This window comes from Pseudomonas sp. Larv2_ips, assembly GCF_963879675.1.
Classification (GTDB): Bacteria; Pseudomonadota; Gammaproteobacteria; order Pseudomonadales; family Pseudomonadaceae; genus Aquipseudomonas.
The window spans coordinates 167,907-223,901 of record NZ_CAWOAW010000006.1; the positions used below are offsets into that span (position 1 = coordinate 167,907).

General features: G+C 59.6%; 55 protein-coding genes and 1 pseudogene (2 of these 56 running past the window's edge). 33 read left to right on the forward strand and 23 right to left on the reverse strand.

The window, feature by feature from the left end; translation table 11 throughout:
- Both gcvT and gcvH read left to right on the forward strand, forming a co-directional pair.
- On the forward strand, positions 1-950 hold the 3' portion of the coding sequence (gene gcvT / locus AACV02_RS02120) for a glycine cleavage system aminomethyltransferase GcvT (protein ID WP_119737325.1). It extends 133 nt beyond the left edge of the window; only the last 950 of its 1,083 coding nucleotides appear in the window; the start codon falls outside the window, past its left edge; its stop codon occupies positions 948-950.
- 52 nt (positions 951-1,002) lie between these two features.
- Entirely contained in the window at positions 1,003-1,386 is a 384-nt protein-coding gene (gene gcvH / locus AACV02_RS02125) for a glycine cleavage system protein GcvH (RefSeq protein WP_106575766.1), read from the forward strand.
- A gap of 145 nt (positions 1,387-1,531) precedes the next feature.
- On the opposite strand, the gene AACV02_RS02130 is transcribed toward gcvH, so the two are convergent.
- The 7 genes from AACV02_RS02130 to AACV02_RS02160 all read right to left on the reverse strand — a co-directional run bounded on the left by AACV02_RS02130 (position 1,532) and on the right by AACV02_RS02160 (position 7,623).
- A complete protein-coding gene (locus AACV02_RS02130) occupies positions 1,532-2,674 on the reverse strand; it encodes a DegT/DnrJ/EryC1/StrS family aminotransferase (RefSeq protein WP_106575765.1) in 1,143 nt (380 codons plus the stop codon).
- Between the two features lie 155 nt (positions 2,675-2,829).
- Complete coding sequence (locus AACV02_RS02135) at positions 2,830-3,495, reverse strand: outer membrane protein (RefSeq protein ID WP_106575764.1); 666 nt, start codon at positions 3,493-3,495, stop codon at positions 2,830-2,832.
- A 176-nt stretch (positions 3,496-3,671) separates the two neighbouring features.
- A complete protein-coding gene (locus AACV02_RS02140; protein ID WP_003176799.1) occupies positions 3,672-3,986 on the reverse strand; it encodes a DUF2388 domain-containing protein in 315 nt (104 codons plus the stop codon).
- Positions 3,987-4,055: 69 nt separating this feature from the next.
- Entirely contained in the window at positions 4,056-4,502 is a 447-nt protein-coding gene (locus AACV02_RS02145; RefSeq protein ID WP_106575763.1) for an NfeD family protein, read from the reverse strand.
- Between the two features lie 10 nt (positions 4,503-4,512).
- Positions 4,513-5,433 (reverse strand): SPFH domain-containing protein, encoded by a 921-nt coding sequence (locus AACV02_RS02150; RefSeq protein WP_024077991.1) that lies wholly within the window; start codon positions 5,431-5,433, stop codon positions 4,513-4,515.
- Positions 5,434-5,510: 77 nt separating this feature from the next.
- Positions 5,511-7,202, reverse strand: a complete 1,692-nt coding sequence (locus AACV02_RS02155) for a GspE/PulE family protein (RefSeq protein ID WP_119737327.1) — start codon at positions 7,200-7,202, stop codon at positions 5,511-5,513.
- 82 nt (positions 7,203-7,284) lie between these two features.
- Complete coding sequence (locus AACV02_RS02160; RefSeq protein ID WP_119737329.1) at positions 7,285-7,623, reverse strand: hypothetical protein; 339 nt, start codon at positions 7,621-7,623, stop codon at positions 7,285-7,287.
- A 127-nt stretch (positions 7,624-7,750) separates the two neighbouring features.
- Between AACV02_RS02160 and AACV02_RS02165 the strand changes: the two genes are divergently transcribed.
- Positions 7,751-8,221, forward strand: a complete 471-nt coding sequence (locus AACV02_RS02165; protein ID WP_119737331.1) for an Lrp/AsnC family transcriptional regulator — start codon at positions 7,751-7,753, stop codon at positions 8,219-8,221.
- A 111-nt stretch (positions 8,222-8,332) separates the two neighbouring features.
- On the opposite strand, the gene AACV02_RS02170 is transcribed toward AACV02_RS02165, so the two are convergent.
- A complete protein-coding gene (locus tag AACV02_RS02170; protein ID WP_119737333.1) occupies positions 8,333-9,700 on the reverse strand; it encodes a CYTH domain-containing protein in 1,368 nt (455 codons plus the stop codon).
- A 158-nt stretch (positions 9,701-9,858) separates the two neighbouring features.
- On the opposite strand from AACV02_RS02170, the gene argE reads away from it, so the two are divergent.
- On the forward strand, positions 9,859-11,007 hold the full coding sequence (gene argE / locus AACV02_RS02175) for an acetylornithine deacetylase (protein WP_106575759.1): 1,149 nt from the start codon (positions 9,859-9,861) through the stop codon (positions 11,005-11,007).
- Between the two features lie 133 nt (positions 11,008-11,140).
- Positions 11,141-12,439, forward strand: coding sequence for an amino-acid N-acetyltransferase (gene argA, locus AACV02_RS02180; protein ID WP_119737335.1), 1,299 nt, complete (start codon positions 11,141-11,143; stop codon positions 12,437-12,439).
- A gap of 131 nt (positions 12,440-12,570) precedes the next feature.
- On the opposite strand, the gene tauA is transcribed toward argA, so the two are convergent.
- Positions 12,571-13,557: a taurine ABC transporter substrate-binding protein gene (gene tauA, locus AACV02_RS02185; protein ID WP_119737337.1), complete on the reverse strand. Its 987-nt coding sequence runs from the start codon at positions 13,555-13,557 to the stop codon at positions 12,571-12,573.
- Positions 13,558-13,927: 370 nt separating this feature from the next.
- On the opposite strand from tauA, the gene AACV02_RS02190 reads away from it, so the two are divergent.
- From AACV02_RS02190 to AACV02_RS02225, 8 genes are all read left to right on the forward strand, one after another.
- Positions 13,928-15,286, forward strand: a complete 1,359-nt coding sequence (locus AACV02_RS02190; RefSeq protein WP_106575756.1) for an OprD family porin — start codon at positions 13,928-13,930, stop codon at positions 15,284-15,286.
- A gap of 274 nt (positions 15,287-15,560) precedes the next feature.
- Positions 15,561-16,199: a peroxiredoxin gene (locus tag AACV02_RS02195; RefSeq protein WP_015886425.1), complete on the forward strand. Its 639-nt coding sequence runs from the start codon at positions 15,561-15,563 to the stop codon at positions 16,197-16,199.
- A 316-nt stretch (positions 16,200-16,515) separates the two neighbouring features.
- Complete coding sequence (gene ssuE, locus AACV02_RS02200; protein ID WP_106575754.1) at positions 16,516-17,109, forward strand: NADPH-dependent FMN reductase; 594 nt, start codon at positions 16,516-16,518, stop codon at positions 17,107-17,109.
- A gap of 94 nt (positions 17,110-17,203) precedes the next feature.
- Entirely contained in the window at positions 17,204-18,172 is a 969-nt protein-coding gene (locus AACV02_RS02205) for a sulfonate ABC transporter substrate-binding protein (RefSeq protein ID WP_119737339.1), read from the forward strand.
- Between the two features lie 25 nt (positions 18,173-18,197).
- Entirely contained in the window at positions 18,198-19,346 is a 1,149-nt protein-coding gene (gene ssuD / locus AACV02_RS02210) for an FMNH2-dependent alkanesulfonate monooxygenase (RefSeq protein WP_119737341.1), read from the forward strand.
- Positions 19,347-19,355: 9 nt separating this feature from the next.
- On the forward strand, positions 19,356-20,144 hold the full coding sequence (gene ssuC / locus AACV02_RS02215) for an aliphatic sulfonate ABC transporter permease SsuC (protein ID WP_119737343.1): 789 nt from the start codon (positions 19,356-19,358) through the stop codon (positions 20,142-20,144).
- Positions 20,141-20,947, forward strand: coding sequence for an aliphatic sulfonates ABC transporter ATP-binding protein (gene ssuB / locus AACV02_RS02220; RefSeq protein WP_119737345.1), 807 nt, complete (start codon positions 20,141-20,143; stop codon positions 20,945-20,947). Before ssuC ends, ssuB begins: the two co-directional genes overlap by 4 nt.
- A 28-nt stretch (positions 20,948-20,975) precedes the next feature.
- A complete protein-coding gene (locus AACV02_RS02225; protein ID WP_003213899.1) occupies positions 20,976-21,191 on the forward strand; it encodes a TOBE domain-containing protein in 216 nt (71 codons plus the stop codon).
- A gap of 130 nt (positions 21,192-21,321) precedes the next feature.
- On the opposite strand, the gene AACV02_RS02230 is transcribed toward AACV02_RS02225, so the two are convergent.
- Positions 21,322-21,951 (reverse strand): TetR/AcrR family transcriptional regulator, encoded by a 630-nt coding sequence (locus tag AACV02_RS02230; protein ID WP_119737347.1) that lies wholly within the window; start codon positions 21,949-21,951, stop codon positions 21,322-21,324.
- A 231-nt stretch (positions 21,952-22,182) separates the two neighbouring features.
- Positions 22,183-23,559, reverse strand: coding sequence for a glutamine synthetase family protein (locus tag AACV02_RS02235; RefSeq protein ID WP_003213894.1), 1,377 nt, complete (start codon positions 23,557-23,559; stop codon positions 22,183-22,185).
- A 278-nt stretch (positions 23,560-23,837) separates the two neighbouring features.
- On the opposite strand from AACV02_RS02235, the gene AACV02_RS02240 reads away from it, so the two are divergent.
- From AACV02_RS02240 to AACV02_RS02275, 8 genes are all read left to right on the forward strand, one after another.
- Entirely contained in the window at positions 23,838-24,617 is a 780-nt protein-coding gene (locus AACV02_RS02240) for a gamma-glutamyl-gamma-aminobutyrate hydrolase family protein (protein WP_106575748.1), read from the forward strand.
- A 39-nt stretch (positions 24,618-24,656) separates the two neighbouring features.
- Positions 24,657-26,015 carry a glutamine synthetase family protein gene (locus AACV02_RS02245; protein WP_017139534.1) on the forward strand — a complete coding sequence of 453 codons (1,359 nt, stop codon included), beginning with the start codon at positions 24,657-24,659 and terminating at the stop codon, positions 26,013-26,015.
- Between the two features lie 59 nt (positions 26,016-26,074).
- Positions 26,075-27,439, forward strand: coding sequence for an aspartate aminotransferase family protein (locus tag AACV02_RS02250; protein WP_119737349.1), 1,365 nt, complete (start codon positions 26,075-26,077; stop codon positions 27,437-27,439).
- Positions 27,440-27,645: 206 nt separating this feature from the next.
- Positions 27,646-28,740: a polyamine ABC transporter substrate-binding protein gene (locus tag AACV02_RS02255; RefSeq protein WP_106576071.1), complete on the forward strand. Its 1,095-nt coding sequence runs from the start codon at positions 27,646-27,648 to the stop codon at positions 28,738-28,740.
- 256 nt (positions 28,741-28,996) lie between these two features.
- Entirely contained in the window at positions 28,997-30,091 is a 1,095-nt protein-coding gene (locus AACV02_RS02260) for a polyamine ABC transporter substrate-binding protein (RefSeq protein ID WP_106575746.1), read from the forward strand.
- A gap of 72 nt (positions 30,092-30,163) precedes the next feature.
- Entirely contained in the window at positions 30,164-31,306 is a 1,143-nt protein-coding gene (locus AACV02_RS02265) for an ABC transporter ATP-binding protein (protein ID WP_003176776.1), read from the forward strand.
- The gene (locus AACV02_RS02270) at positions 31,303-32,223 is read left to right on the forward strand and encodes an ABC transporter permease subunit (protein WP_017139530.1); all 921 of its coding nucleotides are present in this window, start codon (positions 31,303-31,305) and stop codon (positions 32,221-32,223) included. The genes AACV02_RS02265 and AACV02_RS02270 overlap by 4 nt, the downstream gene beginning before the upstream one ends.
- Positions 32,220-33,104, forward strand: a complete 885-nt coding sequence (locus AACV02_RS02275) for an ABC transporter permease subunit (RefSeq protein WP_106575745.1) — start codon at positions 32,220-32,222, stop codon at positions 33,102-33,104. The genes AACV02_RS02270 and AACV02_RS02275 overlap by 4 nt, the downstream gene beginning before the upstream one ends.
- A 141-nt stretch (positions 33,105-33,245) precedes the next feature.
- Here the strand turns inward: AACV02_RS02275 and AACV02_RS02280 are convergent, their stop codons facing one another.
- Positions 33,246-33,887 carry an HD domain-containing protein gene (locus AACV02_RS02280; protein ID WP_106575744.1) on the reverse strand — a complete coding sequence of 214 codons (642 nt, stop codon included), beginning with the start codon at positions 33,885-33,887 and terminating at the stop codon, positions 33,246-33,248.
- Positions 33,888-34,188: 301 nt separating this feature from the next.
- On the opposite strand from AACV02_RS02280, the gene AACV02_RS02285 reads away from it, so the two are divergent.
- Entirely contained in the window at positions 34,189-35,154 is a 966-nt protein-coding gene (locus tag AACV02_RS02285; protein ID WP_119737351.1) for a GlxA family transcriptional regulator, read from the forward strand.
- Here the strand turns inward: AACV02_RS02285 and AACV02_RS02290 are convergent.
- A complete protein-coding gene (locus AACV02_RS02290; protein WP_016973032.1) occupies positions 35,132-35,485 on the reverse strand; it encodes a carboxymuconolactone decarboxylase family protein in 354 nt (117 codons plus the stop codon). The two genes, AACV02_RS02285 and AACV02_RS02290, sit on opposite strands and share 23 nt — an antisense overlap.
- 99 nt (positions 35,486-35,584) lie before the next feature.
- On the opposite strand from AACV02_RS02290, the gene AACV02_RS02295 reads away from it, so the two are divergent.
- Complete coding sequence (locus AACV02_RS02295) at positions 35,585-36,487, forward strand: AraC family transcriptional regulator (protein ID WP_119737353.1); 903 nt, start codon at positions 35,585-35,587, stop codon at positions 36,485-36,487.
- A 131-nt stretch (positions 36,488-36,618) separates the two neighbouring features.
- Here AACV02_RS02295 and AACV02_RS02300 read toward each other — a convergent pair whose 3' ends face one another.
- On the reverse strand, positions 36,619-38,976 hold the full coding sequence (locus tag AACV02_RS02300) for a penicillin acylase family protein (RefSeq protein WP_119737355.1): 2,358 nt from the start codon (positions 38,974-38,976) through the stop codon (positions 36,619-36,621).
- Between the two features lie 157 nt (positions 38,977-39,133).
- On the opposite strand from AACV02_RS02300, the gene AACV02_RS02305 reads away from it, so the two are divergent.
- Positions 39,134-40,240: a GNAT family N-acetyltransferase gene (locus tag AACV02_RS02305; RefSeq protein WP_119737357.1), complete on the forward strand. Its 1,107-nt coding sequence runs from the start codon at positions 39,134-39,136 to the stop codon at positions 40,238-40,240.
- Positions 40,237-41,115 carry a hypothetical protein gene (locus AACV02_RS02310; protein WP_119737359.1) on the forward strand — a complete coding sequence of 293 codons (879 nt, stop codon included), beginning with the start codon at positions 40,237-40,239 and terminating at the stop codon, positions 41,113-41,115. The genes AACV02_RS02305 and AACV02_RS02310 overlap by 4 nt, the downstream gene beginning before the upstream one ends.
- Here AACV02_RS02310 and AACV02_RS02315 read toward each other — a convergent pair.
- The 6 genes from AACV02_RS02315 to AACV02_RS02340 all read right to left on the reverse strand — a co-directional run bounded on the left by AACV02_RS02315 (position 41,093) and on the right by AACV02_RS02340 (position 46,102).
- Complete coding sequence (locus AACV02_RS02315; RefSeq protein ID WP_119737361.1) at positions 41,093-42,316, reverse strand: DegT/DnrJ/EryC1/StrS family aminotransferase; 1,224 nt, start codon at positions 42,314-42,316, stop codon at positions 41,093-41,095. The genes AACV02_RS02310 and AACV02_RS02315 overlap by 23 nt on opposite strands.
- Positions 42,313-42,726: a DMT family transporter gene (locus AACV02_RS02320; protein WP_119737363.1), complete on the reverse strand. Its 414-nt coding sequence runs from the start codon at positions 42,724-42,726 to the stop codon at positions 42,313-42,315. The genes AACV02_RS02315 and AACV02_RS02320 overlap by 4 nt, the downstream gene beginning before the upstream one ends.
- The gene (locus AACV02_RS02325) at positions 42,726-43,082 is read right to left on the reverse strand and encodes an EamA family transporter (protein WP_053258538.1); all 357 of its coding nucleotides are present in this window, start codon (positions 43,080-43,082) and stop codon (positions 42,726-42,728) included. Before AACV02_RS02325 ends, AACV02_RS02320 begins: the two co-directional genes overlap by 1 nt.
- A 293-nt stretch (positions 43,083-43,375) precedes the next feature.
- Entirely contained in the window at positions 43,376-43,648 is a 273-nt protein-coding gene (locus AACV02_RS02330) for a colicin immunity domain-containing protein (protein ID WP_119737366.1), read from the reverse strand.
- On the reverse strand, positions 43,645-45,303 hold the full coding sequence (locus tag AACV02_RS02335) for an S-type pyocin domain-containing protein (protein ID WP_119737368.1): 1,659 nt from the start codon (positions 45,301-45,303) through the stop codon (positions 43,645-43,647). Before AACV02_RS02335 ends, AACV02_RS02330 begins: the two co-directional genes overlap by 4 nt.
- 214 nt (positions 45,304-45,517) lie before the next feature.
- On the reverse strand, positions 45,518-46,102 hold the full coding sequence (locus AACV02_RS02340; protein WP_119737369.1) for a DUF6436 domain-containing protein: 585 nt from the start codon (positions 46,100-46,102) through the stop codon (positions 45,518-45,520).
- 99 nt (positions 46,103-46,201) lie between these two features.
- Between AACV02_RS02340 and AACV02_RS02345 the strand changes: the two genes are divergently transcribed.
- On the forward strand, positions 46,202-47,143 hold the full coding sequence (locus AACV02_RS02345; RefSeq protein ID WP_119737371.1) for an alpha/beta hydrolase: 942 nt from the start codon (positions 46,202-46,204) through the stop codon (positions 47,141-47,143).
- A 105-nt stretch (positions 47,144-47,248) separates the two neighbouring features.
- On the opposite strand, the gene AACV02_RS02350 is transcribed toward AACV02_RS02345, so the two are convergent.
- Complete coding sequence (locus AACV02_RS02350) at positions 47,249-48,001, reverse strand: DUF2059 domain-containing protein (protein ID WP_119737373.1); 753 nt, start codon at positions 47,999-48,001, stop codon at positions 47,249-47,251.
- 131 nt (positions 48,002-48,132) lie between these two features.
- Here AACV02_RS02350 and AACV02_RS02355 point away from each other — a divergent pair, with 131 nt between their 5' ends.
- Positions 48,133-48,765: a 2OG-Fe(II) oxygenase gene (locus tag AACV02_RS02355; RefSeq protein WP_106575733.1), complete on the forward strand. Its 633-nt coding sequence runs from the start codon at positions 48,133-48,135 to the stop codon at positions 48,763-48,765.
- Between the two features lie 2 nt (positions 48,766-48,767).
- Positions 48,768-49,262, forward strand: a complete 495-nt coding sequence (locus AACV02_RS02360) for a DUF523 domain-containing protein (protein ID WP_119737375.1) — start codon at positions 48,768-48,770, stop codon at positions 49,260-49,262.
- A gap of 102 nt (positions 49,263-49,364) precedes the next feature.
- Here AACV02_RS02360 and AACV02_RS02365 read toward each other — a convergent pair.
- Positions 49,365-49,858: pseudogene (locus tag AACV02_RS02365) on the reverse strand (transporter substrate-binding domain-containing protein).
- A 134-nt stretch (positions 49,859-49,992) separates the two neighbouring features.
- Between AACV02_RS02365 and AACV02_RS02370 the strand changes: the two are divergent.
- Positions 49,993-50,433: a DUF4399 domain-containing protein gene (locus AACV02_RS02370; protein WP_106575730.1), complete on the forward strand. Its 441-nt coding sequence runs from the start codon at positions 49,993-49,995 to the stop codon at positions 50,431-50,433.
- A 63-nt stretch (positions 50,434-50,496) separates the two neighbouring features.
- On the opposite strand, the gene serA is transcribed toward AACV02_RS02370, so the two are convergent.
- A complete protein-coding gene (gene serA / locus AACV02_RS02375; RefSeq protein ID WP_010167810.1) occupies positions 50,497-51,726 on the reverse strand; it encodes a phosphoglycerate dehydrogenase in 1,230 nt (409 codons plus the stop codon).
- Between the two features lie 226 nt (positions 51,727-51,952).
- Between serA and AACV02_RS02380 the strand changes: the two genes are divergently transcribed.
- From AACV02_RS02380 to AACV02_RS02395, 4 genes are all read left to right on the forward strand, one after another.
- Complete coding sequence (locus tag AACV02_RS02380; RefSeq protein WP_106575729.1) at positions 51,953-53,347, forward strand: FAD-binding oxidoreductase; 1,395 nt, start codon at positions 51,953-51,955, stop codon at positions 53,345-53,347.
- A gap of 22 nt (positions 53,348-53,369) precedes the next feature.
- Positions 53,370-54,035: a fumarylacetoacetate hydrolase family protein gene (locus AACV02_RS02385; protein ID WP_119737377.1), complete on the forward strand. Its 666-nt coding sequence runs from the start codon at positions 53,370-53,372 to the stop codon at positions 54,033-54,035.
- Between the two features lie 248 nt (positions 54,036-54,283).
- On the forward strand, positions 54,284-55,207 hold the full coding sequence (locus AACV02_RS02390) for an SdiA-regulated domain-containing protein (protein WP_119737379.1): 924 nt from the start codon (positions 54,284-54,286) through the stop codon (positions 55,205-55,207).
- 120 nt (positions 55,208-55,327) lie between these two features.
- On the forward strand, positions 55,328-55,995 hold the 5' portion of the coding sequence (locus AACV02_RS02395; RefSeq protein WP_106575726.1) for an SdiA-regulated domain-containing protein. It continues 241 nt past the right edge of the window; only the first 668 of its 909 coding nucleotides appear in the window; it begins with the start codon at positions 55,328-55,330; the stop codon falls past the right edge of the window.

Genomic DNA, 55,995 nt, shown 5'->3' on the forward strand with positions numbered 1-55,995 from the left:
GGGTGTTTGACGTATCTCATATGACCGTGATCGATGTCACAGGCCATCAGGCCAAGGAATGGCTCCAGCACCTGCTGGCCAATGATGTCGATCGTTTGCATGGCTGCGGCCGTGCCCTTTACAGCGCCATGCTCAATGAGCAGGGCGGCGTGGTGGACGACATGATCGTTTACCGCACCGAGACCGGTTACCGGCTGGTGGTCAACGCCGCTACGCGTGATCAGGACATGGCCTGGATGCAAGCACAGCTGGGCGACTACGCGGCTCAGCTGCATGAGCGGCCAGAATTGGCGATGCTCGCCATTCAAGGCCCGCACGCCCGGCAGAAAATCGCCGAGCTGGTCACGCAAGCCCGCGGCACGCTTATCCACCAGCTCAAGCCCTTTGAAGGCCAGGCCGATGGCGATTGGTTTATCGCCCGCACGGGTTACACCGGCGAAGACGGCCTGGAAATTGTCCTGCCGGCCGAGCAGGCTCCGGGCTTTTTCAACGATCTGGTAGGGGCCGGTATCTCACCTATCGGCCTTGGCGCCCGCGATACGCTGCGCCTCGAAGCCGGCATGAACCTGTACGGCCAGGATATTCACCAGAATGTATCGCCTCTGGCGGCCAATATGGCCTGGAGCATCGCCTGGGAACCGGCTGAGCGTCAGTTCATCGGCCGCACTGCCCTTGAGGCGGAAAAGGCCGCAGGTGTGCAGTTCAAATTGGTCGGGCTGGTACTGGAAGAGCGTGGTGTTTTACGCGCTCATCAGGTGGTTCGTATCGCCAATGTTGGCGAAGGGGAGATAACCAGTGGTAGTTTCTCTCCTACGCTGAGCAAATCCATTGCCCTGGCGCGCGTACCGACGGCCACCGCCGATCGGGCCGAAGTGGAAATCCGCGGCAAGTGGTACCCGGTTCGAGTGGTCAAACCGACCTTCGTGCGCCATGGCAAAACCTTGATCTAACTATTTCCGGCAGGCCTGAGGCCGCTGACATTTCTTCTTGAGGACACAGACTATGAGCGATATCCCTGCCGACCTGCGTTTTGCCGAAAGTCACGAGTGGGCCCGTCTGGAAGCCGACGGCACCGTGACCGTCGGTATCTCCGACCATGCTCAGGAAGCTTTGGGTGACGTGGTGTTCGTTGAGCTGGCTGAGGTGGGTGCCAACTTTGACGCTCAAGGCCAGGCTGGCGTCGTCGAGTCGGTGAAAGCTGCGTCAGATATCTACTCACCGGTTGCTGGCGAAGTGATCGCCGTCAACGAGGAACTGAGCGGCAGCCCTGAACTGTTGAACTCCGACCCTTATGGCGCCTGGATCTTCAAGCTCAAGCCAAGCAACCCGGCTGACTTGGAAAAACTGCTTGATGCCGCTGGCTACAAAGCGGCCATCGGCGAGTAAACGCAAGCCGTTGGAACAGCACAAATCAATGTGGGAGCTGGCTTGCCTGCGATAGCATCACTGCGGTGTGATTGAATCACCGCGGTGCCGGCATCGCAGGCAAGCCAGCTCCCACAGTTGATTGCGGATAGCTGGCAGTTTTTTTTCAGCTCGCTTTCAGTACCGCTTTTACCGCCGCTACAGACCGCTCTACGTCCGCTTCTGTCATCGCCGTGAACATCGGCAACGATACGATCAAACGCCCAACACGCTCCGCTACCGGGAACATGCCTTCCTTGAAACCCTGCGCCCGATACAAGCTCAGCAGGTGGATTGGCGGATAGTGATAGCCAATGCCGACGCCGTGGGCCTGCATCTGTTCCATGAACGTAGCGCGGGCGGGCAGACCGTCCTGACGCTCCGGCAGTACCAGCTGGAACAGGTGCCAGTTGCTGTTTTCGAAATCAGCTGGCGGCAGTTGCGCGCCATATTGCGCTTCAAAGTCGCTGCCGAAGCACTTGAAGTAATGGCGTGCGAGGTTCTGGCGATGCGCAGTGATTTTCTCGATATGCGCAAACTGGCCCAGGCCGATAGCGGCGGCGATATCGGTCATGTTGAACTTGCCGCCCAGCACATCCACGTCCAGGCCGTCGAAGCCGGTGCGGGTAACACCTTGCAGGCGATACTTTTCAGCCAGACGGGCTTCCTCGGCATTGTTCAACACCAGGCAACCGCCTTCGGAAGACGTGATGTTCTTGTTCGCCTGGAAGCTGAACGACACGAAGTCGCCGGTCGCGCCGATACGCTCGCCATCCCAGCTGGAACCCAATGCCTGGGCGGCGTCTTCGACAATGCGCAGGTTGTACTTGTTGGCCAGCGCGTAGAGCATCGGCATATCCAGGGGCAGGCCCGCCAGGTACACAGGAATGATCGCCTTGGTGCGCGGGGTGATCGCGGCTTCTACCTGAGCCAGGTCGATATTGCGGGTGACCGGGTCGATATCCGCAAATACCGGCGTGGCACCTACTTCTAGAATCACGTTGGCCGTGGCGACCCAGGAAATCGGCGTGGTGATCACTTCATCCCCAGGCCCGATGCCGGCGATGCGCAACGCGATCTCCATGGTGCAGGTGCCGGAATTGAAGGTACGCACCGGACGGCCGCCAAAGTATTCCGAGAGCTGCGCTTCGAACGCCTGCACTTTCGGCCCGCTGGTGATCCAGCCCGAGCGCAGTACATCGCCGACCGCCGAGATGGTCGCTTCGTCAATGGTAGGTTTGGAAAACGGCAGAAAGGGCTGTTGGCTCATAACGACGAAGGCATCCGTTTCAGATAGGCGATGAGTAAGAGAGGTATCAGTACCGCATGGTTGCACGGCTCGACTGAATATAGCCTGTCGTCGGTGAACGAATTGTCATGTGGCGCATAAAAATGCCGCTTGTCAGCGGCATTTTCTGTTGCAGGTCAGAATGAAACGCGAGCTTCAAGAAACACATTCTGCTCCTTGAGTTTGCCCTTGAGCTGTTCATCGCGGGCGTTTATCCGGTTAGCGAAGGTGTTGTAGCCGGTTTCGACCTTGCCCATGTCCACGTAACGCCAACCTGTGCCCAGAGTGACTTTTTCGCTGACCTTGGCCTCCAGGCCCAAGCCTGCGCTGTAGGCAAAGTTGTAGTGGCGGTTACTGGCGAACTGGCGGGTGGCATTGCTCTGGTATCCCGCGGCATCAATTTGCGCCATGCCGATCCCGGCCATGGCGTAGAACGACAGCCAGTCATTGACCGCGATATTTTTATAGCCGTTGAGCATCACGCGCTGGCTGTCGACCTCCAGGCGGTTGACGTTGGCATTGAAGGGCGCCCAATAGGAGTCGAACGTCGAGCTGCTGCGCGTGGTGTATTCCCCTTCCAGGCGCCAGCCATCAGCAAAGGCGTAGCCTAGAGCCAGTGACCCAGTGAACGCCTTGTTACTGTCAGGGGCCTGCACGCGATCAGTGACGCGTGGGCTGGTCAATTGCGCACTGGAGAGGTTCTGACGGGCACTGTTGAGTTTTGCCGACCCGTACCAATTTTCTGCCTGAGCCAAAGGTGCAGCTAACGCAGAGAGCGCCAAAGCGTAAGCAAGTTTTTGCATGGGAGATGATTCACTTTATATAAGAGAATCTCAGTGTGGCGCTTGGTACTTTTGGGTTCGGCAGGAGTTATCCTGCTTTCAACGGGAAAAAGCAGAAGGCCTGGGCGGCGGCGGAGATCGTAGAGAAACGGGCATGAAAAATGCCGCTTAAAAGCGGCATTTTTTATGGGCAGGTATTACTCGGTCACAGCATTTTTCGCGAGGATGGCGTTGGCCAACTCCATGTCCGTGGCTTGCAGGCCAGGGTTGTCGGCGCGAACTTTCTGCATGGCAGCTTCCAGGTAGGGGCCGCGGATGCCGCCGTCGCTGGCGACAAAGCTACCAGCGTCGTCTTGGGCGGCGACTACCAGCTTGTGGTCCTTGAAGGTCAGGTACGTCGAGCCGGTCGTGGCACCCGACGAGATGACATTGCGCCAGAAGCTGTCGGCCATGGCTGAACCGACAGGTAGGGAAAGCACAGCGAGGGTTGCGACAGCATATTTGAGACGCATGGTGGGTGACTCCGGGTGGGTTATCTGAACAGTTTGATTGTAGATAACCCAGGCGAGTTCCATCACTGACTAAACAGTTTCGACCTGTAAAACCACGCCATCCTGACCAATGACACGTACTTGAGCGCCGACGGGGCTGTCCGGCCCGGTTGCCATCCACACGCCATCGCCGACTTTTATCTTGCCTCGACCATCGACGATGGCTTGATGCACCACAAAGGTGCGGCCTACTAATTCCGACCCGCGCATGTTCAGCCCCGGCTGGTCGCTCACCTTCGCGCTGCTGCGCTGGCGTTTCCACCAGTACACCGCAGTGAGGATCGACAGTACGGCAAATAGCAGCAGTTGCCATTCCAGCCCGAGCGGTGGGATCAAAAACTTGATCACGCCCACAGCAGCGGCAGCGATCCCCATCCACAGCAGGTAGCCACCGGCGCCAAACACTTCAAGAATCAACAGCACCGTACCCAGCGCCAACCAATCCCAGAACGACAGATGCTGCAGGAAATCCCACATGGCGATTGCCTCAGCCTTTCTTGTTGTCGAAGGTTGCCTTAACGATCTCGCCGATACCACCGACGGCGCCAATCACCTGGCTGGCTTCCAGCGGCATCAGGATGACTTTGCTGTTGTTGGCCGACGCCAGCTTGCCCAGCGCATCGATGTATTTTTGCGCGACAAAGTAGTTGATGGCCTGCACGTTACCGGTGGCGATTGCTTCTGAAACCACCTGGGTTGCACGGGCCTCTGCTTCTGCCTGGCGTTCACGGGCTTCGGATTCGAGGAAGGCTGCCTGGCGTCCGCCTTCGGCCTCAAGGATCTGCGCCTGCTTCTTGCCTTCGGCGGTCAGGATTGCCGATGCCCGCAGGCCTTCGGCTTCCAGGATCTGCGCACGCTTGATTCGCTCGGCCTTCATCTGGCCGGACATGGCGGCCATCAGGTCGGCGGGCGGGCTGATGTCCTTGATCTCGATACGGGTGATCTTGATGCCCCACGGCGCCGTGGCTTCGTCCACGGTGCGCAGCAGTTTTTCGTTGATGCCGTCACGCTGGCTAAGCATCGCGTCCAGCTCCATGGAGCCGAGCACGGTACGGATATTGGTTTGCAGCAGGTTACGGATGGCATGCTCGAGGTTATTGACCTCGTAGGCGGCCTGGGCGGTGTTGACCACCTGGAAGAAGCACACGGCGTCGATCTGCACGGTGGCGTTGTCGGCGGTGATCACTTCTTGGGGCGGGATATCCAGCACGCTTTCCATCACGTTGATCTTGCGACCGATGCGGTCCATGACCGGGATGATGATGTTGAGGCCAGGTTTAAGGGTGTTGGTGTAGCGGCCGAAACGCTCGACCGTCCACTGGTAACCCTGAGGCACCACCTTGAAACCCATGAAAAGGATGGCCACGGCCAACCCCACGAAAAGAAGCAGTACGGTTCCGATCTGCATAGCGATTCCCTATCTGATGGTGTCAGTGAAGCGACGTGCGGCCGATTGTAACGGTCTGGTCACTGATAAGGACGGTTTCAGGGTGCAACAAGCAAATCATTTGTTTCTGAATCCCCAGGCGTTACCCGTAATACTTCTGCGATCGTTGTCAGCCCGGCATTCACTTTGTCGATGCCACTCATCCGCAGGCTGCGCATGCCTTGGCTGCGCGATGCCCGACGTAAAGCCTGCACGTCGGCGCCGGGGGTGATCAGCGCCTTGAGCTTCTCGTCCATCACCATGATTTCGTAGAGCCCGGCCCGGCCTCGATAACCACTATCACGACAGTCCGCGCAGCCGACCGCTTCATGGGTATTGCCCTGCCCAGTCACCCCACGTTTGCAGTGAGGGCATAAAAGCCGCACCAAGCGCTGCGCCATCACGCCTATCAGCGTAGCTTTGATCAAATAATGAGCAATGCCAAGTTCCTGCAAACGGCTGATAGCGCTGGGTGCGTCGTTGGTGTGCAGGGTCGACAGCACCAGGTGCCCGGTGAGCGCGGCCTGGATGGCCATTTCTGCAGTTTCCTGATCGCGAATCTCGCCGATCATGATGATGTCCGGGTCCTGGCGCAGCAGTGCGCGAACTCCGCTGGCGAAGGTCAGGTCGATGTTGTGCTGCACTTGCATCTGGTTAAAGGCGGGTTCCACCATTTCTATCGGGTCTTCTACCGTGCACAGGTTGACCTCGCGGGTCGCCAGTTGCTTGAGCGTGGCGTAGAGCGTGCTGGTCTTGCCTGAGCCGGTAGGCCCGGTGACCAGGATGATGCCGTTGGCCTGGCCGGCCATGGCATGCCAGCGTTGCTGATCATCGGCAGACAAACCCAACTGGTCAAAATCCTTGAGCAGGACGTGCGGGTCGAAAATTCGCATCACCAGTTTTTCGCCAAACGCGGTCGGCAGTGTTGAGAGGCGCAACTCCACTTCGATACCCGCCGGGCTCTTGGTCTTGACCCGGCCGTCCTGGGGTTTGCGTTTTTCCGCCACATTCATTCGGCCCAGACTTTTCAGGCGGCTGACCACCGCCATGGTGACCTGGGGTGGAAATTGATAGACGTCATGCAGCAGCCCGTCGATGCGAAAACGCACGCGGCCCTGGTCGCGGCAGGGTTCGATATGGATATCACTGGCTCGCTGGCCGAAGGCGTACTGCAACAGCCAGTCGACGATGTTGACGATATGCGCGTCATTGGCGTCCGGCTCCTGATCACCGGTGCCGAGGTTGAGCAGTTCGAAGTTGCCAGCCACTGCGACTTTTTGATCGGCGCCGCTGACGGACTTTGCCAGCCGGTAAAAGTCACCGATACAGCGCTGAATCTCTCGGGGGTTGGCGACCACGCGCCTGATCGAGCGCTTGAGCACCTGTGCCAAACCGGCCTCCCATCCACGGATATGCGGCTGGGCGCTGGCGACGGTGACGGTCTGCGCATCCACCGCCACCGCAAGGATGGCGTGGCGCTGCGCGAATGCGTGGGACATCAACGGCACCACCGCCGCCACGTCGATCTTCAGCGGGTCGATACGCAGATAAGGTTGCCCGACATGCCCGGCAAGCCATTGAGTCAACGTTTCGAGGCAAGGCCCTTCAGCCGCGATGCTTTCCAACGGATGTTGAGTAGCGGGTGCTGCCGCTGACCTTTGCGCCTCGTGCGCTGTAATCAGCCCCTGCTCGACCAATGCAGGTAACAGTTGATGCAGTTCCAATCGCTGATCGTGCAAGGCGGCGAGCATGAAGATTTCCTGATTGACGTCGGGCGTAATCTCAGGCTAGCCATCCTTTGAACACTCACCGCTCAGGGTGTGTTGCAGGCTTTTACTGATTGGCTGCCGCCGCCGCTTGGGGCCGCATGGAGTCGGCCTGCCACACCTCCAGCGAGCACACGCTGATCAGGTTTCGAATCTTTTCACCGATCACCTGGGCGCGGTGCCAGCTCAGACCGTTCATCACGATATCAATGCTCAGCAGGTCGTCGTCACGGCTCACATTGACCTGTTGCGGCGTCAAAAACTGCAGCGCGAAGTAATTGAGTACCCGGCACAGCAGGTCCGGTTCTGCCTCGGCGGTGATCTGATAATGCGCTTGGCAGAGGGCGCTGTTGACGGCCCATGCATCGATACGCGTAGCGGGGCAGGTGGTTTCGACGGCGTGCATGCTGACTCTCCAGATTCGACTGGAGAAATTTTTACATTCGCGTGCGGAGATTTCTTATCTAAGATGCGGCTTATTGGTAAGAAAAAGACTCAAGTAATTCAGGCTTAGCGCCTTCAGAGGTATTTTTATGCACAGTGAGTTGGACGCCTACGACCGCCGCATTCTGGCCCTGCTGCAAGAGGACGCCTCGCTTTCCAGCGCGCAGATCGCCGAGCAGGTGGGTCTCTCGCAGTCGCCATGCTGGCGGCGTATTCAACGGCTTAAAGAGGAGGGTGTGATTCGCGGCCAGATCACGCTGCTGGACCGCAAGAAGATCGGTCTCAACACGCAGATTTTCGCCGAGGTCAAACTCAATGCCCATGGACGGTCCAACTTCACCGAATTCACCGAAGCGATTCGCGGGTTTCCGGAAGTCCTGGAGTGCTATGTGCTGATGGGGGCGGTGGATTTTCTGCTGCGCATCGTTACCTCTGACATCGAGGCGTATGAGCGGTTTTTCTTCGAGAAGCTGTCGATGGTGCCGGGGATTCAGGAGGTGAATTCGATTGTGGCCCTGTCGGAGATCAAGTCCACCACCAGCCTGCCAGTGCTGCGCTGACGGTGGGAGCGCGCTTGCTCGCGAATGCGGTGTGTCAGCTACTAAATAAGTCGACTGATCCAGCGCTTTCGCGAGCAAGCCCGCGCCCACATTTGACCCAGCTGCCTGGTATTACAGGCGCAGCAAAGTCTTCCACGCACGGTTCTGATACACCGCAATCGCCTGATGCATACGCGCATCCAGCGACTCGTCGGTAATCGGCTGATTAGCCAGTACCGCCAGCTTGTTCAGCTCACCGTACAAACGGTCCAGTTCCGGAATGTCTACCACCTGACGTGCGTGGTGCAGCCAGGCCTGGATGCGTTCGATGCGCGGCAGCTGCTCGGCCAGGTCTTCCGGTTGTTGCTGGTAACGCGACAGTTGCAGGGCAACGGCGTCGTCAGCCAGCAGGCGCGGCAGCCAGTTGGTGATTTGCGCAGCGCCCTGGCGGTTGCCACGTACGTTGCGGTCGGCGGTCCAGGTGCGGGCCAGCAGCCAGCGCGAGGTGTTCAGCGAGAACAAGCCCCAACGCACGTCTTGCAGCTCTTCAACAAACTGTTCAGGTGCGGCTTTGCGGATGTCTTCATCGTCGTCACCGGCCTGCACCAGTGGGCGCCAGTCTTCCAGCAATGCATCGAGTGCGCTGCGCAGCTCGCTGGTGGATTGACGCGGAGCGGCCTGGCCGAGGCTGCCGATCAGCGCGCGCAGTTCACCGAGGTTTTCGACCCAGTCCTGCAGCAAGCGCCAGTGACCATTGAAGCGATATTGCTCGGCCAGGCGCTGGCTGCTGCCCAACAGGTGCCACATGATCGCGGCGAAGGCGTCGTCCAGCGGCATTTCGGCGTGGATCTGCGGTGCAGGCAGGCTCAGCGAGTAGCTGCTGGCGTCATATAGACGGTAGCCGCGCTCGGCCTTGCTGATATCACACGGCATCAGCGCCAGGGTGGCGGCCAGTTCGGCAGCCAGTTCCAGCAGGGCGGCCGGTTCACCTTCGCGCAGTTCCAGTTCCAGCTCGCAGATTTCTTCTTTCTGCTTGCCGACCACCACGTGGCCCAGGTCCAGGGCGGCTTCGATCACGACCTTGGCCTTGCCACGGCCCCAGGCGATTTCGGCACGTTCGCGCACAAAATCGGTGGTGAAAATCGGCTTGAGGGTCTTTTTGTCCAACTCGGCCAGTTGCTCGGGCCAGCATTCGCCGTCGAGCTTCTTCACGTCGAGCTTGGCTTTGGGCAGGTCCCAGTTGTACTCATTGCGTTCCGACAAGCCGGCGACGCTTTGGCCACGGGTCTTGAGGGTCTGGATGATTTCGTCACCGTCCTTGCGCAAACGCAGGGCGACTTTGGCCTGGGCCAGGTCGCGCTCGGGGGTGTCGAAATACTGGTTCATCAACTCACGGCGTTCCCAGCCACTTTTGTTGCGTTTTTTCAGTAGCGGGTGCTCACGCAGCGCGGCGAGTGTTTCGCGGCTGACGCGGAGCTTGATTTCGGTTTCTTTCTGCATGGCCGGAAAATCCAGGATCGGGAGCGCAGCCGGGGAAAAGAGTGGCTGCCAAGGTCGTGCAGTGTACAGGACTGAGCCCGGCAACGCGCCGCAACGGTTTATTGTGGCGTGCAGATGGTTCTATAGTGGGGCTCATCCGGGAAGTTGAGAGGCCGCGCATGCCGTTACCGTCCATGAAAGAGCAATTCGCCGCATTGATTGCCGCGCCGTCGGTCAGTTGCACCCAAGCGTCTCTCGACCAGACCAACCGCCCGGTGATCGACCTGCTCGCCGGGTGGCTGGGCGACCTGGGTTTTGCCATCGACATCCAGCAAGTCAGCCCGGGCAAATTCAACCTGCTCGCCAGTTTCGGCAGTGGCCCCGGCGGCCTGGTGTTGGCTGGCCATAGCGATACCGTCCCCTACGACGCCGCGCTGTGGAAGACCGATCCGCTCAAGTTGACGGAAGTTGACGGCCGCTGGGTAGGACTGGGCAGTTGTGACATGAAGGGCTTTTTTGCGCTGGCCATTGAAGCCGTGCTGCCGTTGCTGGACCAGCCGTTCAAACAACCGCTGCTGATCCTCGCGACCTGCGATGAAGAAAGCTCGATGTCCGGCGCCCGCGCACTGGCCGAGGCCGGGCGCCCCCTGGGCCGCGCGGCGGTGATTGGCGAACCGACGGGCCTCAAACCCATCCGCCTGCACAAGGGCGTGATGATGGAACGCATCGACATCCTTGGCCAAAGCGGCCATTCGTCAGACCCAAGCCTGGGCCACAGTGCTCTGGAAGCCATGCACGATGCCATCGGCGAGCTGCGCGGCCTGCGCCTGGCCTGGCAGCGCGAGTACCGCAATCCGCAATTCAGCGTGCCGCAGCCGACGATGAATTTTGGTTGCATCCACGGCGGCGACAACCCCAACCGTATCTGCGGCCAATGTTCCCTGGAGTTCGACCTGCGCCCCCTGCCGGGCATGGACCCCAAGGTGCTGCGCGACGCTATCCGGCAAAAGCTCGAACCCCTGGCCGAGCGCCATAAGGTCAAGATCGACTACGCGCCGTTGTTCCCCGAAGTGCCGCCGTTCGAGCAGGCCGAAGACGCCGAGCTGGTGCGGGTGGCGGAACGATTGACCGGTCATCGTGCCGAAGCAGTAGCGTTCGGCACCGAAGCGCCTTATCTTCAGCGCCTTGGGTGCGAAACCCTGGTGCTCGGCCCTGGCGATATCGCCTGCGCCCACCAGCCGGGCGAGTACCTCGAAATGTCACGCTTGACGCCTACAGTGCGTCTATTGCGGGAACTGATCGACCATTACTGCCTGAAACCTGCATAAATTAACCCCCGCCCATTCGTACATAAGGAGAGCGAGCGTGTCGCCAAGCCTGTTCCGACGATAACCATCAGCCCGCTGTGCGCTTTTATGTTTCATCCTTTTTTGGCTGCTTTTTATTACAGGCCCAGGTTTTATGCCCGAATACGTCAATTGGCTTCGTCACGCTTCGCCCTACATCAACGCCCACCGCGACTGCACCTTTGTGGTCATGCTGCCCGGCGATGGTGTGGAACACCCCAACTTCGGCAATATCGTCCACGACCTGGTGCTGCTCCATAGCCTGGGTGTGCGGCTGGTATTGGTTCATGGGTCGCGCCCACAAATCGAAGCGCGCCTTGAAGCGCGCGGCCTCACCCCGGCTTATCACGAAGGCTTGCGCATCACGGATGCCGCGACGCTGGAGTGCGTAATCGACGCGGTCGGCCATTTGCGTATTGCTATCGAAGCACGCCTGTCGATGGACATGGCCTCCTCGCCAATGCAGGGCTCGCGCCTGCGCGTCGCCAGCGGCAACCTGGTTACGGCGCGGCCGATCGGAGTGCTTGAAGGCGTGGATTACCACCACACTGGCGAAGTGCGCCGGGTGGACCGCAAGGGCATCAACCGCCTGCTGGACGAGCGCTCCATCGTGTTGCTGTCGCCGTTGGGTTACTCGCCGACCGGGGAAATCTTCAACCTGGCCTGCGAAGACGTCGCCACCCGCGCCGCCATCGACCTGGGCGCCGACAAGCTGCTGCTGTTTGGCGCCGATCTGGGCCTGATCGACGAACATGGTCGCCTGGTCCGCGAGCTGCGTCCGCAGCAAGTGCCTGCGCACCTGCAGCGCCTGGGCAGCAACTATCAAGCTGAACTGTTGGACGCTGCCGCCGAAGCGTGCCGTGGCGGAGTAGGACGCAGCCATATCGTCAGCTACGCCGAAGATGGCGCGTTGCTCACCGAGCTGTTCACCCGGGACGGCGGCGGTACGCTGGTGGCCCAGGAGCAATTCGAACAAGTGCGCGAGGCGGCGATTGAGGATGTGGGCGGTCTGCTCGACCTGATCAGCCCGCTGGAAGAGCAGGGCATTCTGGTGCGGCGTTCGCGGGAAGTGCTGGAGCGTGAGATCGAGCAGTTCAGCGTGGTTGAGCGCGAAGGCATGATCATCGCCTGTGCGGCGCTGTATCAGATCGCGGATTCGGATGCAGGGGAGCTGGCGTGTCTGGCGGTCAACCCGGAGTATCGTCACGGCGCACGCGGTGACGTGTTGCTGGAGCGCATCGAGACCCGTGCGCGGGCGCAGGGTTTGAAGACGCTGTTTGTGCTTACCACGCGAACCGCACACTGGTTTCGCGAGCGCGGGTTTGTGCCGAGCAGCGTTGACCGCCTGCCGTCAGCGCGGGCGTCGTTGTACAACTATCAGCGTAACTCGAAGATTTTCGAGAAGGCCCTGTAAGCCCGATTCTGGAACTCAAGCAGGTCCAAGTGTGGGAGCGGACTTGCTCGCGAAGGCGGAGTGTCAGTCACTGAATGTGTTGACTGATCCAGCGCTTTCGCGAGCAAGCCCGCTCCCGCATTTGATCGCGTTCAGTCTTTGATGAATTTGTCGGTCACGAAAGCCGAGTAGTCCGGCAACACCGCTTCAACCTTCCCCTGTTCCTTCAAAAAATTTGCCGTTTCCCCAATCGCCTTCGCCGTGCCCCCTTTAAGCAGGGCATCGGTTTGCTGCGCCTGCGCATCCGGGAAAGTGCTGCCGGCCAACAGCTCGGGAATATCGGCGGCATTAGAACCTGTCAGTTTGGCGATTTTCTGCACCGGCTCTGAATCCACCGTCCAGCTGTCTTTATGGGCGGCGTAGTCGGCGAATGCATCCAGCGTGACCTTGGCAAACTTGGCCACTGTGTCAGGATGTTTTTCCGCGAAATCCTTGCGTGCCACCCACACCTCAAACGTCGGTGCACCCCACTGACCCACCTGGGCGGCGTCTGTCAGGGTTTTTCCGGTCCTGCGGATTTCCCCCAGCGCCGGCGACCACACGAACGCGCCGTCGATATCGCCCCGTTTCCACGCGGCCGCAATTTCGGCGGGCTGCAGGTTCACTACTTTGACTTGTTTGGTGTCCAGCCCCCAATGCTTCAGCGCGCCGAGCAGGCTGTAATGAGAGGTTGAGACGAAGGGCGTAGCGATGGTTTTACCGATCAGGTCCTGCGGTTTGTCGATACCACTGCCATTGCGCACCACCAGGGCTTCAGAAGCATTGATCTGCGCCGATACGATAAAGGCCACGATGGGTAGATTGCGTGAAGCCGCCGCTGCGAGGGGGCTGGAACCGAGGTTGCCGATTTGCACATCGCCCGATGCAATCGCGGTTACGACGTCGGGCCCACTGTTGAAACGGCGCCAGGCAATCTTCTCGCCGAGGGCTTTTTCATAGAGGCCGTCGGCCTGTGGGACTTTGCTGGGGTCGATACCGGTCTGGTAGCCGATGGTTAAATCGGCCGCTTTGACACCAAAAGAAAGTATTAGTGACACAAAAACTGTAACAAATTGACGGGAGGATGTGCGTTTGGCCATGATGGCGTCGCCTTTTTGATCGTGGGTGACGTATGCAACTGAACGTCCACACTAATCGATCTAAAAAAAGGCTAGTAAATACCCTTTAGGAATTAGCTTATGGAGCGGTTGATCTATGCTGATCGGCTCGCGTCATGAAAGGGCTTATTCCTGGATGGTATGAAAAAGAATGAAACAATTCTTTTTGGGTGTATGAAAAACTCATTACCCTGCAGGGACCAAATTAACTGCGGCTAGACGAAGGTAGTAGACACACAAGGTTACGATTGACTTGTCGGTCACTATCTGGCGCTAATCGCGCATCTGTGGATCGAGGGCGTCAGACCCGAGACCAAAGAAATACAAAAATTAGAAATGAGAGGAGCGGTACATGAAGAAGTCAACATTGGCGTTGGCCGTGGCTGTCGCTGCGATTGCCCAACAGGTAAACGCCGCCGGTTTCATCGACGACAGCAAAGTAACACTGGGTCTGCGTAACTTTTACATCAACACCGACAACCGTGATTTGAAGCCTTCGGCGACCTCGAATACCCGCAGCAAGAACGCTGAATGGGGCCAAGGTTTTGACCTGCGTTTCATCTCCGGCTTCACCGAAGGGACCGTTGGTTTCGGCCTTGATGCGATCGGCCTGTACGGTGTGCGTCTGGATTCCAGCCGTGCCGACCACGGTAACTACACGGGCACCGCGTCTGGCGGCACCGTGTTCCCAAGCGATGGCAACAAAGCTGTCAACGATTTCGCCAGCCTGGGTGTGACCGGTAAGGTCAAGGTTTCCCAGACCGTGCTGAAAATCGGCACCCTGCAGCCAAACAACCCGGTCATCAAGACCAACGACGGTCGTTTGCTGCCGCAAACATTCCAGGGTGGCGAGATCTCCTCGAACGAGATCAAGGACCTGACCCTGACTGCTGGTCAGATCGAGCACTCCAAGGGCCGTAACTCCAGCAACAACGAAGGCCTGTCGCTGGCGGGTGCCAACGGTAGCTCGAACTATGACGCTGGCAACTTCGTCAACAAGTTCTACTACGCCGGTGCTGACTACAAAATCACCAAAGATCTGACTGCTTCGTACTACTACGGTGAGCTGAAAGACTTCTACGCGCAGAACTTCCTGGGCTTGGTCCACAACTGGGCTATCGGTCCTGGCGTGCTGAAAAGTGACCTGCGTTACTACCGCAGCCGCGACAACGGCGCCAACGGCAACGAAGCGGGCTACTACACCTCGGGTTACTACTCGGATCACCCGACCAACGCCACCAAGGTTAAAGGCAAGGTCGACAACGATCTGTACAGCTACCTGGCGTTGTACTCGGTTGCCGGTCACACCTTCGGCGGTGGCTACCAGTACACCAAGGGCGACAGCGACTTCCCTTGGCTGAACCAGGGTGATGGTTCTTCGAACAGCACCACCACCGACATGCAAATCCAGAAGTTTGCCCGTGCTGGCGAACGCACCTGGCAAGCTCGCTACGCGTATGACTTCGCCAAGGTTGGCCTGCCAGGCCTGACTGCTGGTGTTGTGTACCTCAAAGGCAGCAACATCCAGACCACCGCCGGTGATAAAACCGAGTGGGAACGCGACCTGACTCTGGCTTACGTTGTTCCAGAAGGTCCGCTGAAAAACCTCGGCGTCGCCTGGAAAAACGCTATGTGGCGTACCGACCTGGTCAACACCCGTGCCCAGGACGAAAACCGTGTAATCGTTAGCTATAGCTACGCGTTCAAGTAAGAGCGTAAAACCTTGCCCGGCGCAACGCCGGGCAGGGTGACTTACTGTTCAAGTCGGGCTCAACCCCCGCAAGCCCTTCCTGAATCCCCTCTTTGTACAGCGTCTCAAGGCCTTCTCGAACCTTGTGATGGATGTTGATCCTCGGCCTTTGCCGCGTCCAATGAATTGATTTTTAATATTCGTTTATCGTCTAAATAAATCGATATTTATTCTTTTTAAATAATCTTCAACCCATGCACAGTGGACTCCATAAGCACTCACCAGGAGCCACACCATGAGCCTAAGATTGGGCGACATCGCCCCCGACTTCGAACAGGATTCCAGCGCCGGCAAGATTCGTTTCCACGAATGGTTGGGCGATAGCTGGGGCGTGCTGTTTTCCCATCCGGCGGACTTCACCCCGGTGTGCACCACCGAGCTTGGCTTTACCGCCAAGCTCAAGGACGAATTCGCCCAGCGCGGCGTCAAGGCCATTGCCCTGTCGGTCGACCCGGTGGACTCGCACCACAAGTGGATCGAAGACATCAATGAAACCCAGAACACGGTCGTCAACTTCCCGATCCTGGCCGATGCCGATCGTAAAGTGTCGGACTTGTATGACCTGATCCACCCGAACGCCAGTGACACCCTCACCGTGCGCTCTTTGTTTGTGATCGACCCGAACAAGAAAATCCGCCTGACGATTACCTACCCGGCCAGCACCGGCCGCAATTTCCACGAAATCCTGCGGGTCATCGACTCGCTGCAGCTGACTGACAACCACAAGGTGGCCACGCCCGCCAACTGGCAGGACGGCGATGAGGTGGTGATTGTGCCGTCGCTCAAGGACGAGGAAGAGATCAAGAAACGCTTTCCCAAGGGCTATCGCGCAGTGAAGCCATACCTGCGCCTCACCCCACAGCCCAACCGTTAACACGCTACCCAATGTGGGAGCGGGCTTGCTGGCGAATGCTGGCTTTCAGTTGATGCATCTTTGAATGACACGCCGCCTTCGCGAGCAAGCCTGCTCCCACATTTGAACGCATTTGCAGTCTCACATAGCAGGGGTTTTCAGGCCGTTTCGACGGCCTTTTTTTTCGCCTCAGGATTTATAAAGTCCATATGCATTTATAGAATAAACAAATGAAAAAATAAGATTTAAAGATATATAAATATGCTGATAGGGTCTGTCCCATCTTGGCGCCATCGCCACACAGCGAACCGCCGACACTTGCTCAAGGAATACCTGCATGCTGGTCGTAACACTTGGAGGCAGTCCCAGCCAGCGTTCCCGCTCCGGGGTCTTGCTGGAAAAAACCCGTCAGTGGCTGCAAGACAAAGGCGTGGAAGTGGTGAGTTATCAGATACGGGACTTCCCGGCCGAAGACTTGCTGCATGCACGCTTCGACAGCCCCAAGGTCATCGACCTGCTGCAACAGGTCGCCAACGCCGACGGCCTGGTCATTGCCACCCCGGTGTACAAAGCCTCGTTCTCCGGCGCGTTGAAAACCGTGCTGGATCTGCTGCCCGAACGCGCCCTGGCCCACAAGATCGTATTGCCCATGGCCACGGGCGGCAGCATCGCGCACATGCTGGCGGTGGACTACGCGCTGAAGCCCGTGCTGTCGGCCCTCAAGGCCCAGGAATTGCTCCACGGCATTTTTGCCGAGGACAGCCAGATCGCTTATGCCGAAGGCAGCGCCCAAGCGCAGCTGGTGCCCGTGCTTGAACAGCGTTTGCACGAGGCCCTGGAGACCTTCTATAGCGCCATGGCCCGTCGCCCCAAACCGCTGGACCCCAATGTGTTGAATGAACGTTTGTTGAGTGCTCGCTGGAGCATTTAAGCCTGACCCGATTGTTGTAGTACTCACCTTACTCAGCCGCCAACGGCCAAGCAGGTGCAGCCAACCCCCTCATCGCATTTTTGGAGAGAGCGCCATGCGCACTGTCATCTTGCGTCGTGGTCTGGTCGCACTGTTTGTTGCGGCTGTGTCCTTCGGCGCCATGGTTCAAGCCCAAGCCGCCGAAACCCTGCGGATCGGCTATCAGAAGTACGGCACGCTGGTGCTGCTCAAAGCCAAGGGCACCCTGGAAAAACGCCTGGCCGCCCAAGGCGTGCAGGTGCAATGGACTGAGTTCCCCGGTGGCCCGCAACTGCTCGAAGGCCTGAACGTCGGCTCCATCGACTTCGGCGTCACCGGCGAAACCCCGCCGGTCTTCGCCCAGGCGGCCGGTGCCGATCTGCTCTACGTGGCTTACGAGCCGCCAGCGCCGACCAGTGAGGCGATCCTGGTGCCGAAAGACTCGCCGATCAAATCCGTGGCCGAGCTCAAGGGCAAGAAAATCGTGCTCAATAAAGGCTCCAACGTGCATTACCTGCTGGTGCGTGCGCTGGAAGATGCCGGCCTGAAATACACCGACGTGCAGACCGTGTTCCTGCCGCCCGCCGATGCCCGTGCCGCGTTCGAGCGTGGCAGTGTCGACGCCTGGGTGATCTGGGACCCGTACCAGGCTGCCGCCGAGAAACAACTGCAGGCACGCACCCTGCGTGACGGCACCGGCATTGCCGATAACCACCAGTTCTACCTGGCGACCAAGCCCTATGCCACGCAGCACCCTGAAGTGATCAAGGCGCTGGTGGAGGAAGTGCGCGCAGTGGGCGAATGGTCCAAGGCCAACCCGCAGGAAGTCACCGAACAAGTTGCACCGCTGCTTGGCCTGCCGGCTGACATCACCCTGACCTCGGTGAAGCGCCAAGGCTACGGCGCGCTGTTCCTGACCCCGGACGTGGTCGCCGCTCAGCAGAAAATCGCCGACAGCTTCTATCAGCTCAAACTGATCCCCAAACCCTTGAACATCAAGGACGTGATCTGGACGCCACCCGCCGCCGTTGCCACAGCGCCGTAATCCGATTTCTTCAGGAGACAACTCCATGAGCCTCAATATTTTCTGGTTCCTGCCTACCCACGGCGACGGCCATTACCTTGGCACCGCCGAAGGCGCTCGCGCCGTCGATCACGGTTATCTGCAGCAAGTGGCCCAGGCCGCTGACCGCCTGGGGTTTGGCGGTGTGCTGATTCCCACCGGCCGCTCCTGCGAAGACTCGTGGCTGGTGGCCGCCTCGCTGATCCCGGTGACCCAGCGTTTGAAATTCCTTGTGGCACTGCGCCCCGGGATCATTTCCCCGACGGTGGCCGCACGTCAGGCCGCGACCCTGGATCGCCTGTCCGGCGGCCGTGCGCTGTTCAACCTGGTCACCGGTGGTGATCCGGAAGAACTGGCCGGCGACGGCTTGTTCCTCAGCCACGAAGAGCGCTACCAGGCCTCGGTCGAATTCACGCGCATCTGGCGCCGTGTGCTCGAAGGCGAAACCGTGGACTACGACGGCGAGCACATCAGCGTCAAAGGCGCCAAATTGCTCTACCCGCCGATCCAGCAACCGCGTCCGCCGCTGTACTTCGGCGGTTCCTCCGAAGCGGCGCAGGACCTGGCAGCCGAACAGGTTGAAATGGTCCTGACCTGGGGCGAACCGCCGGCTGCGGTCGCGGAAAAAATCCAACAGGTGCGCGCCAAGGCCGCGAAGCTCGGGCGTACCGTGCGCTTTGGCATTCGCCTGCATGTAATCGTGCGCGAGACCAACGACGAAGCATGGAAAGCCGCGGACAAACTGATCTCCCATTTGGATGACGACACCATCGCGCGTGCCCAGGCGTCCCTGGCACGCTTCGATTCCGTCGGCCAGCAACGCATGGCCGCCTTGCACGGCGGCAACCGCGACAACCTCGAGGTCAGCCCCAACCTGTGGGCCGGCGTTGGCCTGGTACGTGGCGGCGCAGGCACCGCGCTGGTGGGCGATGGCCCGACCGTCGCGGCACGCGTCAATGAATACGCTGCGTTGGGCATCGACACGTTCATCTTCTCGGGTTATCCACACCTGGAAGAATCGTATCGGGTGGCCGAACTGCTGTTCCCGCACTTGGATATCGAACGTCCCGAGCTGCCCAAAAGCGCCGGTTACGTCAGCCCGTTCGGCGAGATGGTCGCCAACGATATCCTTCCCAAAGCGGCGTCGCAGAGCTGAGGCGTAGTCATGAACTATGAAAAATTAAGCCATCGTGTCGCGCCTTGGGTGCTGCCGATCCTGTTGCTGGCGATGTGGCAGCTGTCGGTGTCGGCGGGCTGGTTGTCGACCCGCATTCTGCCGGCGCCGAGTGCGGTGATCGAGGCTGGGGTCAACCTGGTTCGCACGGGCGAAATCTGGACGCACCTGGCTATCAGCGGCTGGCGTGCCGGCCTGGGTTTTGTGATCGGTGGCAGCATCGGTTTGGCCCTGGGCTTTATCACCGGCCTGTCCAAATGGGGCGAACGCCTGTTGGACAGTTCGGTGCAGATGATCCGCAACGTGCCGCACCTGGCGCTGATTCCGCTGGTGATTCTGTGGTTCGGCATTGACGAGACCGCGAAGATTTTCCTGGTCGCCCTCGGCACACTGTTCCCGATTTACCTGAACACCTATCACGGCATCCGCAACGTCGACCCGGCGCTGGTAGAAATGTCGCGCAGCTATGGCTTGTCCGGCTTCAGCCTGTTCCGTCAGGTGATCCTGCCGGGTGCGCTGCCGTCGATCCTGGTCGGCGTGCGCTTTGCCCTGGGCTTTATGTGGCTGACGCTGATCGTGGCGGAAACCATCTCGGCCAGCTCCGGCATCGGTTACCTGGCGATGAATGCGCGTGAATTTCTGCAAACCGACGTGGTGGTATTGGCCATCGTCATGTACGCCATCCTCGGCAAGCTGGCCGACCTGGCCGCGCGCGGTCTGGAGCGTGTGTGGCTGCGCTGGCACCCGGCGTATCAAGTGAATAAAGGCGGTGCGGCATGACGGCTCAACAACCTCCGCGCCTGCTCAAGGGTATCCCGCTGGCGGTGCGCAAATTGCGCAAGGCCTTTGGTGCGCGGGAAGTACTGAGAGAGATTGATCTGCACATTCCCGCTGGCCAGTTCGTGGCGGTGGTGGGACGCAGCGGCTGCGGCAAAAGTACCTTGCTGCGTTTGTTGGCTGGCCTGGACAAAGCCAGCGGCGGCGAGCTTCTGGCGGGCTCTGCGCCGCTTGGCGATGCGATTGAAGACACGCGGTTGATGTTTCAGGAAGCGCGCCTGCTGCCGTGGAAAAAGATCATCGACAACGTGGGTCTGGGCCTGAAGGGCAACTGGCGCCCCAAGGCGCTTGAAGCGCTGGAAGCGGTTGGCCTGGCCGAGCGTGCCAACGAGTGGCCCGCGGCCTTGTCCGGTGGCCAGAAGCAGCGCGTGGCCCTCGCCCGCGCGCTGATTCACCAGCCGCGCCTGCTGCTGCTGGATGAGCCGCTGGGCGCGCTGGATGCCCTGACCCGTATCGAAATGCAGCAACTGATCGAAAACCTCTGGCAGAAGCATGGCTTTACCGTGTTGCTGGTGACCCACGACGTCAGTGAAGCCGTGGCGATTGCCGACCGGGTGATTCTGATCGAGGACGGCGAGATCGGTCTGGACCTGATTGTCGACCTGCCGCGTCCACGCGCCCGGGGCTCACATCGCCTGGCGGCGCTGGAAGCCGAAGTGCTTAACCGCGTGCTGTCGTTGCCCGGCACGCCGCCTGAACCCGAACCTGTTTCACCGCTGCCTACGCAATTGCGTTGGGCTCAATAACTTACTTGTCCCACGAAGGAAAAACACCATGACTATTAAAGCCATCAACGTGCGTAACCAGTTCAAGGGCACCATCAAGGAAATCGTCGAAGGCGATGTGCTTTCCGAAATCGATGTTCAGACAGCGTCTGGCATCGTGACTTCTGTGATCACCACGCGCTCGGTGAAAGAGCTGGAATTGGTGATTGGCAGCGAAGTGATTGCCTTTGTGAAGTCCACCGAGGTGTCGATCGCCAAGTTGTGATTGCCGTCGCTCTGAAGGCCGCCTTCGCGAGTAAGCCCGCTCCCACACTTGACCGAGTTCCAACGCTGGAATGCATTCAAATGTGGGAGCGGGCTTGCTCGCGAAGAGGCCGGCCCAGTCACCACAAGCCTTACCGCTTGGGCAAATACGCCGGCAAATAAAGCCCCACATACGCATCAAACACCCGCATCCCTTCTTCTGCCATGCGCGGCGTGATCTGCCCGTGCTGATGCACCGAGCGTGCGTAAACGCGGTCGCTGAGTTCCAGCGCCAGGGCGAACACATCCACATCAGCGGGCAACGTCGGCACTTCGAAGTGACGATTGAACACCTCCAGCATCAAATCCCCCAGTTCCAGATCATGCTGACGGTCCGCCTGGGTCACTTCGGTCAGCCCATGCTGGGCCAGGATCAACTGGCGTGCGGCGGCGTCATGGTCGTAGACACTGAGCATGCGTTGCTCGACGATGCAGGACAGGTCACGCCAATGCTTGAGTGACTCATGCTCGATGGGCGCCTGGATTGCAGCGCGGAAGGCGGCGTGCACGTCGGCGGTCAGGGCTTCCAGCAACGCCGGCACACTGGCAAAAAAGTGATACACCGACGACGGTGGAATCTGCGCGCGCTCGGCCACGCTGTAGATCGACAGACTGGCCACGCCTTCGGTTGCCAGCAAGGTGCGGGCGGCGTCGAGGATCGCATCAATCCGGGCCTGGCTGCGGGCACGGGGTTTGCGAGGAGCGGCGGGGCGAGTCGTCATGGAAGTCTCCTACAAGGCAGCGGGCATTGTATGAGCACACAAGTGTGTTGTCTGCCGCGCCGGCTTCGCAGGCAAGCCAGCTCCCACATTTGACTGCGTTCCGAAGTGGGAACTCGGTTAAATGTGGGAGCTGGCTTGCCTGCGAATGGACCAACCCGGTCTCCATGAATAAACCCCTAAAAAAACGCCACAGACCAAAAGCCTGTGGCGTTTTTTCAATCCAGCAACCATTTACACGGTATGCAGGTACCAGTTGTACTCAAGGTCGGAGATGGAGTGTTCAAACTCCTCCAGCTCACTTTCCTTACAAGCGACGAAGATATCGATGTACTTAGGATCGATGTACTTGGCCATCACCTCGCTGTCGTCCAACTCGCGCAGGGCATCGCGCAGGTTGTTCGGCAGGCTTTGTTCGTTCTGCTCGTAGCTGTTGCCTTCCACTGGAGCGCCCGGTTCGATCTTGTTGGTCAGACCGTGGTGCACGCCTGCCAGGACCGAAGCCATCAGCAGGTAAGGGTTGGCGTCGGCGCCGGCCACACGGTGTTCGATACGTACGGCATCGGACGAGCCGGTCGGTACGCGAATCGCCACGGTGCGGTTATCCAGGCCCCAGCACGGCGAGTTCGGCACGTAGAACTGTGCGCCGAAACGACGGTAGGAGTTGACGTTGGGGCACAGGAACGCCATTTGGGCGGGTAGGGTCTCGAGCACACCGCCGATCGCGTGACGCAATGCGGCGTTCTGCTCGGGATCCTCGCTGGCAAAGATGTTCTTGCCGTCCTTGTCCAGGATCGAAATGTGTACGTGCAAACCGTTGCCTGCCTGGCCTGGGTAAGGCTTGGCCATGAAGGTGGTGTCCATCTCATGGTCGTAGGCGATGTTCTTGATCAGGCGCTTGAGCAGTACCGCGTAGTCGCAGGCCTTGATCGGGTCGGCGACGTGGTGCAGGTTCACTTCGAACTGCGCCGGGGCACTTTCCTTGACGATGGCGTCGGCAGGGATGCCTTGCTCTTTGGCCCCTTCCAGAATGTCCTGGAGGCAGTCGACGTATTCGTCGAGGTCGTCGATCAGGTAGACCTGTGTCGAGTGCGGGCGTTTGCCGGAGATCGGCGAGCGGGGCGGTTGGGGGCGGCCGTTCACGTTCTCCTGGTCGATCAGGTAGAACTCAAGCTCGAAGGCGGCGCAGATGGTCAGACCGAGGTCGTCGAATTTGCTGACAACTTGGCGGAGCACTTCGCGAGGATCGGCGAAGAAAGGTTCACCTTCAAGTTCGTGCATGGTCATCAGCAGTTGCGCGGTGGGGCGCTTTTGCCAGGGTTCATTGCACAGGGTGTCGGGGATCGGATAACAGATTCGGTCAGCATCACCGATGTCCAGACCCAGGCCGGTGCTTTCCACCGTCGAGCCGTTGATATCCAGGGCAAATAAAGAGGCAGGCAGGTTAATGCCCTTCTCGTAAACCTTGTGGAGGCTGGTGCGTTCGATGCGCTTGCCGCGCACCACACCATTCATATCCGCAATTAGAAGGTCTACGTACAGAACCTCAGGATGATCCTTAAGGAACGCGTTCGCTTCGTTAAGCTGAACGGCACGCGGGGGTACCGACATGATGCAACACCTTTGTTGTTAAAAATATCAATCATTGATCTTTTCTGGTTTCAGTCAACCCGAACGGCATGCCGAAGTCAAGCGAGGCCTTTTTTGCCCTAAAAAAGCGCCTTGAGGCCTTTTTTGGGGCTTTTTGGGGCGGTTTTTTGGGTTTGGAGGGCTCGGGACTAGCAGGCTTGAGCGGGCCGTGTTGTATTTTTTACGGGGGTGTTGTGTAAAAAAATGAACAAGGCTAAGCTCGATTCAAACCCATAACAGCAATAATACCGGGGTGCTTCATGTCTCGCCTGCCGTTAATCGGCGTCACCGCCTGCTCCAAACAGGTCGGTCTGCATGCTTATCACATCAGTGGCGACAAATACGTCCGTGCAGTGGCCACCGCTGCCAAGGGCTTGCCATTGATCATTCCATCCTTGGGCGATCTGCTCGACCCGGCCAATATTTTTGACGGCCTGGATGGCATTCTATTTACCGGCTCTCCTTCCAATATCGAACCCTTCCATTACGACGGTCCGGCCAGCGCGCCCGGGACTGCTCATGATTCTGCACGCGACCAGACCACCTTGCCGTTGCTGCGTGCCGCGATTGCGGCAGGCGTGCCGGTGCTGGGCATCTGCCGTGGCTTCCAGGAAATGAACGTGGCGTTTGGCGGCAGCCTGCACCAGAAGGTTCATGAAGTGCCGGGCATGATGGATCACCGCGAAGACGACACTCAGCCGCTGGAGGTCCAGTACGGCCCGGCGCACGCCGTGGCGATCTCCCCGAATGGGGTATTGGCAAGCCTGGGTTTGCCGCAGACGATCCAGGTCAACTCGATTCACAGCCAGGGCGTTGACCGCCTGGCGCCGGGTTTGCAGGTCGAAGCCACCGCGCCTGATGGGCTGATCGAAGCTTTTTCTTACACCGCGGGCAAGGCTTTTGCTTTAGGAGTGCAATGGCACCCCGAATGGCAGGTAAGCTCTAACCCGCACTACCTCGCGATCTTCCAGGCCTTTGGTTCGGCCTGTCGACAGCGGGCGATGCAACGCGACGCGGATGCTGCGTCAACTTACGCCTGACCTTTAATGGATGTCAGGAAACACAGCCCAGAGGCATTTATGAGTAACAACCTCGACCAGCTCACCGATTGGTTGAAAGACCACAAGATCACAGAAGTCGAATGCATGATTGGCGACCTCACCGGCATCACCCGGGGCAAGATCTCGCCGACCAACAAGTTCATCGCCGAAAAAGGCATGCGCCTGCCCGAGAGCGTTCTGTTGCAGACCGTGACCGGCGACTATGTCGAAGACGACATCTATTACGAATTGCTCGACCCGGCCGACATCGACATGATCTGCCGCCCGGACCAGAACGCCGTATTCCTGGTGCCCTGGGCCATCGAGCCCACCGCCCAGGTGATTCACGACACCTACGACAAGCAAGGCAACCCGATCGAGCTGTCGCCGCGCAACGTGCTCAAGAAAGTCCTCAAGTTGTACTCCGACAGAGGCTGGCAGCCCATCGTGGCGCCGGAGATGGAGTTCTACCTGACCAAACGCTGCGAAGACCCGGACTTCCCGCTGCAACCGCCGATCGGCCGTTCCGGGCGCCCGGAGACCGGTCGCCAATCCTTCTCTATAGAAGCGGCCAACGAATTCGACCCATTGTTCGAAGACGTCTACGACTGGTGCGAGCTGCAGGAGCTGGACCTCGACACGCTGATCCACGAGGACGGCACGGCGCAGATGGAAATCAACTTCCGTCACGGCGATGCCCTGTCCCTGGCCGACCAGATTCTGGTGTTCAAGCGCACCATGCGTGAAGCCGCGCTCAAGCACAACGTGGCCGCCACCTTCATGGCCAAGCCGATGACCGGCGAGCCCGGCAGCGCGATGCACTTGCACCAGAGCATCATCGACATCGCCACTGGCAAGAACGTCTTCTCCAATGAAGACGGGACCATGAGCCAACTGTTCCTCAACCACATTGGCGGCCTGCAGAAATTCATCCCTGAATTGCTGCCGCTGTTTGCCCCCAACGTGAACTCGTTCCGCCGCTTCCTGCCCGACACCTCGGCGCCGGTGAACGTGGAGTGGGGCGAAGAGAACCGCACCGTGGGCCTGCGCGTACCGGATGCCGGCCCGCAGAACCGTCGCGTCGAAAACCGCCTGCCGGGCGCCGACGCCAACCCGTACCTGGCAATTGCCGCCAGCCTGTTGTGCGGCTACATCGGCATGGTCGAAGGCCATAACCCGAGCGCGCCCGTGGTGGGTCGTGGCTATGAGCGGCGCAACCTGCGCCTGCCGTTGACCATCGAAGACGCCCTGGAACGCATGGAAAACAGCAAGACCATCGAGAAATACCTGGGTCAAAAATTCATCACAGGCTACGTCGCGGTCAAGCGGGCCGAGCATGAAAACTTCAAGCGCGTGATCAGTTCATGGGAGCGGGAATTCCTGCTCTTCGCCGTCTGATGCGCCGGGCGCGCCGCAGGATTGGCGCGCCCTCACCTGAAAAAGTCTAGGAGATTGGTATGTCCAGCAACAACCCGCAAACCCGTGAATGGCAAGCCTTGAGCAACGATCACCACCTGGCGCCGTTCACTGACTTCAAGCAATTGAAAGTGAAAGGCCCACGGATCATCACCAAAGCCCACGGCGTTTACCTGTGGGACAGCGAAGGCAACAAGATCCTCGACGGCATGGCCGGCCTTTGGTGCGTGGCGATCGGTTACGGTCGCGATGAACTGGCTGACGCCGCCGCCAAGCAGATGAAAGAACTGCCGTACTACAACCTGTTTTTCCAGACCGCTCACCCGCCGGTGCTGGAGTTGGCCAAGGTTATTTCCGACATCGCACCGGCCGGCATGAACCACGTGTTCTTCACCGGTTCAGGCTCCGAAGGCAACGACACCATGTTGCGCATGGTCCGCCACTATTGGGCGGTCAAAGGCCAGCCGAACAAGAAGACCATCATCAGCCGCAAGAATGGCTACCACGGCTCTACCGTGGCCGGTGCCAGCCTGGGCGGCATGACCTATATGCATGAACAGGGCGACTTGCCGATCCCGGGCATCACCCACATCGCCCAGCCGTACTGGTATGGCGAAGGCGGCGACATGAGCCCGGAAGAGTTCGGGGTGTGGGCCGCCAACCAGTTGGAAGAGAAGATTCTGGAACTGGGCGTGGACAACGTCGGTGCCTTTATTGCCGAGCCGATCCAGGGCGCCGGTGGTGTGATCGTGCCGCCAGAAACCTACTGGCCGCGCATCAAGGAAATCCTCGCCAAGTACGACATCCTGTTTGTTGCTGATGAAGTGATCTGCGGTTTCGGCCGGACCGGTGAGTGGTTCGGCAGCGACTTCTACGACCTCAAGCCGCACATGATGACCATCGCCAAAGGCCTGACCTCGGGTTACATCCCCATGGGCGGCCTGATCGTGCACGACGACGTGGTCGCCGTGCTCAATGAAGGCGGCGATTTCAACCACGGCTTCACCTATTCCGGTCACCCGGTAGCGGCAGCCGTGGCGCTGGAAAACATCCGCATCCTGCGCGATGAAAAAATCGTTAACCGTGTGCACGACGAAACGGCACCGTATTTGCAGAAACGTCTGAGGGAACTGGCTGATCACCCGTTGGTGGGTGAAGTTCGCGGAGTCGGCATGCTCGGTGCGATTGAGCTGGTGCAGGACAAGGCCACGCGCAAACGTTACGAAGGCCGTGGAGTGGGCATGATCTGCCGCACGTTCTGCTTCGAGAATGGCCTGATCATGCGCGCCGTGGGCGACACCATGATCATTTCGCCGTCGCTGGTGATCAGCAAGGCGGAAATCGACGAGCTGGTGACCAAGGCTCGCCAGTGCCTGGACCTGACTTTGGCGGCATTGCAGGGCTAAGTGCTAGGCTCAGGGCGCAGCGGCTTCGGGTGCTGCGTCCGGGCAGTTACAAAAACGCAGTAATAAGGGCGCTTTGGTTGAAAGCCGGCCCCTGAACTTGCCAGACTGTCGCCCTGTTTTGTTGCCCTTTGGAAGGGCCGCTGAACGTGTAAAAAATGTGGCCCAAAAAAGAAAAATTGGAGCATCACCAAATGAAGGCATTAGGTTTGAAGAACGCTGGCAAGACCCTCCTCGCCTTGTCCCTGTTGGGCGCAATGGCGGGCGCGGCCCAGGCAGACGATAAAGTGCTGCACGTCTATAACTGGTCCGACTACATTGCACCGGACACCATCGCCAACTTTGAAAAAGAGTCGGGCATTAAAGTGGTGTACGACGTTTTCGACAGCAACGAGACGCTGGAAGCCAAGTTGCTGGCAGGCAAGTCCGGTTACGACATCGTCGTACCGTCGAACAACTTCCTCGCCAAGCAGATCAAGGCCGGTGTCTATCAGGAGCTGGACAAGTCCAAGCTGTCCAACTACGACAACCTGAACAAATCCCTGCTCAAGGCCGTGTCGGTCAGCGACCCGGACAACAAGCACGCCTTCCCGTACATGTGGGGCTCGATCGGTATCGGCTACAACCCGGAGAAGGTCAAGGCTGCACTGGGCATCGACAAGATCGAATCCTGGGACACCATCCTCAAGCCGGAAAACCTCGCCAAGCTGAAAGGCTGCGGCGTGAGCTTCCTCGATTCGCCAACCGAAATGCTGCCGGTGGCCCTGCATTACCTGGGGCTGCCGACCGACACCCAGAAAAAGGCCGACCTCAAGCAAGCCGAGGACCTGTTCCTCAAGCTGCGCCCTTCGATCGGCTACTTCCACTCGTCCAAGTACATCTCGGACCTGGCCAACGGCAACATCTGCGTAGCCGTGGGCTACTCGGGTGACATCCAGCAGGCCAAATCCCGCGCGGCTGAAGCCGGTGGCAAGGTCAAGGTGGCCTACGACATTCCGAAAGAAGGCGCCGGCAGTTTCTATGACATGGTCGCCATCCCTAAAGATGCCGAAAACGTCGACGCTGCCTACAAGTTCATGAACTACCTGCTGGAGCCGAAAGTCATGGCTGCCATCACCAACAGCGTACGTTTCCCGAACGGTAACGAGAAAGCGACCCCACTGGTCGACAAAGACATCACCAGCGACCCGGGCATCTACCCGTCCGCCGATGTGCAAGCCAAGCTCTATGCCATTGCTGACTTGCCGGCTGCAACTCAGCGTGAAATGACCCGCAGCTGGACCAAAATCAAATCGGGTAAATAAGCCTTAAACCCTGTGGGAGCGGGCTTGTGTGGGAGCGGCGGTTCGACGATTCGATTTGCTCGCCAAAGCGGTGTATCAGTTGATGCACCTGCTGGCTGACACATCGCCTTCGCGAGCAAGCCCGCTCCTCCTAAACCGACTCCCACAAATTAAATGACAGAAAGTTTTGCCGGATCGGTTTATCGAGGGTAAGTTGCGCGCCGGTTTTGTTGCCGGGCAACAACTTTTAGGCCCAACTATTTAAGAGGACCTCCACTTGCCAATTTCTTTATTTCGCAAAGCCGTGCTGGTAGGTGCAGGTATCACGCTGGCTGTCAGCGTGCAGGCCGCGCCGACTGTGCATATTTATAACTGGTCGGACTACATCGGCCCCGACACCCTGGCCAACTTCGAAAAGGCCAGCGGCATCAAGCCCGTGTATGACGTGTTTGATTCCAATGAAACCCTGGAAGGCAAATTGCTCGCCGGGCGCACCGGTTACGACGTGGTCGTGCCGTCGAACCACTTCCTCGGCAAGCAGATCAAGGCCGGGGCGTTCCAGAAGCTCGACAAGTCATTGCTGACCCATTATGCAAACCTCGACCCGGCGCTGCTCAAGCGTCTGGAAAAGAACGATCCGGGTAACCAGTACGCCGTGCCGTATCTGTGGGGCACCAACGGGATCGGTTACAACGTCGACAAAGTCAAAGAAGTACTGGGCGTCGACCATATCGATTCCTGGGCGGTGCTGTTCGAGCCGGAGAACATGAAAAAGCTGGCCACCTGTGGCGTCTCGTTCATGGACTCGGCCGATGAAATGCTGCCGGCGGTGCTCAACTACATGGGCCTGAACCCCAACAGTACCAACCCGGCCGACTATAAAAAAGCCGAAGAGAAACTGCTGAAAGTGCGTCCTTACGTGACTTACTTCCACTCCTCCAAGTACATCTCGGACCTGGCCAACGGCAACATCTGCGTGGCGGCAGGCTTCTCTGGTGATGTGTTCCAGGCCAAGGCCCGCGCGGCCGAGGCGGGCAAGGGCGTGAAGATCGCCTACGCGATTCCGAAAGAAGGCGGCAACCTGTGGTTTGACGTGCTGGCGATCCCGGCGGATGCCACCAACGTTAAAGAGGCCCACGCCTACATCAACTATTTACTGCAACCTGAGGTGATCGCTCAGGTCAGTGATTACGTCGGTTACGCCAACCCTAACCCCGGGGCGGACAAACTGATGGAGCAATCGATACGCACCGACGCAGCGGTTTACCCACCGCAGGCGGTTCTCGACCGGACGTTTGTCAACTTCGAGTTACCCCCGAACGTGCAGCGTTTAATGACCCGTAGCTGGACCAAGGTCAAGACGGGCAAGTAAGGCTTAAAGCTCAAACTATCCAAGGTTTCGCCCGTATTGGGTGAACCTCAAATTTTGTTGGGAGTTTCGTAAATGGCAGTTGCCTCCGGCGCCTATAAGAAAGCCCTCGAGGGCGACCAGACACCGAAAAAGGTGTTGGTCAAAATCGACCGGGTCACGAAGAAGTTCGACGAGACGATTGCCGTGGACGATGTGTCCCTGGAAATCAAGAAAGGCGAGATCTTCGCCTTGCTCGGCGGTTCGGGTTCGGGCAAATCCACCTTGCTGCGCATGCTCGCAGGCTTCGAGCGCCCAACCGAAGGTCGCATTTACCTCGACGGTGTGGACATCACCGACATGCCGCCGTATGAGCGGCCGATCAACATGATGTTCCAGTCCTACGCCTTGTTCCCGCACATGACGGTAGCGCAGAACATCGCGTTCGGCCTGCAGCAGGACAAGATTCCCAAGGCTGAAGTCGACGCGCGCGTGGCCGAGATGCTCAAGCTGGTGCAGATGAGCCAGTACGCCAAGCGCAAGCCGCATCAACTGTCGGGTGGTCAGCGTCAGCGTGTGGCCCTTGCGCGTTCCCTGGCCAAGCGCCCGAAACTGCTGCTGCTCGATGAGCCGATGGGCGCCCTCGACAAGAAGCTGCGTTCGCAAATGCAGCTGGAGCTGGTGGAGATCATCGAGCGCGTGGGCGTGACCTGCGTGATGGTGACCCACGACCAGGAAGAGGCCATGACCATGGCCGAGCGCATTGCGATCATGCACCTGGGCTGGATCGCGCAGATCGGCAGCCCGATCGACATCTACGAAACGCCTACCAGCCGGCTGGTGTGCGAGTTCATCGGCAACGTGAACATCTTCGACACCCAAGTGGTGGACGACGCCGAAGGCCACGCGGTGCTCAAGTGCCCGGACCTGGACCGCGACATCTACGTGGGCTACGGCATCGCCACGGCGGTGGAAGACAAGTCGGTGACCTACGCCATCCGCCCTGAAAAGCTGCTGGTGACCACCGAAATGCCGACCTGTGAGCACAACTGGTCAAGCGGCAAGGTGCACGACATCGCCTACCTGGGCGGCCACTCGGTGTTCTACGTCGAGCTGCCGAGCGGCAAGCTGGTGCAGTCCTTCGTCGCCAACGCCGAGCGCCGTGGCCAGCGCCCAACCTGGGGTGACCAGGTGTATGTGTGGTGGGAAGACGACAGCGGCGTGGTGCTTCGCTCATGAATATGAAGAAGTTCAAACGCCAGCTGCAACGAATAACACCCGGTGGCCGGCATGTGGTCATCGGGATCCCTTTCCTCTGGCTGTTTCTGTTTTTCGCGCTGCCGTTCTTCATCGTCTTGAAGATCAGCTTTGCCGAAGCCGACGTAGCGATCCCGCCTTACACCGAGATCTACACCTTCGTTGAGCAAAAGCTGCAACTGGTGCTCAACCTGGGCAACTACGCGATGCTGGGCGACGACGAGTTGTACATCGCCGCGTACCTGGGCTCACTGAAGATGGCGTTTTTCAGCACGATTTTGTGCCTGTTGATCGGCTATCCGATGGCCTACGCCATTGCCAGCGCACGCAAAGAGATGCAGACCGTGCTGGTGCTGCTGATCATGATGCCGACCTGGACCGCGATTCTGATCCGCGTGTATGCGTGGATGGGCATCCTCAGCAACAACGGTTTGCTCAACGGCTTCCTGATGTCCATCGGGTTGATCAACGAACCGCTGCAGATTCTCAACACCAACATCGCGGTGTACATCGGCGTGGTCTATTCGTACCTGCCGTTCATGATCCTGCCGCTGTACGCCAACCTCGTCAAACACGACCAGAGCCTGCTGGAAGCCGCGTCCGACCTGGGCTCGAGTACCTTCAACAGCTTCTGGAAAATCACCGTGCCGCTGTCCAAGAACGGCATCATCGCCGGCTGCATGCTGGTGTTCATTCCGGTGGTGGGCGAGTTCGTGATCCCGGAACTGCTCGGCGGCCCGGAAACGCTGATGATCGGTAAAGTGCTGTGGCAAGAATTCTTCAACAACCGTGACTGGCCGGTGGCGTCTGCCCTGGCGGTGGTGATGCTGGCGATCCTGATTGTGCCGATCATCCTGTTTAACCGCAGCCAAGCCAAAGAGATGGAGGGCAAGATATGAAGCGCTTCAGTTTCTCGAGTTTCATGCTGGTGGCGGGGTTGCTGTTCATCTACCTGCCGATGCTGATCCTGGTGATCTACTCGTTCAACGAATCCAAGCTGGTGACGGTGTGGGGCGGTTGGTCGATCAAGTGGTACGTGGGCCTGCTGGACAACACCCAGTTGATGGGCTCGGTGGCACGCTCCCTGGAAATCGCCTGCTACACGGCGGTGGCCGCCGTGGCGCTGGGGACGTTGGCGGCGTTCGTGCTGACGCGCATCAGCCACTTCAAGGGCCGCACGCTGTTCGGCGGCCTGGTAACGGCGCCACTGGTCATGCCCGAGGTGATCACCGGTCTGTCGCTGTTGCTGCTGTTCGTGGCCATGGCGCAGATGATCGGTTGGCCCCAGGAGCGTGGCATCGTCACCATCTGGATCGCCCACACCACGTTCTGTGCGGCGTATGTGGCGGTGGTGGTGTCGGCGCGCTTGCGTGAGCTGGACCTGTCGATTGAAGAAGCGGCGATGGACCTGGGCGCGCGGCCGTGGAAGGTGTTCTTCCTGATCACCATCCCGATGATTGCGCCGTCGTTGGCGGCGGGCGGCATGATGTCGTTCGCGCTGTCGCTGGATGACCTGGTACTGGCCAGCTTCGTGTCGGGCCCTGGTTCGACCACCTTGCCGATGGAAGTATTCTCGGCCGTGCGTCTTGGGGTTAAGCCCGAGATCAACGCCGTGGCCAGCCTGATCCTGTTGGCGGTGTCGCTGGTGACCTTCCTGGTGTGGTTCTTCAGCCGCCGTGCCGAAGAACACCGCAAGAAAGCCATTCAACAAGCGATTGAAGAAGCGGCTGCGGATGGCTGGCAGCAGCCGGACAAGCGCCGGGCGCCTGCGCCGGTCTAACCCGCGCAGCCTGGCGGAACCGGATCAAAAATGTGGGAGCGGGCTTGCTCGCGAATGCGGTGGATCAGTCAGTACATCTGGTGACTGACACTCCGCATTCGCGAGCAAGCCCGCTCCCACAGTTGATTGTATTCAGGCTGATTAAGCCGCCCACGGCGACTTGCGAATCACCTCGACAAAATTCATCGGCTTGAACCCCGGCTCCTGATCGACCAGCACGTCGGTCTTCACGTTGCCAAACGTGGTCTGCGGGCGATGGCGCAAGCCGTCGGCAAACGCGCAGATAATGCACTCCTTGAACCCTTCACCGCGTGGATGCGCATGCACCACGGCTTCGCGCTGCACGCTGGAAAACGCGGCGTAGTCCATGCCCAGCACGTCCATCTCGACACCGGCAGTTACCAGCGCCACGGTCGGGCGCAGGTGCTGCGGCACGCCCGGCGTGGTGTGCAGGGCGATGGACAGCCACACCTGCTCGATATCGTCATCGCTCAGACCGTACGGCTTGAGAAACGCCGCGGCGGCGTTGGCGCCGTCCACTTCAAAGCGCTCGTTGTCACTGCGATGGCCTTCAACCAGGCCCAGGTCATGGAACATGGCGCCGACGTAAAGCAGCTCCGGGTTGTAGGCCAGTTGTTTGCGCTCACCGCTCAGCGCGCCGAACAGGAATACACGGCGGGAGTGGTGGTAGAGCAGGTCGGATTCGACGTCGCGGATGTACTCGGTGGTGGCCTTGGCCAAGGCGCTGTCCGGGATCTGGATGCCGGCGATGGTGGTGCTCATGGTCGTTCTCCTCAACAAAGCGCCGGGGGTGGCGCCGATGAGTCCAGTCTGGTCGCGTGCCCGCGACGGGGCTATCGCGGCGAGGATGCGATGTCGGCCAATGTGGCGCGATATCGCGCCAGCGGGAATAGTCTCTTGAAGCCTAAGAGGATCAAATGTGGGAGCGGCGGTGCGACGATTCGACTTGCTCGCGAAAGCGGTATGTCAGTTAATGCATGTGTCAACTGAACTACCGCATTCGCGAGCAAGCCCGCTCCCACAGGGATTTTGCATTTATTCAGTTAGAAAAGGTGTTTGCAGCATGGGCAAAACCGTCGCCATCCTGATCTTCCCCGGCGTCCAGTCACTGGACGTGACCGGTCCCATGGATGTGTTCTGCGAGGCCAACCGTTTTCTGCCGCCGCAAGACCACTACCAGCTTGAAGTGCTTGGCCTGGGCCACGGCACACTGGCCGCCTCCAATGGCTTGTCGCTGCAGGCCCACCGACATTACAGCGAAGCCCTGCAAGCCTACGACCTGCTGCTGGTTGCCGGTGGCCCGCAATTGCCCTTCGAGGACTTCGGCGCACTGTTTGATGACTGGCTACGTGCCGCCGCCGCGCGGGCGCAGCGCTTCGGTTCGATCTGCAACGGCGCCTTCATGCTGGCGCGAGCCGGATTGCTGGACGGCAAAACCGTCACCACCCACTGGAACGATGCCGCCGACCTGGCGCGCCTGTGCCCCTCGGCCCAGGTCGACGCCGACCGCCTCTACGTGCAGGACGGCAACCTCTACACCTCGGCCGGGGTCACGGCCGGCATCGACCTGTCGCTGTTTCTGCTGGCCCAGGACCACGGTCCGGAAGTCGCGCTGAGCGTGGCCAAACGCCTGGTGGTGTTTACCCAGCGCTCGGGCGGGCAGTCGCAGTTCAGTCCGTTCCTGACGCCCCACGCCGAAAGCACTTCGGCGGTGGCGTTGGTGCAGTTGTACGTGTTGGCGAACCTGACCGGTGATTTGACCATCGCCGACCTGGCCAAGGCGGCGAATATGAGCGCGCGCAATTTCTCCCGGGTGTTTGCCCGTGAGGCGCGCATCACCCCGGCGGAGTTTGTCGAGCGGGCGCGGGTGGATGCGGCGCGGGTGATGCTCGAAAGCAGCCCTGCGCCGCTCAAGACCGTGGCCTATCAATGCGGGTTTCGCGACGCCCAGCACATGCGCAGCGTGTTCAACCGCCGGCTGGGCGTGACGCCGCAGCAGTTCCGGCTTAACTTTGCGGCGCCGGTTTGAGCGTGTCGTAGGCTTCCAGCGCACGCAGCGAGTAGATGTACGCGGCGCCGGCATTCAGCGAGATCGCGGTGGCAAGCGTGGCGGCCACTTCTTCGCGGGTCGCGCCGGCCTTGATCGCCGCGTCGGCATGCACGCCGATGCAGCCGTCGCAGCGTGTGGTGATGGCCACGGCGATGGAAATCAGCTCGCGGGTCTTGGCGTCGAGTACATTGTTTTCCTCGGCAGCCTCGCCCAGCGCCATGTAGGCTTTGACCATCTTCGGGTTGCTCTTGCCCAGCGCGCCAAAGGCTTTCTTCACGGTAGGCAGCAAGTCGGACCAGTTATTGAACATTGCGGTAACTCCTGAACAGGTGGGGTGTGAAGCCAGTTTCTGCTGTTCGGCGTTGGCGTTATTGTTCGATCCGCTCATCTTTTTGACCGATGCTCGCAAATGAATTCGATCGACACGCTTATTGCGCTGGCCAACCTGCGCGGCAGTCTGGATTTGCGTTGCCAGTTCCAGGGCGACTGGGCGCTGGATCACCCGCCTGAGAAATTCGGCGTGGCGCCGTACCACATCGTGCTCAGCGGAACATGCCGTGCGGAGCTCTCGGGTGGGCAGCAGGTGACGCTGGAGGAGGGCGACATCCTGCTGATGCCCGGCGGTGCCACCCATTTGTTGCGCAGCCAGGGTGCGCGTATCCGACCGATGCAGCCGCAGGTCATCGAAGGGGGCGTGCTGCCGGTGCATCGCTTGGGCGGCGCGCGGCCAGAGGTCGACATGCTGTGCGGTAGCTTTCACTACAACCGCCAGTCTTTGCTGTTCAGTGCGTTGCCGGAGTATTTGGTGGTGTCCAGCCGGCAGTGGCAGGGCGACGAGCAGTTGGCGGCGCTGATCGCGCTGCTGCGCAGCGAAGCGGACGGCGAGCAACTGGGCGCGCGCTCGTTTATCGATGCGCTGTCGTCGGCGTTGTTCACCCTGGTTCTGCGCACCTGGCTGACCCGTCAGGCGCCCGTGGCCGGCACCTTCGCCCTGCTCGCCGACAAGCGCCTGAGCAAGGCCTGGCAGGCGATGCTGGCCGAGCCCGGCCATGAATGGACCATCGACAGCCTGGCCGCTGCGGCGACGATGTCGCGGGCCACCTTCATGCGTGCGTTTGTGAAAGTGGCGGGTGTGTCGCCGTGGGTGCTGCTGACTCAGCTGCGCATGGAACTGGCGTTCAACCTGCTGCGCCAGTCGCGCTTGAGCCTGCTGGATATCGCCGCCCAGGTGGGTTATCAGTCCCAGGCGGCGTTCAGCAAGAAGTTCAAGGACACCTATGGCGAGGCGCCGGGGCGAATGCGCACACGATAGTCGCTACAACACAAAGCAAATGTGGGAGCGGGCTTGCTCGCGAATGCAGGGAGTCAGTCGATACATCTGGTGACTGATACTGCGCGTTCGCGAGCAGGCCCGCTCCCACATTGAACCGCATGCCTTCAGCGCTATTTCCTGGCTGGCAACAGCTTCAACGTACCCCGGGTATTCGCCGTCACTTCCTCATCGCTGAAATGCGCCTGCTCATACCCGCCTTCGATGTAGGTTTGCGCCTGGTCGTCATAGTGCGAGTCAAACGGTACGCCGCTTTGCCCCACCGGATTGATGGTCAGGGCGTGAGCGGGGTCGGCGAAGTCGATCAGGCGGCGCGTCGATGGGCCGTATGTCACTGGCCAGGGTGCCGGGCCGATCATGGCGGACTGGTTGTTCGGCACTTCGTGGGTGCCGGGGGCGGGGAAGGGGCCGACGTTGAAGAGCTTGTCCAACGGCTTCTGCATGCCCAGCGGGTGGCCGTGGGTCAGGGTGTGCGCCTTGCCCCACTGCCACTGGGTCGGGTCGTCGCCGAACGTGGCTTTCAGATGCGCCAGGCTGTTGTCCCACGCCAGTTTGACCGTGTCGGCGCGCCTGCCACCCCACCAGGGCGAGTCCGCTGAGGCGGCCAGGCGCGGCAGCGCCGCATCGATCACCCGCGTGGTGAGCAGGGACTTGAACATCGCGTCGCCCAGTTTCGGGTGAAAGGCCGCGTCGGTGAAGTTGAACAGGAACTGGTTGAACAGCGTGGCGCTGGTGGAGTCCAGTGGGTAGTTACCCTTCCAGCTCGCAAGCTGCTCCACCAGTTTCAACTGCGCCGGGTCTTTGACCACCTCACGCAGCACCGGCAACAGCGGCGCCAGCAGGCGTGGGCCATAAGCGGTGGTAGTGCCCAGTTGCAGGGCCTGGCTGTTGTTGACGTCCCACTTCACGCTTTTGTCGCTCAACTGCGTGTTCAACTGCTGGCCACGGTCGGCCAGGTTGTAATAGCCCGGGATTTCCATGCCAGTGGGCGACACCGGCTGGGCATTTGCCGACACCACATAACCACGCGCCGGGTTTTCTTCCTGGGGGTTGGCGCTGAACGGGTAGAAACCCAGTTTGTCGGCCTGGACGGTGCTGCCGTCGAGGATAAAGCCGGGGTTGACCCCCGTCGGGCGGATCGGCAACTGCGCCGCCGCCCACCAGCCGATATCACCCTTGGCGTTCGCCCACACGATATTCAGCCCCGGCGCCGACACCATCGCCGCTGCCGCGCGTGCCTTGGCCAGCGTGTCGGCGCGGTTAAGTTGGTAAAAGCCTTCGAGGATCGGGTTTTCGGTGTCGAGGAATGCCCACCACATCGCGATCGGTGTCTTGCCGGCGCTCTCGCCGAGTACGTCATTGATGATCGGGCCGTGGGGCGAGCGACGCAGGGTGAGTATCACCGGGTCTTGGCCTTTGACCGCAATCTGCTGCTCGCTGCTGGTCATGTCGACCCATTGGCCGTGATACCAGACCTGGTTGGGGTTGTCCGGGTTGACCTTTTCGGCGATCAAGTCGAGGTCATCGTTCTGGAACATGGTCAGGCTCCAGCCGAAATCCAGGTTGTGGCCCAGGAACGCCACCGGCACCAGCGCGTTGTGATAACCGTAGAGCTCAAAGCCCGGCGCCGAGAGCTGCGCTTCGTACCATACCGACGGCACCGAGAAGCGGATATGCGGGTCGCCCGCCAGTAACGGCTTGCCACTTTGGGTGCGGCCGCCGCTGATGGCCCAGGCGTTGCTGCCTTCGAACTGCGGCAAACCGTTGTCGGCCAAGGCCTGATCGCTCAGAGAGGCGATGGCACCGAGGGTGTTCCAGTCGCTGGCGGCCAGGTTCAGCGCGCCTTTGGGTTGCCAGTCCAGGTCAAAGACTTTCAGGTAATCGCTGCCCAACTGGTCGCGGACGTACGTCAGCAGCGGCTCGGTACGAAACGCGGCGGCAAAACTGTAGGCCATGTACCCGGCGACGCTGATGGTGTCCTCGGCGGTAAACGGCCGCTTGGGGATGCCCAGTACGTCGAATTCCATGGGGCTGGCGTGGCTGTCCTGATATTGGTTAATGCCGTCCAGATAGGCTTGCAAGGCCTTCCACGCCTTGGAGTCGTGGTCAATGTGTTCCACGTAACTCAAGGCCCGCTCACGGATGCGCAGGCTGCGGAACAGCTTGTCGGTCTCCAGCACTTTTGGCCCCAGCACCTCGGCCAGTTCGCCTCGGGCCAGGCGCCGCATGATCTCCATCTGGAACAGCCGGTCCTGAGCGTGCACGTAGCCTAAGGCGCGATACAGGTCGGTCTCGTTCTCGGCGCGGATGTGCGGCACGCCATGGTCGTCGTAACGCACCGTGACCGTGCCTTGCAGGTTGGCCAGTGTTTCGGTGCCCTGGCGAGTGGGCTGCTTGCTGTAGACATACCAGCCGGCGCCGGCCATGAGGGCGGCAATCAGGATGGCGAGTACGGTCAGGCTGCGTTTCATGGACGGTCCTTGGTCATTCACCTTTCAGGTCAGCGGAGTCTAATAGGTTTGGCGCGGGCTGCGGGAAATGCTGATGTGCCCTGCCGACAGCCGAGGTTCAAGTGGAGAACACCCCGAAGAGGCTATTATTCCACCTGTCATCTTTGAGCTTTTTGTCATGACTTGCGCCACGCAACCACTGCCAGATTCCAGCCGCCCCGAGGCTACGTACGCGTGCTGCCTGGAAGGGCAATCGCTGATCGGGCGCTTTTTGCAGCACCCGCCAGTGGGTTTCGACGTGCACCTGTCCGAACAGGGCCTGCCGTACTTCTTCACGCCCTTTGACCTGCTGACCACCGCCGACGATGAGTTCGTGAACCGTGTGCGGGGTTGGCCGGGGTATCGTTTCTGGCATTCGTGGCTGCGTATCGACAGCTGTTTTGTCGGCACCACGGTCAGCGAATACTCGCCGTTCCCCCAAGGCGTGTCGCCGCAGAAACTTGCGCAGTGGCTGCAATATGAGTGTGCGCCGCAGCGCAAACTCACCGTGATCAAAGACGTGCCGTGCAATTCGCCGCTGCTCAGCGATGCGGACAACCGATACGCGCACGACTTGATCGATGACTGCACCCGGCGCGGCTTCATCAGCCTGGAAGGCCAGGCGCTGGCGTATGTACCGATCAACTTCACCACTATCGACGAGTACCTGGCGCGCTTGTCTCACAGCCGTCGGCGCAATATCCGACGCAAATTGCGCAGTCGCGAGGCATTGCGTGTGGAAGTCCTGGACACCGGCGATGCGCGCTTCAACGATGAAGCCTGGCTGGCGCACTTATACGCGCTGTACAGGGCGGTCTACGACCAAAGCGAGATCCATTTTGACCTGCTCACGCCGGAGTTTTTCAGCAGCCTATTGAAGGACGCCGCCAGCAACGGGCGGGTGTTCTGCTACTGGCACTGCGACGAACTGATCGGCTACAACCTCTGCTACGTGGAGGGCGACAAGCTGCTCGACAAGTACATCGGCCTCAACTACCCGCAGGCGCTGGAGTTCAACCTGTACTTCGTCAGTTGGTTTGTAAACCTGGAGTACGCAGTCGCCAACGGCCTGAAGTTTTACGTGGCCGGCTGGACCGACCCGCAGGTCAAGGCCAGCCTCGGCGCCGACTTTACCTTTACCCGCCATCTGGTCTGGGTGCGCAACCCGCTGTTGCGCAAGCTGGGCAATCGATTCCGCCATCACTTTGAAAGCGATGCCCAGTGGCAACAGGAGCACACCTCATGAGCCAGGATCGACCACCGCTGATTCTGGATTTCGATGGCGCCGTCAGCGACATCCCCGGCGCGATCACCTTGCCGTTGCAGGCCTGGCAAGAAAAAATCCGCTTTGGCTGCCGGTGGGCGCAGTTCAAACAGCTGGAGACCGCTCTGCAGGCGCAAATGCCCGGCGACTACGGCTGTGTGTTTACCGGCAGTGGCGACTATCACCACCTCAGCCAGTTGCTGTTGAACCGACTGCCCACGCAGCAGAAGTTTCAACTGATCATCTGCGACAACCATCCGGACAACATGCGCTACCCGTTTGGCATTCACTGCGGTTCGTGGGTCTATTGGGCCAGCCGTTTGCCGCAAATCGAGCATGTGCATGTGCTGGGCATCGGCTCGCAGGACATCGGCCTGGGCCACGCCTGGGAGAATCACTGGTCGCCGCTGCTCAAGCGCAAATTGACCTACTGGAATATCAACGTCGACACGCGCTGGATGAATTGGGTGGGCGCCGGCCGCAGCAATCGCGCGTTCAGCCACCCGGATGAGTTGATGCGCGCGTTCCTGGCGCAGTTTGACCGTTCGCTGCCGGTGTACCTGTCGATCGACAAAGACGTACTCAGCCCCGAGGTGGTGAACACCAACTGGGACCAGGGTGAATTCCTCGAGCAGCATTTGAATGACCTGATCAGCGCCTGCCAGGGCCAGATCATCGGCGCGGACGTCACCGGCGATGTGTCGGCCTACCACTATGAAAGCAAGTTCAAGCGCTGGTTGAGTGCCTCCGATGGCCAGGAAGAACTGCCCGAAGCGCAGGTGCAAATCTGGCAACAGCAGCAGAACGAGCTGAACAGCCGTTTGGTGGCGCGTATCAATCAGGGCTGGCGACGATAGCTTTTAGCTGGGCCAATACGTGCTCGAAGAGAGCGTCCGTCAGCCAGTGGCTGTTGCTGATCGACAGCGTGCGAGTGGCGAAGGCTTGGGCCTGGGTCATGTCGCTGCCAGGCTGTAACAGCGGGGCCACCGCCGGGTAGTCCGGCAAGGTGTGGATAAACAGGCGGGTCACACCCAGCCCTGAGGTCCACAGCTGCGTCATCGCCGCATCACGCATGTGTGCCGACGGCATCATCACCATCAGAAACGGCCAGGTGCCTTGCTGCCCCGGCCGGTCCATCACGACTGAGACACCGGGCAAGGCATTCACGCGTGCGGCGCGGTGCAGTGCCCGGTTACGGCCTTGTTGCAGGTGATCGGGCAAACGAGCCAGCGCGGCGGCGCCGACTTTCTGGCGATAGGCGCCCAGGCGGTGTAGCGGGATGTCATCGACCGAAAAGTCGTCGCCCACGGCGGCCACTTCATCGCCTTGCGCCAGCGCCGCGCGCAACCTTTTGCCGTACACGTAGTACAAACCGCGCGGCTGATAGGCCAGGGCGTAACCCCACAGTTCAGCGGTGCGTTGCAGCTCCCAGCGCAGGCTGAACGGCAGGTCCTGCTGGCATTGCCGGTGCAGCGCCTGATGCAGCACCGGGTCGCGGCTGAACAGCACGCCGCCTTCGGCCGTGGTCAGGCCTTTACCCAGCGCCATGCTGAAAAAGCCCACGTCGCCTTTGAGCCCGACGCTGTGGCCATCGTCGAGTGCGCCCATCGCTTGCGCGGCGTCTTCGATGACCGCCGCACCGACTGAGTCAGCAATACGTTTGGCGGTGTCGACATCTGCCACGCGCCCCGCCAAGTGGGTGACCACCACGGCCAGTGTGCTTTCATCGCACAGCTGCTGGAGTTGTTGTTCGTCCAGGTCAATGCCGCCCGGTTGCAAATCACAGGGCACCACCCGCAACGGCGGGCAGTAATGCGCAGCCAGTGCCACCAACGGGCAGGTGTAGGCGGGCACGATGAGCCGGGTGCGGCCGGGCATGCGCTGCTGCAAGGTGCGCAGCGCGATGATCAACGCCGCCGTGCCGGAGCAGGGCAGCGCCGGCTTTGGAATCGAGAATTGGCGGGCCAGCGAATCGGCCAGGTCTGCTGAGCAACCGAGCAAATCCCGCCAGCGCAAAGGGAGCCCTGCGGTCGGCGGAATTTCCCATCGGCGTGTCATGACACCGGGGCCTGTGCCGGCTCGACCTCGACCGGTTTGCTCGCTTTGTCTTCGCTGCGCGCCAGGCACAGAATGCCCGCAATAATCAGCGCACCGCCGATGATTTTAGGCAGGGTCAAGGTGTCATCGAACAGCCAGACGGAGATCAGCGTCACACTGATCAGCTCCAAGTGCGAGGCCGCAAACGCCGGGCCCACCGGTGCGTATTTGAGCAGCGTCATCCAAGTGAAGAACGCGCCGATATAGCCCACAAAGGCGCCGTAGATCCACGGCGCGCCAAATACGCGAACCAGCCAGGCGGCGTCCATGGTCAGCGGCTCGGCATGCACCGAGGCGAACTTGAAGCTGACCTGCGCCAAGGTGTCGAAAATGATCAGCGCGAGAAAACCCAGGATATAAAAGCGTTTCATCATTCAAACCCTACGACTGTCACACCACAGGCGATCAGCATGATGCCGATCAGGCGCCATTTGCTCAGACTCTCTTTGAACAGGAACCGTCCGGCAATCATGATCACGACAATATTGATCGAGCCCAGCATCACGCCCACCGACAGCGGCACCAGGGTCAGGAACGCCAGCCACAACACGAATTCAAAGACGTAGCAGATCACTCCCAGCCAGATCCACGGCCGCTTGAGCATGTGCTTCCAGTGGGCCATGCCATCATGCTCGGCGCTGGCCGAAGCGGCGGCTTTAAAGGCCAACTGGCCGGACGTGTCAACAATAACGTTGAGCATCCAGAGGATGATGGTTAACTGGCTCATGTATTCCTACGCTTACAATCTCACTGAAAACGTACGATACAGCAGCGCAATGATCGGGTGATTGGAGTTTGTCGGTTGAACAGGCTGTGTTCAGTTTGGGGTAGGGCTACGCGTTGCATGACGTGCGAGCCGGGACTGACTATGAGGTTTGGGCCCAGTACGGCGTCTTTGGGATTCTGGAGGATGTAGGCGGGCGCAGTAGAGTACAAGTCCCAGGACTGGGACTTGTACTCTTGCGCAGTGATAACTGGTAACCCAAGGGGCCGAGTTGTTTTCTTCAGTGTTAATGGGCTTTATTGAAGATTGAATTCCGCCAGAGTGTTTTTTATTTTTTCGCGAAGTTGCAGCTCATCCAGTTCGTACTCATCGCGGTCACTCTCTGGGTTGTAGCAATCAGCCAATGAAAAAATGGTGGATGATGCCTCGTCGACTTTCTCTCCATCAGTCGTTAGTAGACCCGCATCTCGCTCTCCTTTCCACATCGTCATGTATGAGGCGGCGAAGGTATCTGCATCTATTGCCGAGTTGACAAAATGCCTGGCGAATTCAATTAAGCTTTTGCTCATCTCAAATTTCCTTTCTCAACATAGTTTATAAATTGTTGGGTGCCTGGCTCAATTTTCCATCCAGACAAAAAATTGCCATTTTTATCAAGTATTACGACATTATTAGTTTTAGGGTTGAAATATACCGATGAGCCTTCTGCTAGTAGATAATTTCCTTTTGGGACGGTTTCCTGGTCCTCCAGATGCCTATTAATGGCGTCCCTGAATTTGGTCAAGGTAGCACTGTTCTTCCTAGTATCATCAATGCCAAAGTCAGAAGCGTGTTTTAGATACTTTTTGTCCAGCTGTTTTCGGGTGAAACGGCCTGCGTCGAGCGATTCACTGAATACGAGATATACAGGCGCAATACCCGACCCCGCAGGAAACACATAAATTGCATCTCGTATATCCAGCGGGTCAACCGCTGGCAGCACTTCGGTCGTCGCCGTGATCGGTGTCAACGTAACACCTGAATAGACAGGCACATCCATTGGTTGGGCGGGGGATGTGGTCGAGCTGTTGCCGGGTGCCGCAATGGGAAACACCAGTGTTCGGGGTGGTGTGTCGGCTGAGGTGAAGGTGTAGGCGTTGAGCGAAGGGTCCAGTGTCAGCGCCCTTACGGGCACCTTTGCTGCAGCTCGATCGCCGACAGGGGTTGCGATCAGGGAGTACTGGCTGCGGTCTCCGTAAATACGATACGGCATATCCACAGTCCCGCCAGCGGCGGCGATTTCCGGTAGGTTGCCCGGCAGTTGCGGTGCCAATCCTGCGGCAGGAATGCTCATTGCCGTTGGGTAAAGGTCGCTGTTACCCAGTGCCGGTGAATACAGCAGTAAGCCAATGCCCACTCCTGTTGCCCGGTCCAGTACGGTCGCGGCAAGCCCTCTCAGGGCCTGGATCGCCGCTTGAATGGCTGTATCCAGCGTTAGCGAAGAGCCGGCCGTGATAGCAATTGAGCCTGCTGTGGTACTGAGTTGCGCACCTACCGGCAGCGCGGAAACCCTGAACGTGTTTGCCGCCCGGAGGGTCTGTGCCTGCGCTAAAAGTTGAGCTTGCTCGGCAGCTTCAGCAGCCTTGGCCTGTTCGACTTGAGCCGTCAGCCATGCGATCTGTTGCGTCAGGTACGTGATTTCATCATTCAGGAGTTTGGCAGCATAGGCAGCGTATAAGGAGTTTTGCCAATTTTGGAAGTTTTTGTCTGGGTTGGCAAAAATCATGCTGTCGGAGATAGCGATTCTCATGAAGTCGCTGATGCGCCGGCTAAAGAAGTTGGAGCGGTAATAGCTGTTTGCAGTGGCTATCTGCGTTGTTATCGCTGCTGATTTTTCAGCAAGCAGTGTTTCTCTGATTGATCGTTCCTGATTTAACACCTCTATAGCCGTTAAGGCAGTAATCACCATCTTTTCCCTGATGGCAGAAAGACTGTCATCTATGGATGTGGCCAGAGCCCCCAGTCTGGCTGAATAGAGTGTTTCTTGATTTCTTACTGCGGCCGCGACGAGCGGTGGAAACTTTTCCAGAATGTAGTTACGGGTTGCGGAACCGATTCTTTGTGCTTCTCGGCTGCCTGAGAAATCGTCATATCCACCTCCGTTATGTGGGCCAAATGTTTGCTCTCTATAAGCAGTTATCCTTGTTTCTCCAAGGAAAACAGTATCTCCGGGTCTATATGGCATTGATGCGTTCCCTCATTTGACGTGCCAGCACGAGCCATTCCATGCTCGTGTGTATAAAGTTAGTTGCTCGCTCTTTAAGAGGTGAGCATCTGCACTCTAGTGCAGCCAAGTTGTGAGTGCGTCGAGTAATTGTGTGGAGGCGTTTCTATTAACTTTCGTGCTTAGGCAGAGGCGGGGGAGGCGTTAGTGGATGAATGACCGGTTGCGTTAAGTCTTAGGGGGCAGAGGGCGCCGAACGCCACTCGCAATAGCAGCCCACGGCCAACGTATGGGTGGCATCGACCTCGCGCCCGGCCTCGAGGGCTTGCAGGATCGGTTCGATGAAGCTGTTGCTGGAATTGCACGTGAGCCCCTCGCTGTAGGGCCCGAAATACGCAAGTTTGCCGCTTCGATCCCAGATTCCGACGGCAGGCGTGGCCGGTATCTGCTCGGCACCGGACAGGGCGTGGAGGGTTTTCATTTTGCGCAGGTTGTCGGGCAGTTGGCCGTGGCTGCCGGCCTTTTGCAGGGCGTAGAACTCTACGCCTTGGGGCGCGTAGTGCTCGATCAACCCGCCCAGGTGTTGCTGGTTGCCGACATTGCACGGGCAGGCCGGGTCCCAGAAGTGCACCAGGCGGATCGGGCCGGGGCCTGAGAGTTCGGCGGGCAGGCGCAACGCGTCGCCGGAGAAGACCGCCGTGTGTTCGCTGAATGCACGCAGGTAGCGGCCCTGGAACCAGTCATACGCCGCCCACAGCACGCCGGCGCAGATGACCAGGATCAGGCTGGCGAACAGGGCGGAACGGTAGGGCTGTCGCATTCAGATCAATCCTCGAAGGTCGCGTAGCTTGCCATGCTTGTCCTGACAGATGAATATCACCGCTCGATATTCATCTTCACCGTCAGTCTGGAACCCTTTATGCCTGTGAGCTTTGACCCCGATCATCTGCGCGAAAGCTTGCGGCCACTTGTGGATGCGCAACCGCTCAGCGCCGAGGCGCGGGTCTACCAGCGTTTCTACGGGCTGGACCTGGCCGCGCGCAAGGTACCGGCGGTGAGCCGCCTGGGGCGTTTCGATGTGGATGGCTTCCAAGTGGTGGCGCAGGTGTGGTGGCCACCCCAGCCCGTGGCGACGATGTTCATGTTCCACGGCTTCTACGACCATATGGGGCTGTACCGCCATGTGGTGGACTGGGCGCTGGATCAGGGCTGTGTGGTGATTGCCTGCGATCTGCCCGGCCATGGCCTGTCGAGCGGCGCGCGCGCCAGCATCGATGATTTTGCCGTGTACCAGGACGTGGTGCAGGCGCTGTTTGCCCAGGCCACGGCGCTGCAACTGCCGCAGCCCTGGCATCTGTTCGGGCAAAGCACCGGCGGTGCAGTGGTGGTGGACCATGTGCTCCATCACGGCGCCGACAGCCCGGCGCAGGGCAAGACCTTCCTGCTGTCACCCTTGGTGCGTCCGCGTGCGTGGGGTTGGTCGCAGGTCAGTTATTACTTGCTGCGGCCCTTCGTCAAAGGCATCGCGCGGCGGTTCAGCGAGAACACCCACGACCCTGCGTTCAAACCGTTCCTGGAAGCTGACCCGCTGCAGCCGCGCCACTTGCCGACTGCCTGGGTGGGCGCACTGGCGCGCTGGATCAAGCGCATCGAAGCCGCACCGCGCAGTTCGCGGCGGCCAGTGATTGTGCAGGGTGAGGAAGACATGACGGTGGACTGGCAGCACAACCTGCAAGTGCTGCGGGGCAAGTTTGATCAGCCTGAAGTGTTGATGATCCCGCGTGGCAGGCATCATTTGGCGAATGAGATTGCGGAGATTCGTGAGGAATACTTCCGTTATTTGACGGACCACCTGAAGTAACACCATCCAAATGTGGGAGCGGGCTTGCTCGCGAATGCGAAGTGTCAGTCAACTAATTTGCTAACTGACACACTGCATCCGCGAGCAAGCCCGCTCCCACATTGGTTACTGCGACAGGCTGGAAGTGCTCTGGCCGACGGCAAGTCCTGCGCGAATGGCTGCCAGCGCCGCCTTGTAATACGCCCGACCCTCCGGCGACTCCGCGAACGTGGCGAATTCCTCCAGCTCCGGATCAGACAAATCTCGATAGACGTACAGCAACGTATTTTTCAGGTCGTTGCCGATCTGCTGCATCAGCCGCTCACGCTGACCATTCAACATGCCTTGAGCCTGACCGCCGCCCAACAGGCCCGGAATCATCTGGCTCAAGCTGTCGGCGGCCACACCGGCAATCGCCAGGCTGACTTCCGCCCCGGCTTCACGGGCAGGCAGGGCCTGGGCCAGGTGGCCGATGATCAGGCTGCGAGTGGCATCGGCCTCGATGTGCGGCAGGCCTTGGGCGTTTTTCGCCAACTGGTCGCGGCGCGTGGCCAGCAACTCGGCGGCGACAATCTTGCGGCCCAATGGTGATTGGAAAAACGCCAGGGCGGGCTTCGGGTCCGCCAGGTTTTTGCGCAATTGCGCCTCGGCACGCTGGTCCACGGCCTGGGCGGCGAAGCGTTTATTGCTGTTGTCCACCAGTGCCTGGTACACCGCCGGCGGCAGGCTGTTGCGGTAGCGTTGCTGAGCGGCACTCAGAGCGTCATTGAAATGCGCACGCTGTTCAGCCCAGCCGGCGACCTTGTACAACTGGTCATGGCCGTCTGCCCAAGCGGGCAAAACGCAGAACATCAGCACGGAAAAAAACAAACGACGCATATGGACTCCTGTCAGTCGGCCACTATTGTCCGTGTCGGGCGTAGGATTTGTCGAGAAATCCTATCGGTCACCTGACTAAAGTGTATTCAGACGCTCGGCGGCTCTGTCGGATTCACAGGCGTATGGATACTATGCGCGCCATGCAAATACCCCTCGATCATCCCCTGCTGCAACGCATTGTCGACGACCTAGCCGAAAAAGGCTGGTCGCAGCAGAACGGCTTCCTGCCCCAGGCTCTGACCCTGGAACTGGCGGCTGAGTGCCGTAAACGTGCGGCTGAGGGGGAATTGGCACCCGCAGCTGTAGGACGCGGGCCGGCGCAGGAGATTCGCGAGGGCATTCGCGGTGACCATATCCAGTGGTTGGAAGAGGGTGATGCAGCGGTCTGCGAGACCTACATGGGCGTAATGGACAGCCTGCGGTCGGCCATGAACCGCGGGCTGTTCCTGGGCCTGGAAGATTTCGAAAGCCACTTTGCGATGTACCCGCCGGGTGCGTTTTACCTCAAGCACCTGGACCGTTTTCGCGACGATGACCGGCGCATGGTCTCGGCGGTGGTCTACTTGAACGACGCCTGGCTGCCCGAGCATGGCGGCCAGCTGCGCATGTACCTCAAGGGCGGCGTCGAATACGACGTGGTGCCCACCGGCGGTAGCCTGGTGGTGTTCCTGTCCGGGGAGGTGCCCCACGAAGTCCTGCCCGCCACGCGCGAACGCCTGTCCCTGACCGGCTGGTTTCGCCGGCGGGGTAACGAGCCGTTTTAAACATGGAAAAGATTCTGATCAGTCGCTGCCTGCTCGGGCACAAAGTGCGCTACGACGGCGGCGCCAGCGGCCCGTTCGATCAATTGGCGGCGTGGCAGGCTGAAGGCCGTGTGGTTGCGATCTGCCCGGAAGTGTCTGGCGGTTTGCCGACGCCCCGGCCCTCTGCCGAAATCCCGGGCGGGCAGGGCATCGATGTGTGGGAGGGCCGTGCCCAGGTGCTGACCGCTGAAGGTGAAGACTTCAGCGCCGCCTTTCTCGAGGGCGCCCGCCAAGCCCTGGCGCTGGTGCAACGCCACACTATCCGTGTCGCCGTTCTCAAGGCCAATAGCCCGTCCTGCGGCAACGTGCTGACCTATGACGGCACGTTCACTGGCGTAAAGGTCAGCGGCGAAGGCGTGACGGCGGCGTTGCTCAAGCGCCACGGGGTGTTGGTGTTCAGCGAGCTGGAGTTGCCTGAGGCAGCTGCGGCCTTGGCCCGACTCGCAACCCTCACCTGAATCAACATGTGGGAGCGGGCTTGCTCGCGAAGGCGTTATGTCGGTCACCGTTTCGGGTACTGACACTCCGTCCTCGCGGGCAAGCCCGCTCCCACAATTGATCTAGGGTGTCGTGAGGACCGGTGTGTCGCCTTCAAACCACTTCTGCGTCAGCGCCTTCAAGCGACCATCCGCCTTCACCTGCTGCAGCGCCTTGTCCAGGCTATTTTTGAACGCCGGGTTGCCCTTTTGGAATGGAATGGCCAGCTCAGGTGTTTCCTTGTAGGGATCGCTGAAATCGAAACGATCCTGCAGCTCGGCAGTCATAGCGATATGGTTGATGGCTACGTCGTACTTGCCGGTTTCAACGCCTGGCAGCATGTCGGCGTCATCGGTGGTGATGAATGAGGGGCGTACATCCATTTCCTTCGCCAACTGCTCGCCCAGTTCCACTTCAAAGCCGGTGAGCTTGTCGCCGTCCTTGAAGTTGAACGGCGGCGTGTTGGCCTCAGGGCGATGCGCAGTTCGCCACGATCAAACACATCATCAATCAATTCGGCGTGAGCCAATGGGCTCAGAAGGGGCAGCAAAAGTACAAGGCCAGGCGAAAAGCGCATGGTCGCTCCTGATGAATTCGTCTACGCGAGGGGCCGTTCAGCATCGCTTTGCTATGGTGTTGAGTGCCTTGGACAGCAATTTGTCGCGAAGTTGTCATAACCCTACAGATTTCATAGAAAAACTGGAGAAGCGAATGAAAGCCTTTTTGTCCCGTGCCACCCTGGCCAGCGTTCTGCTGGGTGCTTCGATGTTGGCTACCGCTGCTGACGGTATCCCACGCAGTGCGCCGCCTGAAGGCGCCAAAGTCTTTATCGTGTCGCCAAAAGACGGCGCCACTGTCGATAAAACCTTCACCGTCAAATTCGGTATGGAAGGCCTGAAACTGGCCCCGGCCACCAGCCAGGACCCCGGCACCGGCCATCACCACCTGCTGATTGACCAGAAAGAGCTGCCTGACGCCAGCGTGCCGATCCCGGCCACCGACACCGTGATTCACTACGGCAAGGCCCAGACCGAAACCGAGCTGACCCTCACCCCTGGCAAGCACACCTTGCAGCTGGTAGCCGGCGACAAACTGCACATGCAGTTCAACCCGACTGTAGCCTCGAAAGTCATCACGGTTAACGTCAAGTAAGATTTGTTCAGATGTGAAAAAGGGATCCCCGAGGGGCTCCCTTTTTTGTGCTGCGTTGAAACCTTAGAACAACACGCGGCTACGAATCGTGCCGTTGATGTGCTGCAGCTTCTCTTGCGCCAGGTCCGAGTACTCGGCGTCGACGTCGATGACCACGTAGCCGACCTTCTCGTTGGTCTGCAGGAACTGACCGGAAATGTTGATGCCGTTTTCTGCGAAGACCTTGTTGATCTCCATCATCACGCCAGGGATGTTCTGGTGGATGTGCAGCAGACGGTGCTTGCCAGGGTGAGCGGGCAGCGCCACTTCCGGGAAGTTGACCGAGGACACCGAGGTGCCGTTGTCGCTGTACTTGACCAGCTTCTCCGACACTTCCAGGCCGATGTTGGCTTGGGCTTCAGCGGTGGAACCGCCGATGTGCGGGGTCAGGATCACGTTGTCCAGGCCACGCAGCGGGCTTTCGAAGATGTCATCGTTGGAGCGTGGCTCCACCGGGAACACGTCGATCGCGGCGCCGATCAGGTGCTTGTCCTTGATCGCGTCAGCCAGGGCGTCCAGCTCAACCACGGTGCCGCGTGCAGCGTTGATCAGGATGCCGCCTTTCTTGATGGCGCGGATTTCCTTCTCGCCGATCATCCACTGGGTCTCAGCGGTTTCCGGTACGTGCAGGGTGACGATGTCGGACATGCCCAGCAGCTCGGTCAGGCTCGACACCTGCGTGGCGTTGCCCAATGGCAGCTTGGTCAGGGTGTCGTAGAAGAACACCTGCATGCCCAGGCCTTCGGCCAGAACCGACAGCTGCGTGCCGATCGAGCCGTAACCGACGATACCCAGCTTCTTGCCGCGGATTTCGAAAGAGTTGGCCGCGCTTTTGATCCAGCCGCCACGGTGGCAGGAAGCGTTCTTCTCAGGGATGCCGCGCAGCAACAGGATGGCCTCGGCCAATACCAGCTCCGCAACGGAACGGGTGTTGGAGTACGGTGCGTTGAACACCGCGATGCCGCGCTCGCGCGCTGCGTTGAGGTCGACCTGGTTGGTGCCGATGCAGAAACAGCCGACAGCCACGAGTTTCTTGGCGTGGTCGAAGATCTCTTCGGTCAGCTGTGTGCGGGAGCGAATGCCGATAAAGTGCGCGTCGGCGATCTTTTCCTTTAACTGGGCTTCCGGCAGAGAACTGGTGATGTACTCAATGCTGGAGTACCCAGCGGCCTTCAGTACGTCGACAGCCGATGGGTGGACGCCTTCCAGAAGAAGGAACTTGATCTTGCTCTTATCGAGAGAAGTCTTGCTCATCTGCGTAAACCTGTATCCCGGAGAAAAATGGCAGGGAATCGAGCAGTTAGTGCCTTGAATCAGTGCACAAGAGCTGACCCGGACGGCAGGAAAGCCGTCACCGCAGAAACGCCCTTGGGCTCTGTCCTGCGGGGGCGGTATGCTAGCATACGTGCCCCGCTAAACACCCATTCCTGCGACGTGAAGCGTTCTCAGGATGACCATGAATTGTTCGAGAGTTCTGTCGATGACCCATCCTGCCCTGATTGATGAGCTGAAGACCCTGGTTGAGCCTGGCAAAGTGCTGACCGATGCAGACTCCCTGGAGGCTTACGGCAAGGATTGGACCAAGCACTTCGCACCCGCGCCTTGCGCCATTGTGTTTCCCAAGACCACCGAGCAGGTGCAAGCCATCGTGCGTTGGGCCAACGAACACAAGGTCGCGCTGGTGCCTTCCGGCGGCCGCACAGGCCTGTCGGCTGCGGCGGTGGCGGCGAATGGCGAAGTGGTGGTGTCGTTTGACTACATGAACCAGATTCTCGAGGTGAACCTCACCGACCGCACCGCCGTGTGCCAGCCGGGCGTGGTCACCAAGCAATTGCAGAACGTCGCTGAAGAAAAGGGCCTTTATTACCCGGTGGATTTCGCGTCGTCCGGTTCGAGCCAGATTGGCGGCAATATCGGCACCAATGCCGGCGGGATCAAGGTCATTCGCTACGGCATGACCCGTAACTGGGTGGCCGGCATGAAAGTGGTCACCGGTAAAGGTGATGTGCTGGAACTGAACCGCGACCTGATCAAGAACGCCACCGGCTACGACATGCGCCAGCTGTTTATCGGCGCTGAAGGCACTTTGGGCTTTGTGGTCGAAGCCACCATGCGTCTGGACCGTGCGCCGAAAAACCTCACCGCCATGGTGCTCGGTACCACGGATTTCGACTCGATCATGCCGGTGCTGCACGCGTTCCAGAGCAAGCTGGACCTGACCGCCTTCGAATTCTTCTCCGACAAAGCCTTGGCCAAGGTCATGGGCCGTGGCGACGTGCCGGCACCGTTCGACACCGAGTGCCCGTTCTACGCGCTGCTGGAATTCGAAGCCACCACCGAAGAGGTGGCCAACCACGCCCTGGAAACCTTTGAGCATTGCGTCGAGCAGGGCTGGGTGCTGGACGGCGTGATGAGCCAGAGCGAAACCCAGCTGCACAACCTGTGGAAGCTGCGCGAGTACATCTCCGAGACCATTTCCCACTGGACGCCCTACAAGAACGACATCTCGGTGACTGTCTCCAAGGTGCCGGCGTTCTTGAAGGAAATCGACGCGATCGTCGGCGAACACTATCCGGACTTCGAAATTGTCTGGTTCGGCCACATTGGCGACGGCAACCTGCACCTGAACATCCTCAAGCCGGAAAACCTGAGCAAGGACGAGTTCTTCGCCAAGTGCGCTACCGTCAATAAGTGGGTGTTCGAAACCGTCGAGAAGTACAACGGCTCGATCTCCGCCGAACACGGCGTGGGCATGACCAAGCGCGATTACCTGACGTACAGCCGCTCGCCGGTTGAAATCGAATACATGAAGGCAGTCAAAGCGGTGTTCGACCCTAACGGGATCATGAACCCTGGCAAGATTTTCGCTGTTTAATCGCCCCTGTAGGAGTCGTTTCATGAGCTACCAGCACAAGTACGTCGACGGCACCAACATCCACTTTCCCCTGGGCAAAGTGGTGTGCATCGGGCGTAACTACGCCGAACATGCCAAGGAACTGGACAACCCGGTGCCCACCGAACCGTTGCTGTTCATCAAGCCGGGCAGCTGCGTGGTCGCGCTGGAAGGCGGTTTCGCCATCCCGACCGAACGCGGTTCGGTGCACTACGAGGCGGAAATCGCGGTGTTGATCGGCAAGCCCCTGTCGAACAAACCCAGCCGTGAAGAAGTGCTGGACGCCATCTCCGGCTTCGCGCCGGCCCTGGATTTGACCCTGCGCGACAAACAGGCCGAGCTCAAAGCCAAAGGCCTGCCGTGGGAAATCGCCAAGTCGTTCGATGGCGCGGCAGTGATTGCACCGTTCGTGGTCGGCAGCACCTTTGCGGACGTGACCGATATCGGTATTCGCCTGACCATCAACGGTGAAGTGCGCCAGGACGGCAACAGCTCGCAGATGCTCAACCCGATTATCCCGATGATCCAGCACATGGCTGGCTGCTTCTCGCTGCAGGCCGGTGACCTGATTCTCACGGGCACCCCGGCGGGCGTAGGTCCGTTGAACGTGGGTGACGAGCTGGTGCTGGAGTTGACGGGGGTGAGCCGTTTCGAAAGCAGCGTTCGCTGACTCCTGGCCAAGCGCAGTAAAAAATGTGGCAGCGGGCTTGCTCGCGAACGCGGTGTACCAGTCAATACATTCGGTGACTGACACTGCTAATTCGCGAGCAAGCCCGCTCCCACATTGGATCTTCATACATTCTGAATCCCTGCTTTTGCATTTTTTTCACACGCCATCCGGATAATCCACACCCTCCTGCGCGCGGGCCCGCTGATCCTGTGCTATCACCTAACGCTGACTTTCCGGAAAAGCGCTCAATGGCCGTGACTTTGCCCTCCGCTGCACCCAAACCCCGTTCACGCTTTGCCCTGCGCTGGTATTCCTGGCTGTTCCTCGCCGGGGCGATTGTGTATGGCGTTGCCTGGCTCATGCATTGGGATGATCGTGGCGTACTGTGGGTGGCGGAACGCTTTGAGACGCCGGCTGAGCAGCAGGCCAGCGTCTGGCTGCCGGACTACCATGCGGTCATTGACGGCAAGTTGCTGCCCGGCATGGAGAAGGATGAGGCTTCGGATCTTTCCTACAATCCGCAGACCAAAACCCTGTTTTCAGTGATGGGCAAAAACCCGTTCCTGGTTGAGTTGAGCCTGCAAGGCGATGTACTGCGCAAGATGCCACTCAACGGCTGGAACAACCCGGAAGGCCTGACGATGATGGAGAACGGCCTGATGGCCATTGTCGATGAGCGCATGCACACGCTCACCGTGGTGAAAGTCGATGCCGGCACCCAGCAACTGAATATCGCTGACTTCAAGAGCTACGACCTCGGCCCGTCAAAGGATCAGAACAAAGCCTTCGAAGGCATCACGTGGGACAAGCGCAATCAACAGCTCGTGCTGGGCGAGGAGCGCCCACCGGCGCTGTTTACCTGGAAAAGTGATGGCGCCACGCTGACAGGCGACAAGCAAAGACTCGCCAGCACCGAGCTGGACATGCGCAACCTGTCGGCCCTTGCCGTGGACCCGCGTACCGGCCACTTGCTTGCATTGTCGGCCGACTCCCACCTGTTGCTGGAGCTGGATGAAAAGGGCGAGCAAGTCAGCTTCATGACCTTGCTCGGCGGCTTCAACGGCCTCAAGCGCACCATTCCGCGTGCCGAAGGCGTGACCATGGACGAGCGCGGCACTTTGTACATGGTCAGTGAGCCGAACCTGTTCTACCGTTTCGAAAAACAAAAATAACCCACCATTACGTCGGGCATTTCTCCAATAGCGGCATTCGCCAGACATCCGGCAGCGTTTAAGTTTAAATTCAGACAGGCGTGATATTCATTCGCCACTTTTTGACTCCGAGCTGCCCTGATGCGTCGATTCGCCCGCCCCAAACCCGCGTTTTTTACTGTGCTGCTGATCGCCCTGGTAGCCGCCGGTGTGGTCGCACAGCAATTGCGTCTGTTCGAGCGCGCATGGTTTAACTGGCAGGCCTGGCGCCAGCCGGCCGATGAGCGCTCCATCGGCCTGGCCGATTATCGTGTCAGCCTGGAAGCCAAGGTGATCGAAGGCCTCGACGATGATGTCTCGGCCCTCACCTATGACCCGGTGCGCAAAAGCCTGTTTACCGTCACCAATAAAAACGCCGAGCTGGTCGAGCTGTCCCTGGACGGCAAGATTTTGCGGCGCATTCCACTGGTGGGTTTTGGCGATGCCGAGGCCGTGGAGTTCATCAGCGATAACATCTACGTGATCAGCGATGAGCATCAGCAGCGGCTGATCAAAGTGCACGTGAACGACGACACCCAGTTCCTCGACGCCGCCGATGCGGAGCAGATGACATTGGGTTTACACATGGGCGGCAACAAGGGTTTCGAGGGCCTGGCGTACGATTCGGTCGGCAAGCGCCTGTTTGTGGCCAAGGAACGTGACCCGATGCTGATTTACGAGGTGCACGGTTTCCCTCATTTCAAGCCGGAAAAAACCTACTCGGTGCACGTCATCAACAACCCCAAGCGCGATGCCGGACTGTTTGTACG

Coding starts and splice junctions, on each gene's coding strand:
- AACV02_RS02135 (WP_106575764.1), bottom strand. CDS start 3,495: ATGCAAAAACTTGCTTACGCTTTGGCGCTCTCTGCGTTAGCTGCACCT.
- AACV02_RS02380 (WP_106575729.1), top strand. CDS start 51,953: ATGACCCATCCTGCCCTGATTGATGAGCTGAAGACCCTGGTTGAGCCT.
- AACV02_RS02325 (WP_053258538.1), bottom strand. CDS start 43,082: ATGAGCCAGTTAACCATCATCCTCTGGATGCTCAACGTTATTGTTGAC.
- AACV02_RS02140 (WP_003176799.1), bottom strand. CDS start 3,986: ATGCGTCTCAAATATGCTGTCGCAACCCTCGCTGTGCTTTCCCTACCT.
- AACV02_RS02320 (WP_119737363.1), bottom strand. CDS start 42,726: ATGAAACGCTTTTATATCCTGGGTTTTCTCGCGCTGATCATTTTCGAC.
- AACV02_RS02290 (WP_016973032.1), bottom strand. CDS start 35,485: ATGTTCAATAACTGGTCCGACTTGCTGCCTACCGTGAAGAAAGCCTTT.
- AACV02_RS02280 (WP_106575744.1), bottom strand. CDS start 33,887: ATGAGCACCACCATCGCCGGCATCCAGATCCCGGACAGCGCCTTGGCC.
- gcvH (WP_106575766.1), top strand. CDS start 1,003: ATGAGCGATATCCCTGCCGACCTGCGTTTTGCCGAAAGTCACGAGTGG.
- AACV02_RS02345 (WP_119737371.1), top strand. CDS start 46,202: ATGCCTGTGAGCTTTGACCCCGATCATCTGCGCGAAAGCTTGCGGCCA.
- AACV02_RS02130 (WP_106575765.1), bottom strand. CDS start 2,674: ATGAGCCAACAGCCCTTTCTGCCGTTTTCCAAACCTACCATTGACGAA.
- AACV02_RS02295 (WP_119737353.1), top strand. CDS start 35,585: ATGAATTCGATCGACACGCTTATTGCGCTGGCCAACCTGCGCGGCAGT.
- AACV02_RS02230 (WP_119737347.1), bottom strand. CDS start 21,951: ATGACGACTCGCCCCGCCGCTCCTCGCAAACCCCGTGCCCGCAGCCAG.
- AACV02_RS02305 (WP_119737357.1), top strand. CDS start 39,134: ATGACTTGCGCCACGCAACCACTGCCAGATTCCAGCCGCCCCGAGGCT.
- AACV02_RS02285 (WP_119737351.1), top strand. CDS start 34,189: ATGGGCAAAACCGTCGCCATCCTGATCTTCCCCGGCGTCCAGTCACTG.
- AACV02_RS02225 (WP_003213899.1), top strand. CDS start 20,976: ATGACTATTAAAGCCATCAACGTGCGTAACCAGTTCAAGGGCACCATC.
- AACV02_RS02265 (WP_003176776.1), top strand. CDS start 30,164: ATGGCAGTTGCCTCCGGCGCCTATAAGAAAGCCCTCGAGGGCGACCAG.
- ssuE (WP_106575754.1), top strand. CDS start 16,516: ATGCTGGTCGTAACACTTGGAGGCAGTCCCAGCCAGCGTTCCCGCTCC.
- AACV02_RS02350 (WP_119737373.1), bottom strand. CDS start 48,001: ATGCGTCGTTTGTTTTTTTCCGTGCTGATGTTCTGCGTTTTGCCCGCT.
- AACV02_RS02355 (WP_106575733.1), top strand. CDS start 48,133: ATGCGCGCCATGCAAATACCCCTCGATCATCCCCTGCTGCAACGCATT.
- AACV02_RS02360 (WP_119737375.1), top strand. CDS start 48,768: ATGGAAAAGATTCTGATCAGTCGCTGCCTGCTCGGGCACAAAGTGCGC.
- AACV02_RS02145 (WP_106575763.1), bottom strand. CDS start 4,502: ATGTGGGATTTCCTGCAGCATCTGTCGTTCTGGGATTGGTTGGCGCTG.
- AACV02_RS02390 (WP_119737379.1), top strand. CDS start 54,284: ATGGCCGTGACTTTGCCCTCCGCTGCACCCAAACCCCGTTCACGCTTT.
- AACV02_RS02160 (WP_119737329.1), bottom strand. CDS start 7,623: ATGCACGCCGTCGAAACCACCTGCCCCGCTACGCGTATCGATGCATGG.
- ssuC (WP_119737343.1), top strand. CDS start 19,356: ATGAACTATGAAAAATTAAGCCATCGTGTCGCGCCTTGGGTGCTGCCG.
- AACV02_RS02300 (WP_119737355.1), bottom strand. CDS start 38,976: ATGAAACGCAGCCTGACCGTACTCGCCATCCTGATTGCCGCCCTCATG.
- AACV02_RS02370 (WP_106575730.1), top strand. CDS start 49,993: ATGAAAGCCTTTTTGTCCCGTGCCACCCTGGCCAGCGTTCTGCTGGGT.
- AACV02_RS02270 (WP_017139530.1), top strand. CDS start 31,303: ATGAATATGAAGAAGTTCAAACGCCAGCTGCAACGAATAACACCCGGT.
- AACV02_RS02250 (WP_119737349.1), top strand. CDS start 26,075: ATGTCCAGCAACAACCCGCAAACCCGTGAATGGCAAGCCTTGAGCAAC.
- AACV02_RS02315 (WP_119737361.1), bottom strand. CDS start 42,316: ATGACACGCCGATGGGAAATTCCGCCGACCGCAGGGCTCCCTTTGCGC.
- AACV02_RS02240 (WP_106575748.1), top strand. CDS start 23,838: ATGTCTCGCCTGCCGTTAATCGGCGTCACCGCCTGCTCCAAACAGGTC.
- AACV02_RS02275 (WP_106575745.1), top strand. CDS start 32,220: ATGAAGCGCTTCAGTTTCTCGAGTTTCATGCTGGTGGCGGGGTTGCTG.
- AACV02_RS02385 (WP_119737377.1), top strand. CDS start 53,370: ATGAGCTACCAGCACAAGTACGTCGACGGCACCAACATCCACTTTCCC.
- AACV02_RS02335 (WP_119737368.1), bottom strand. CDS start 45,303: ATGCCATATAGACCCGGAGATACTGTTTTCCTTGGAGAAACAAGGATA.
- ssuB (WP_119737345.1), top strand. CDS start 20,141: ATGACGGCTCAACAACCTCCGCGCCTGCTCAAGGGTATCCCGCTGGCG.
- AACV02_RS02310 (WP_119737359.1), top strand. CDS start 40,237: ATGAGCCAGGATCGACCACCGCTGATTCTGGATTTCGATGGCGCCGTC.
- AACV02_RS02330 (WP_119737366.1), bottom strand. CDS start 43,648: ATGAGCAAAAGCTTAATTGAATTCGCCAGGCATTTTGTCAACTCGGCA.
- argA (WP_119737335.1), top strand. CDS start 11,141: ATGCCCGAATACGTCAATTGGCTTCGTCACGCTTCGCCCTACATCAAC.
- AACV02_RS02235 (WP_003213894.1), bottom strand. CDS start 23,559: ATGTCGGTACCCCCGCGTGCCGTTCAGCTTAACGAAGCGAACGCGTTC.
- ssuD (WP_119737341.1), top strand. CDS start 18,198: ATGAGCCTCAATATTTTCTGGTTCCTGCCTACCCACGGCGACGGCCAT.
- AACV02_RS02195 (WP_015886425.1), top strand. CDS start 15,561: ATGAGCCTAAGATTGGGCGACATCGCCCCCGACTTCGAACAGGATTCC.
- AACV02_RS02205 (WP_119737339.1), top strand. CDS start 17,204: ATGCGCACTGTCATCTTGCGTCGTGGTCTGGTCGCACTGTTTGTTGCG.
- AACV02_RS02190 (WP_106575756.1), top strand. CDS start 13,928: ATGAAGAAGTCAACATTGGCGTTGGCCGTGGCTGTCGCTGCGATTGCC.
- AACV02_RS02245 (WP_017139534.1), top strand. CDS start 24,657: ATGAGTAACAACCTCGACCAGCTCACCGATTGGTTGAAAGACCACAAG.
- AACV02_RS02150 (WP_024077991.1), bottom strand. CDS start 5,433: ATGCAGATCGGAACCGTACTGCTTCTTTTCGTGGGGTTGGCCGTGGCC.
- AACV02_RS02340 (WP_119737369.1), bottom strand. CDS start 46,102: ATGCGACAGCCCTACCGTTCCGCCCTGTTCGCCAGCCTGATCCTGGTC.
- AACV02_RS02170 (WP_119737333.1), bottom strand. CDS start 9,700: ATGCAGAAAGAAACCGAAATCAAGCTCCGCGTCAGCCGCGAAACACTC.
- AACV02_RS02165 (WP_119737331.1), top strand. CDS start 7,751: ATGCACAGTGAGTTGGACGCCTACGACCGCCGCATTCTGGCCCTGCTG.
- AACV02_RS02155 (WP_119737327.1), bottom strand. CDS start 7,202: ATGCTCGCCGCCTTGCACGATCAGCGATTGGAACTGCATCAACTGTTA.
- serA (WP_010167810.1), bottom strand. CDS start 51,726: ATGAGCAAGACTTCTCTCGATAAGAGCAAGATCAAGTTCCTTCTTCTG.
- tauA (WP_119737337.1), bottom strand. CDS start 13,557: ATGGCCAAACGCACATCCTCCCGTCAATTTGTTACAGTTTTTGTGTCA.
- argE (WP_106575759.1), top strand. CDS start 9,859: ATGCCGTTACCGTCCATGAAAGAGCAATTCGCCGCATTGATTGCCGCG.